The sequence below is a fragment of the Pseudomonas sp. FeS53a genome (assembly GCF_000931385.1).
GTDB classification, from domain to species: domain Bacteria; phylum Pseudomonadota; class Gammaproteobacteria; order Pseudomonadales; family Pseudomonadaceae; genus Metapseudomonas; species Metapseudomonas otitidis.
Genome location: NZ_JYFT01000054.1, coordinates 1 through 44,430, shown reverse-complemented (window position 1 = coordinate 44,430; position 44,430 = coordinate 1). Strand labels below are relative to the sequence as shown.

The 44,430-nt window shown below is 68.2% G+C and carries 44 protein-coding genes; 15 read left to right on the top strand and 29 right to left on the bottom strand.

The genetic code is table 11. The annotated features are described in order from the left end of the window. The 7 genes from SZ55_RS27505 to ribBA form a co-directional block, all read right to left on the bottom strand. Nucleotides 1-166 (bottom strand): helix-turn-helix domain-containing protein (locus SZ55_RS27505; protein ID WP_152644500.1); only part of this gene is annotated, 166 nt, incomplete at its 3' end. A gap of 458 nt (nucleotides 167-624) precedes the next feature. Next, complete coding sequence (locus SZ55_RS15760) at nucleotides 625-1,647, bottom strand: ABC transporter substrate-binding protein (protein WP_082078254.1); 1,023 nt, start codon at nucleotides 1,645-1,647, stop codon at nucleotides 625-627. A 280-nt stretch (nucleotides 1,648-1,927) separates the two neighbouring features. Further along, the gene (locus tag SZ55_RS15755; RefSeq protein WP_044407985.1) at nucleotides 1,928-3,079 is read right to left on the bottom strand and encodes an ABC transporter ATP-binding protein; all 1,152 of its coding nucleotides are present in this window, start codon (nucleotides 3,077-3,079) and stop codon (nucleotides 1,928-1,930) included. Nucleotides 3,080-3,098: 19 nt separating this feature from the next. Beyond that, nucleotides 3,099-3,911, bottom strand: a complete 813-nt coding sequence (locus tag SZ55_RS15750; RefSeq protein WP_044407982.1) for an ABC transporter permease — start codon at nucleotides 3,909-3,911, stop codon at nucleotides 3,099-3,101. 6 nt (nucleotides 3,912-3,917) lie between these two features. Then, the gene (locus SZ55_RS15745; protein ID WP_107330469.1) at nucleotides 3,918-4,856 is read right to left on the bottom strand and encodes an ABC transporter permease; all 939 of its coding nucleotides are present in this window, start codon (nucleotides 4,854-4,856) and stop codon (nucleotides 3,918-3,920) included. After that, nucleotides 4,841-5,866 (bottom strand): ABC transporter substrate-binding protein, encoded by a 1,026-nt coding sequence (locus tag SZ55_RS15740; protein WP_044407977.1) that lies wholly within the window; start codon nucleotides 5,864-5,866, stop codon nucleotides 4,841-4,843. Before SZ55_RS15740 ends, SZ55_RS15745 begins: the two co-directional genes overlap by 16 nt. A 273-nt stretch (nucleotides 5,867-6,139) precedes the next feature. Next, nucleotides 6,140-7,249, bottom strand: a complete 1,110-nt coding sequence (gene ribBA / locus SZ55_RS15735; protein WP_044407974.1) for a bifunctional 3,4-dihydroxy-2-butanone-4-phosphate synthase/GTP cyclohydrolase II — start codon at nucleotides 7,247-7,249, stop codon at nucleotides 6,140-6,142. Between the two features lie 69 nt (nucleotides 7,250-7,318). Between ribBA and SZ55_RS15730 the strand changes: the two genes are divergently transcribed. Continuing rightward, nucleotides 7,319-7,612, top strand: a complete 294-nt coding sequence (locus SZ55_RS15730; protein ID WP_044407971.1) for a DUF1330 domain-containing protein — start codon at nucleotides 7,319-7,321, stop codon at nucleotides 7,610-7,612. Nucleotides 7,613-7,666: 54 nt separating this feature from the next. Here the strand turns inward: SZ55_RS15730 and SZ55_RS15725 are convergent, their stop codons facing one another. From SZ55_RS15725 to SZ55_RS15665, 13 genes are all read right to left on the bottom strand, one after another. Next, the gene (locus SZ55_RS15725; protein ID WP_044407968.1) at nucleotides 7,667-8,230 is read right to left on the bottom strand and encodes an NUDIX hydrolase; all 564 of its coding nucleotides are present in this window, start codon (nucleotides 8,228-8,230) and stop codon (nucleotides 7,667-7,669) included. 2 nt (nucleotides 8,231-8,232) lie between these two features. Continuing rightward, nucleotides 8,233-8,985: a GntR family transcriptional regulator gene (locus SZ55_RS15720; protein ID WP_044407964.1), complete on the bottom strand. Its 753-nt coding sequence runs from the start codon at nucleotides 8,983-8,985 to the stop codon at nucleotides 8,233-8,235. Nucleotides 8,986-9,050: 65 nt separating this feature from the next. Further along, nucleotides 9,051-9,455, bottom strand: a complete 405-nt coding sequence (locus tag SZ55_RS15715) for a carboxymuconolactone decarboxylase family protein (RefSeq protein ID WP_044407962.1) — start codon at nucleotides 9,453-9,455, stop codon at nucleotides 9,051-9,053. Between the two features lie 19 nt (nucleotides 9,456-9,474). After that, the gene (locus SZ55_RS15710; protein ID WP_044407960.1) at nucleotides 9,475-10,926 is read right to left on the bottom strand and encodes an NAD-dependent succinate-semialdehyde dehydrogenase; all 1,452 of its coding nucleotides are present in this window, start codon (nucleotides 10,924-10,926) and stop codon (nucleotides 9,475-9,477) included. Nucleotides 10,927-10,986: 60 nt separating this feature from the next. Continuing rightward, nucleotides 10,987-11,472 carry a flavin reductase family protein gene (locus tag SZ55_RS15705; protein ID WP_044407957.1) on the bottom strand — a complete coding sequence of 162 codons (486 nt, stop codon included), beginning with the start codon at nucleotides 11,470-11,472 and terminating at the stop codon, nucleotides 10,987-10,989. A 10-nt stretch (nucleotides 11,473-11,482) separates the two neighbouring features. Further along, complete coding sequence (locus SZ55_RS15700; RefSeq protein ID WP_044407954.1) at nucleotides 11,483-12,964, bottom strand: aldehyde dehydrogenase; 1,482 nt, start codon at nucleotides 12,962-12,964, stop codon at nucleotides 11,483-11,485. Then, nucleotides 12,961-13,794 carry an alpha/beta fold hydrolase gene (locus SZ55_RS15695; RefSeq protein WP_044407951.1) on the bottom strand — a complete coding sequence of 278 codons (834 nt, stop codon included), beginning with the start codon at nucleotides 13,792-13,794 and terminating at the stop codon, nucleotides 12,961-12,963. The genes SZ55_RS15700 and SZ55_RS15695 overlap by 4 nt, the downstream gene beginning before the upstream one ends. A 26-nt stretch (nucleotides 13,795-13,820) precedes the next feature. Next, the gene (locus SZ55_RS15690; protein WP_044407947.1) at nucleotides 13,821-14,420 is read right to left on the bottom strand and encodes an amino acid synthesis family protein; all 600 of its coding nucleotides are present in this window, start codon (nucleotides 14,418-14,420) and stop codon (nucleotides 13,821-13,823) included. A 254-nt stretch (nucleotides 14,421-14,674) separates the two neighbouring features. Next, nucleotides 14,675-14,941, bottom strand: coding sequence for a hypothetical protein (locus tag SZ55_RS15685; protein ID WP_044407944.1), 267 nt, complete (start codon nucleotides 14,939-14,941; stop codon nucleotides 14,675-14,677). Further along, nucleotides 14,938-17,760 carry a DUF4132 domain-containing protein gene (locus tag SZ55_RS15680; RefSeq protein ID WP_044407941.1) on the bottom strand — a complete coding sequence of 941 codons (2,823 nt, stop codon included), beginning with the start codon at nucleotides 17,758-17,760 and terminating at the stop codon, nucleotides 14,938-14,940. The genes SZ55_RS15685 and SZ55_RS15680 overlap by 4 nt, the downstream gene beginning before the upstream one ends. A gap of 22 nt (nucleotides 17,761-17,782) precedes the next feature. After that, nucleotides 17,783-18,226 carry a hypothetical protein gene (locus tag SZ55_RS15675; protein WP_044407937.1) on the bottom strand — a complete coding sequence of 148 codons (444 nt, stop codon included), beginning with the start codon at nucleotides 18,224-18,226 and terminating at the stop codon, nucleotides 17,783-17,785. Nucleotides 18,227-18,316: 90 nt separating this feature from the next. After that, a complete protein-coding gene (locus tag SZ55_RS15670; RefSeq protein WP_044407934.1) occupies nucleotides 18,317-19,111 on the bottom strand; it encodes a cytochrome c in 795 nt (264 codons plus the stop codon). After that, nucleotides 19,111-19,470 (bottom strand): rhodanese-like domain-containing protein, encoded by a 360-nt coding sequence (locus SZ55_RS15665; RefSeq protein WP_044407931.1) that lies wholly within the window; start codon nucleotides 19,468-19,470, stop codon nucleotides 19,111-19,113. The genes SZ55_RS15670 and SZ55_RS15665 overlap by 1 nt, the downstream gene beginning before the upstream one ends. Nucleotides 19,471-20,131: 661 nt before the next feature. Between SZ55_RS15665 and SZ55_RS15660 the strand changes: the two genes are divergently transcribed. From SZ55_RS15660 to SZ55_RS15645, 4 genes are all read left to right on the top strand, one after another. Beyond that, on the top strand, nucleotides 20,132-21,337 hold the full coding sequence (locus SZ55_RS15660; RefSeq protein WP_044407928.1) for an acetyl-CoA C-acetyltransferase: 1,206 nt from the start codon (nucleotides 20,132-20,134) through the stop codon (nucleotides 21,335-21,337). Between the two features lie 15 nt (nucleotides 21,338-21,352). Beyond that, nucleotides 21,353-23,497 (top strand): 3-hydroxyacyl-CoA dehydrogenase NAD-binding domain-containing protein, encoded by a 2,145-nt coding sequence (locus tag SZ55_RS15655; RefSeq protein WP_044407925.1) that lies wholly within the window; start codon nucleotides 21,353-21,355, stop codon nucleotides 23,495-23,497. A gap of 135 nt (nucleotides 23,498-23,632) precedes the next feature. Continuing rightward, nucleotides 23,633-24,361 carry a DUF599 domain-containing protein gene (locus tag SZ55_RS15650; protein ID WP_044407922.1) on the top strand — a complete coding sequence of 243 codons (729 nt, stop codon included), beginning with the start codon at nucleotides 23,633-23,635 and terminating at the stop codon, nucleotides 24,359-24,361. Then, nucleotides 24,358-24,747, top strand: coding sequence for an MAPEG family protein (locus tag SZ55_RS15645; RefSeq protein WP_044407919.1), 390 nt, complete (start codon nucleotides 24,358-24,360; stop codon nucleotides 24,745-24,747). Before SZ55_RS15650 ends, SZ55_RS15645 begins: the two co-directional genes overlap by 4 nt. Before the next feature lie 93 nt (nucleotides 24,748-24,840). Here the strand turns inward: SZ55_RS15645 and SZ55_RS28095 are convergent, their stop codons facing one another. Further along, nucleotides 24,841-25,059: a hypothetical protein gene (locus SZ55_RS28095; protein ID WP_044407916.1), complete on the bottom strand. Its 219-nt coding sequence runs from the start codon at nucleotides 25,057-25,059 to the stop codon at nucleotides 24,841-24,843. A 67-nt stretch (nucleotides 25,060-25,126) separates the two neighbouring features. Beyond that, nucleotides 25,127-25,351, bottom strand: a complete 225-nt coding sequence (locus SZ55_RS15635; protein WP_044407913.1) for a hypothetical protein — start codon at nucleotides 25,349-25,351, stop codon at nucleotides 25,127-25,129. A 139-nt stretch (nucleotides 25,352-25,490) separates the two neighbouring features. Between SZ55_RS15635 and SZ55_RS15630 the strand changes: the two genes are divergently transcribed. The 4 genes from SZ55_RS15630 to htpG all read left to right on the top strand — a co-directional run bounded on the left by SZ55_RS15630 (nucleotide 25,491) and on the right by htpG (nucleotide 29,747). After that, nucleotides 25,491-25,955 (top strand): PaaI family thioesterase, encoded by a 465-nt coding sequence (locus tag SZ55_RS15630; RefSeq protein ID WP_044407910.1) that lies wholly within the window; start codon nucleotides 25,491-25,493, stop codon nucleotides 25,953-25,955. Then, on the top strand, nucleotides 25,952-26,395 hold the full coding sequence (locus SZ55_RS15625; RefSeq protein ID WP_044407907.1) for a PaaI family thioesterase: 444 nt from the start codon (nucleotides 25,952-25,954) through the stop codon (nucleotides 26,393-26,395). The genes SZ55_RS15630 and SZ55_RS15625 overlap by 4 nt, the downstream gene beginning before the upstream one ends. A gap of 48 nt (nucleotides 26,396-26,443) precedes the next feature. Then, nucleotides 26,444-27,685, top strand: coding sequence for a hypothetical protein (locus SZ55_RS15620; protein ID WP_044407904.1), 1,242 nt, complete (start codon nucleotides 26,444-26,446; stop codon nucleotides 27,683-27,685). A gap of 157 nt (nucleotides 27,686-27,842) precedes the next feature. Beyond that, nucleotides 27,843-29,747, top strand: coding sequence for a molecular chaperone HtpG (gene htpG / locus SZ55_RS15615; protein ID WP_044407993.1), 1,905 nt, complete (start codon nucleotides 27,843-27,845; stop codon nucleotides 29,745-29,747). A 68-nt stretch (nucleotides 29,748-29,815) separates the two neighbouring features. Here htpG and SZ55_RS15610 read toward each other — a convergent pair whose 3' ends face one another. Together SZ55_RS15610 and SZ55_RS27135 are read right to left on the bottom strand one after the other, a co-directional pair. Continuing rightward, nucleotides 29,816-30,403 (bottom strand): hypothetical protein, encoded by a 588-nt coding sequence (locus SZ55_RS15610; protein WP_044407901.1) that lies wholly within the window; start codon nucleotides 30,401-30,403, stop codon nucleotides 29,816-29,818. After that, nucleotides 30,400-31,002 (bottom strand): hypothetical protein, encoded by a 603-nt coding sequence (locus tag SZ55_RS27135; RefSeq protein ID WP_052807616.1) that lies wholly within the window; start codon nucleotides 31,000-31,002, stop codon nucleotides 30,400-30,402. Before SZ55_RS27135 ends, SZ55_RS15610 begins: the two co-directional genes overlap by 4 nt. Nucleotides 31,003-31,262: 260 nt before the next feature. On the opposite strand from SZ55_RS27135, the gene SZ55_RS15600 reads away from it, so the two are divergent. The 3 genes from SZ55_RS15600 (at nucleotide 31,263) to SZ55_RS15590 (ending at nucleotide 36,836) form a co-directional block, all read left to right on the top strand. After that, complete coding sequence (locus SZ55_RS15600; RefSeq protein WP_044407898.1) at nucleotides 31,263-31,988, top strand: dienelactone hydrolase family protein; 726 nt, start codon at nucleotides 31,263-31,265, stop codon at nucleotides 31,986-31,988. 145 nt (nucleotides 31,989-32,133) lie between these two features. Next, nucleotides 32,134-35,832, top strand: coding sequence for a PAS domain S-box protein (locus SZ55_RS15595; protein ID WP_044407895.1), 3,699 nt, complete (start codon nucleotides 32,134-32,136; stop codon nucleotides 35,830-35,832). Then, on the top strand, nucleotides 35,829-36,836 hold the full coding sequence (locus tag SZ55_RS15590) for a response regulator (protein WP_044407892.1): 1,008 nt from the start codon (nucleotides 35,829-35,831) through the stop codon (nucleotides 36,834-36,836). The genes SZ55_RS15595 and SZ55_RS15590 overlap by 4 nt, the downstream gene beginning before the upstream one ends. Before the next feature lie 34 nt (nucleotides 36,837-36,870). Here the strand turns inward: SZ55_RS15590 and panB are convergent, their stop codons facing one another. Beyond that, a complete protein-coding gene (gene panB / locus SZ55_RS15585) occupies nucleotides 36,871-37,701 on the bottom strand; it encodes a 3-methyl-2-oxobutanoate hydroxymethyltransferase (protein WP_044407891.1) in 831 nt (276 codons plus the stop codon). Nucleotides 37,702-37,785: 84 nt separating this feature from the next. Between panB and SZ55_RS15580 the strand changes: the two genes are divergently transcribed. Beyond that, the gene (locus SZ55_RS15580; RefSeq protein ID WP_044407889.1) at nucleotides 37,786-38,589 is read left to right on the top strand and encodes an AraC family transcriptional regulator; all 804 of its coding nucleotides are present in this window, start codon (nucleotides 37,786-37,788) and stop codon (nucleotides 38,587-38,589) included. 42 nt (nucleotides 38,590-38,631) lie between these two features. On the opposite strand, the gene SZ55_RS15575 is transcribed toward SZ55_RS15580, so the two are convergent. Both SZ55_RS15575 and SZ55_RS15570 read right to left on the bottom strand, forming a co-directional pair. Further along, on the bottom strand, nucleotides 38,632-39,453 hold the full coding sequence (locus SZ55_RS15575) for an ROK family protein (RefSeq protein ID WP_044407886.1): 822 nt from the start codon (nucleotides 39,451-39,453) through the stop codon (nucleotides 38,632-38,634). A gap of 66 nt (nucleotides 39,454-39,519) precedes the next feature. Continuing rightward, the gene (locus SZ55_RS15570) at nucleotides 39,520-40,398 is read right to left on the bottom strand and encodes a LysR family transcriptional regulator (protein WP_044407883.1); all 879 of its coding nucleotides are present in this window, start codon (nucleotides 40,396-40,398) and stop codon (nucleotides 39,520-39,522) included. A gap of 95 nt (nucleotides 40,399-40,493) precedes the next feature. On the opposite strand from SZ55_RS15570, the gene SZ55_RS15565 reads away from it, so the two are divergent. Further along, nucleotides 40,494-40,994 carry a lactoylglutathione lyase family protein gene (locus SZ55_RS15565; RefSeq protein WP_044407880.1) on the top strand — a complete coding sequence of 167 codons (501 nt, stop codon included), beginning with the start codon at nucleotides 40,494-40,496 and terminating at the stop codon, nucleotides 40,992-40,994. A gap of 18 nt (nucleotides 40,995-41,012) precedes the next feature. Here SZ55_RS15565 and SZ55_RS15560 read toward each other — a convergent pair whose 3' ends face one another. Continuing rightward, the gene (locus tag SZ55_RS15560) at nucleotides 41,013-41,903 is read right to left on the bottom strand and encodes a helix-turn-helix domain-containing protein (RefSeq protein ID WP_044407877.1); all 891 of its coding nucleotides are present in this window, start codon (nucleotides 41,901-41,903) and stop codon (nucleotides 41,013-41,015) included. A 192-nt stretch (nucleotides 41,904-42,095) separates the two neighbouring features. Between SZ55_RS15560 and pobA the strand changes: the two genes are divergently transcribed. Beyond that, nucleotides 42,096-43,283 carry a 4-hydroxybenzoate 3-monooxygenase gene (gene pobA, locus SZ55_RS15555; protein ID WP_044407874.1) on the top strand — a complete coding sequence of 396 codons (1,188 nt, stop codon included), beginning with the start codon at nucleotides 42,096-42,098 and terminating at the stop codon, nucleotides 43,281-43,283. 98 nt (nucleotides 43,284-43,381) lie between these two features. Here pobA and SZ55_RS15550 read toward each other — a convergent pair whose 3' ends face one another. Beyond that, on the bottom strand, nucleotides 43,382-44,254 hold the full coding sequence (locus tag SZ55_RS15550) for a pirin family protein (protein WP_044407988.1): 873 nt from the start codon (nucleotides 44,252-44,254) through the stop codon (nucleotides 43,382-43,384). Nucleotides 44,255-44,430 lie beyond the last annotated feature (176 nt).

The following is a 44,430-nucleotide window of genomic DNA, read 5'->3' as shown; positions in this document are numbered from 1 at the left end:
GTAAACCCGCAGCACCTTCCGCGACATATCGCTTTAGCCATTTGTAGGCTGTTTGCGGGCTGATGTTGAAACGGCGGCACAGCTCCCTTCGGTTGCTGTCGGGAAGAAGTGCCAGGGCAATGAACTCTGCTTTTAGGCTCATAGCGTCTCTCGTGTTCCAAGGCATGGTCGTTACCCGGCAAGGCTGGCTTGCCGGAAAGTGTCAACCATGTCTCCGCACACCTGTCAGCTATGTCTCCGGTCTGTACACAGTCGTTGAAAAGGAACCAAAAAACTCGCCCCTGCATCCGGCCCGACTGCGTCGGGTCCCCTCCCTCCATCGTCATTCCAGGGGCCCGCGCTGACGGGCCATCCCTGGCCCGGCAGCGCTCTCGCGACATCCATGTCGCTCAGCCCCCTACATGACGATTCCGCTCGGCCTCCTGAAGGGGCACTGGCTCCGCCCCACCATTCGGAGTCAGGCAGCAGCGCAGCGTGCGCTCATGACGTGCTAATCGCAGGGAGGAGGAATTGCGGTAGCCAGGCACCTTCACCTTGTGGGAGGGCTGTATCAGAAGCCAGGGTTGCAGCTAGCGGAAGTGCGGCGCTCGCAGCCCGCCCTGACGGCGGGCTACGGGGAGGGGGTCAGTGGGCCTGCCAGGCGTTCCAGCGCTGGGCGATGGTTTCGCCGTGGTCGCGCCAGTATTTGAAGTTGAGGGTGATCTGGCCGTCGCGGTGGGCGCTGGGCAGGTCGGCGGCGAGGTCGGCGGGGATCTGCGGGAGGCTCTGCAGGTTCACCGGGGTGTAGCCGGTGGCGACGGCGAAGTCGGCCTGCGGCTTGATACCGGTGGCGAAGCCGAGGAAGCGCTTGGCGGCGTCGAGGTGCTTGGCGCCACGGGGGATGACGAGGAAGTCCCCGGTCACCAGGTTCTGCTCCCAGCCGATGGCCACCGGTGAGCCGGAGCGCTTGAGGGCGGTGACGCGGCCGTTCCAGAACATGCCGAGGCTGGCTTGGCCGGAGCTGAGCAGCTTCTGCGATTCGTCGCCGTTACCCCACCAGACGATGTCCTGCTTGATGGTGTCGAGCTTCTTGAAGGCGCGGTCCAGGTCCAGCGGGTAGAGCTTGTCGGCGGGCACGCCGTCGGCCAGCAGGGCCATTTCCAGCACGCCGGGGCTCGGCCATTTGTAGAGGGCGCGCTTGCCGGGGTAGGCCTGGGTGTCGAAGAGGCTGGCCCAGCCCTGCGGGGCCTTGGCGTGGCGTTCGGTGTTGTAGCCGAGGATGAAGGAGAAGTAGAACGAGCCCACGCCGTAGATGGTGACGAAGCGCGGGTCGATGTTGCGCTGGGCGATCTGCTTGAGGTCCAGGGGTTCCAGCAGGCCTTCGCGGCCCAGGCGCAGGGCCTGGTCGGCCTCGACGTCGATCACGTCCCAGGTGACGTCGCCGGCCTTGATCATCTGCCGCAGCTTGTCGTAGTCGGTGGGGCCGGCCTGGTTCACGCGGATGCCGGTTTCCTGCTCGAAGGGCTTGGCCCAGGCGGCTTCCTGGGCGGCCTGGGTGGTGCCACCCCAGCTGGTGAAGGTGAGCGTCTGTTCGGCGCTGTGCGGGGTGAGGCCGGGGAGGGCGGCCAGGAGGAGGGAGAGCGCCAGTGTGGTGTTTTTCTTGTTCATGATCCTGTCCCAGGATGGGTTTCCATGGTCGACTCGCGGCGCCAGGGGCGCGGAGGCAAGGCTGGCCAGGATGAACCCGGGGCTGGATCTCGTCCGGGAGATCATGATGGCCGGCGCCACTATCGCACTCCGCGAAGGGCTCTAGAAGGGGCGCGGGAGCCTCTTTGTCCGACAATTGAAGCAGTTCGCGATTGGTGACGCCGAGCGCACTTTTCGCGCCGTTCCTGGCGGCCACGATGGGCCTGGAACGGACCGGGGCGGCCATGCCGCCCTGGTGTGTTCAGTGACTGCCAGCGGCCTTGTTCAGGTCGCTTTCGTTCCACTCGGTGTAGACGCAGGCATCGGCGGTGGCCCAGCGCACGCACACGGCATCGCCGGGCTTGAGCGGCATGCCGGCGGCGGAGAGCGCCTTGACGGTGAGCGCGGTGCCGCCGTCGGTGACCACGCTGCAGGTCTGGCTTTCGCCGAGGAACAGCACTTCGCTGACGCGGGCGCGGATCTGGTTCCATCCGGCGGCCAGGGGCTCCTGCTCGGCCTGCTGGAGGCTCAGGGCCTGGGCCTTCTCCGGGCGCACCATCAGCAGCACGTCCTGGTCCTGGGTGAGGTTGGCGGTGAGGCGGATGGCCAGCGGTTGGTTCTCGAAGCTGGCCACGGCGTTGCCCCGGGCCTTGAGCCGCAGGAAGTTGGAGTTGCCGAGGAAGGAGGCGACGAAGGCATTCGGCGGGTTCTGGTAGAGGTCGTAGCCGCTGCCCAGCCCGACGATGCGGCCGTGGCTGAAGATGGCGATGCGCTGGGACAGGCGCATGGCTTCTTCCTGGTCGTGGGTGACGTAGACGATGGTGATGCCGAGGCGGCGATGCAGCTGGCGCAGCTCGTCCTGCAGGTCTTCACGCAGCTTCTTGTCGAGGGCGCCGAGGGGTTCGTCCATCAGCAGGATGCGCGGCTCATAGACCAGTGCACGGGCGATGGCGACACGCTGCTGCTGGCCGCCGGAGAGCTGGGCGGGGCGGCGGTGGGCGAAGGTGTCCAGCTGCACCAGCTTGAGCATGGCGTCGACGCGGCGTTCACGCTCGGCGCGGGGCATCTTGCGGATGTCCAGGGGGAAGCCGATGTTGTCGCGCACCGAGAGGTGCGGGAACAGCGAGTAGCGCTGGAACACCATGCCGATGTCGCGCTTGTGCGGCGGCACGTTCACCAGGGACTGGCCGTCGACGAGGATTTCTCCGCTGCTCGGGGTCTCGAAGCCGGCGAGCATGGACAGAGTGGTGCTCTTGCCGGAGCCGCTGGAGCCGAGGAAGGTGAGGAACTCGCCGTCCTTGATGTCCAGGTTGATGTTGTCCACGGCGGTGAAGTCGCCGTAGTGCTTGTTCAGGTTGCGCAGGCTGACCAGGGTCTTGTCGGCCTGGTGAGCGGGATCTTTGACTGCACTCATGGGGGTACTCCTGGGCGCCTCAGGCGGCGCGAATCTCGTTGCGCCGACGCAGTACGGCGGCGATCACCATGACCAGTACGGAGAGGCCGATCAGCAGCGTCGATGCGACGGCGATCACGGGCGTCAGGTCCTGGCGGAGGGTGGTCCACATCTTGACGGGCAGGGTCTGCAGGGTCGGGCTGGCCATCATCACGCTCAGCACCACCTCGTCCCAGGACACCAGGAAGGCGAACAGGGCGCCGGCGACCATGCCGGGGCGGATCGCCGGGAAGGTGACCCTGAACACCGCCTGCAGGCGCGAGGCGCCGCAGATCACCGCCGCATCCTCGATGGACTGATCGAACAGTTTCAGCGAGTTGATGATGGAGATGATGGTGAAGGGCAGGGCGACGATCACGTGGCTCACCACGAAGGCGAACAGGGTGCCGGTGAAGCCGAGCTTGAGGAACAGCGCGTAGACGGCCACGGCGATGATCACCAGCGGCACGATCATCGGCAGGGTGAACAGCCCGTAGAGCATCTCGCGGCCGGGGAAGCGCCCGCGCACCAGGGCGAAGGCGGTCGGCAGGCCGAGGGCGACGGCGCAGACGGTGGTCAGCACGGCGACCTTGAGGCTGGCCAGGGCGGCGTTCATCCAGTCGGGGTTGGAGAAGAACTGGCCGTACCACTTCAGCGTCCAGCCCGGCGGCGGGAACACCAGCCACTGGGACGAGCCGAACGACAGCAGGACGATGAACAGGATCGGCAGCAGCAGGAACAGGGCGATCACGCCGGTGACGCCGTAGAGGCCCAGGCGCATGCGCAGGCTCATGGCGGAGGGGGTCAGGAGCATGTCGACTTACCTCGCGTTGCTGGCACCCACCGGGGATTCCGGCTGGAGCTTCAGGTAGACGTAGAACAGCACCAGGGTGATCAGCACCAGCAACGCGGCGGCGGCACTGGCCAGGCCCCAGTTCAGGAACGACTGCACCTGCTGGATGATGAATTCCGGGAGCATCATGTTCTGCGCACCGCCGAGCAGGGCCGGGGTGACGTAGTAGCCCAGGGACATGACGAAGACCATCAGGCCGCCGGAGAACAGGCCGGGACGGCACAGCGGCAGGAACACCCGGAAGAAGTTGGTCCAGGGGCTGGCGCCACAGACCGAGCCGGCCTGCAGGATCATCGGGTCGATGGCCTGCATGGTGGCCTGCAGGGGCAGGACGATGAACGGGATCATGATGTAGGTCATGCCGATCACCACGCCGGTCAGGTTGTGCACCATCTCCAGCGGCTGGTCGATCACGCCCAGTGCCATCAGCACCTTGTTGATCACCCCGGAGGCTTGCAGCAGCACCAGCCAGGAGTAGGTGCGGGCCAGCAGGCTGGTCCACATCGACAGCAGCACGATGTTCAGCATCCAGCGGCCCCAGCCGCGTGGCACCAGGGTGATGGCCCAGGCCAGGGGGAAGCCCAGCAGCAGGCTGAACAGGGTCACCAGGCCCGCCACCGAGAAGGTGTTGATCAGCACCCGGGAGTAGGCCGAGTTGGCGAACAGCTGGGCGTAGTTGCCGAGGCCGGGCTCCGGCTCCAGCACGCCGCGCAGCAGCAGGCCGATCAGCGGGGCGAGGAAGAACAGGCCGAGGAACACCAGGGCCGGGCCGAGGTTGCCGAAGCCCTTCCAGCGTTGTGCGAGGCTCGGGCCTTGGTGGGCGGCCGCGCCACCGGTAGCGCGGGCTGCGCTACCGGTGGCGGGCTGACGGGGCATGCTCGCCGTCATTTTCATTTGACCAGCCATTCGTTCCACCGTGTGGCGATGGCCGGACCGTTCTTGGCCCAGTAGGCGAAGTCCAGGGTGACCTGGTCGCTGGCGTAGGCGGTCGGCAGGTTGGGGGCCAGTACGGAGTCGAGGCGCTGGACGCTGTCGACGTTGACCGGGGCGTAGGCGGTGAGGTTGGAGAAGTCGGCCTGGCCTTTGGCGCTGCTGGCGTTGGCCAGGAACTTCATGGCCGCGTCCTTGTTCTTGGCGCCCTTGGGGATGACCAGGAAATCGGCCATGACCAGGTTCTGCTTCCAGCTCACGCCCACCGGGGCGCCGTCTTCCTGGAGGGCGTAGATGCGGCCGTTCCAGAACTGGCCGAGGGTGGCTTCACCGGAGGCCAGCAGTTGCTGGGACTGGGCGCCGCCGCCCCACCAGACGATGTCCTTCTTGATGGTGTCGAGCTTCTTGAAAGCGCGGTCCAGGTCCAGCGGGTAGAGCTTGTCGGCGGGCACGCCGTCGGCCAGCAGGGCCAGTTCGAGCACGCCGGGGCTCGGCCATTTGTAGAGGGCACGCTTGCCGGGGTAGGTCTTGGTGTCGAACAGGGCGCTCCAGTCCACCGGCTTGTTGGCGCCGAGCTTGCCCTCGTTGTAGCCGAGCACGAAGGAGAAGAAGAAGGAGCCGACGCCGTGGTCGGAGACGAAGCGGGGGTCGATCTTGTCGCGCTGGATCTGGGTGAAGTCCAGGGGCTCCAGCAGGCCTTCGGCGGCAGCACGCAGGGCGAAGTCGGCTTCCACGTCGACCACGTCCCACTGGACGTTGCCGCTCTCGACCATGGCTTTCAGCTTGCCGTAGTCGGTGGGGCCGTCCTGCACGACGGTGATGCCGCTGGCCTTGCTGAACGGGTCGGCCCAGGCCTGCTTCTGCGCATCCTGGGTGGTACCGCCCCAGCTGACGAAGTTCACGCTCTCGGCCGCCATGGCCAGGGTGCTGGCGGTTCCCAGCAGGCCGGCGATCAGTGCGGCAGATACACCTTTTTTCAACACCATTGTGACGCCCTCATTTGTTGTGTTTGTGAGCGGGCTGCTACGCCCGCTTTTCGGGAGCAGTGGGGTCCATCGGAGCCTGTGTGGCGACCGTGCCAGGGGCCTGTTTTCACGCTGTCCGTGACGGGTTCGCCTGGCTGAAACTGTTCGGTCTACGGAATATCATATTATGGTATTCCAAACTTTGTGCAAGCACTTTGCCGTGCCGGTCGTCCTGCTGCAGCGCGATTCCCGAGGGGGCTGGCGGGCCACGGGATGCGCGGCCCGCTGCCGCCTTCAGCCGGTGAAGGGAATGCTTTCCACCACCTCCAGGTCGTAGCCGGTCAGGCCGGCGTATTTCAACGGTGGGCCGAGGTGGCGCAGCTTGCCCACGCCCAGGTCCTGGAGGATCTGGGCGCCGGTGCCCACCTCGGAATAGATGCGTGATTGCGAGCGGGTGTACTGGCGCGGTGGCAGGGTGAGCTGCGGCACGCGCTCCAGCAGCGCCTGGGAGGACTCGTGGTTGGCCAGCACCACCACCACGCCGTGGCCTTCCTCGGCGACGCGCTGCAGGGCGGCCCAGAGGGTCCAGTTGGCCGGGCCGTGGTACTCGGCGCCGACCAGGTCGCGCAGCGGGTCGATGACGTGGACGCGGGCCAGGGTGGGGTGGTTGCGGTCGATCTCGCCCATCACCATGGCCATGTGCACGCCGCCTTCGATGCGGTCCTCGTAGGTGAACAGGCGGAAGGTGCCGTGCACGGTGGGCAGCTCGCGCTCGCCGATGCGCACCACGGTGTGCTCGTGGCTGAGGCGGTAGTGGATGAGGTCGGCGATGGTGCCGATCTTGATGCCGTGCTTCTCGGCGAAGCGCTCCAGGTCCGGGCGACGGGCCATGCTGCCGTCGTCGTTCATCACTTCGACTATCACCGAGGCGGGGCTGAAGCCGGCCAGACGCGCCAGGTCGCAGCCGGCCTCGGTGTGGCCGGCACGGGTCAGCACGCCGCCTTCGCGGGCGCGCAGGGGGAAGATGTGGCCGGGCTGCACCAGGTCTTCCGGCACGGCGTCCGCCGCCACGGCAGCGGCCACGGTGCGGGCGCGGTCGGCGGCGGAGATGCCGGTGGTGACGCCGCTGGCGGCTTCGATGGATACGGTGAAGGCGGTGCTGAAGGCGCTGCCGTTGCTCGGCACCATCTGCTCCAGGCCGAGGCGCTGGCAGTGCTCGTCGGTCAGGGTCAGGCAGATCAGGCCGCGGGCTTCCCGGGCCATGAAGTTGATGGCCTCGGGGGTGCAGCGCTCGGCGGCCAGCAGCAGGTCGCCTTCGTTCTCGCGGTCCTCGTCATCCACCAGCAGCACCATCTTGCCCTGGCGGTAATCGGCGATGAGTTCTTCGATGGGGTGGAAGGCCATGGGCTTCTCTCTGTGGGGTGTAAGACGTAATGTGGTATACCATAATACGAATTAACGCGAGAGGTCACCATGAAGGCTTACTGGATTGCTCATGTAGACGTAGAGGACGCCGATCAATACAGCCAGTACACCCAGCGCGCGCCGGCGGCGTTCGCCCGCTACGGGGCGCGCTTCCTGGCACGGGGCGGGCGCAGCGAGGCGCTGGAAGGGCGTGACACCCCGCAGCGCAGCGTGGTGATCGAGTTCGACTCCTACGAGCAGGCATTGGCCTGCTACCACTCGCTGGAATACCAGGAGGCCCGCCGCCACCGCGAAGGCGTGGCACGGGCCGAGGTGATCATCGTCGAGGGCATGGCGCCCTGAGCCGGGCGGCTTGCGTTCAGCACGCGCCCCTGAGGGGCGACGCCGTGACGACGGCTAGCGGATGAAATGCACCTTGCCGCTGTCGTCGTTGCCCATGTAGATGCCGTAGACCCCCGCCTGGCGTTCCTCGATATAGCGTTCGAGGATCTGCCGGATGGCGGGGTAGTAGATGGCGTCCCAGGGAATCTCGTCGGGGGCGAAGAAGCGGCAGTCCTGGGTTTCCGGGCCGTACTGGCCGGTGTCTTCCAGGACGATGGCGCGGAAGATGATGTAGACCTCGCTGATGCGCGGCACGCTGAAGATGGAGTAGGGCGAAAGGATCTCGGCACGCACGCCGCTCTCTTCCCACACCTCGCGCAGGGCCGCCTGCTCGGTGGTCTCGTTGCCTTCCATGAAGCCCGCCGGCAGCGTCCAGGTGCCCGGACGCGGCGGGATGGCGCGCTGGCAGAGCAGGTACTTGCCGTCCCGCTCGATGATGCAGCCGGCGATGATCTTCGGGTTGACGTAGTGGATGTAGCCGCAGGCGCGGCACATCAGGCGTTCATGGGTGTCGCCCGCCGGCCGCTGGAGGCCGAGGTCCTGGCTGCCGCACTGGGCGCAGAAGTTCGGGCGACTCATGTTCAGCGGCCTATGCGCGGCTCTTTGAGGGCGATGGGGGCAGTGATCTCGGGCAGGTCGCCGCTCTCGTCCTGCTTGCGCTTGAGGTACTCCAGCGCCACCTTCGCGGCCGCGCGGACGTGGTCCACCGAGGCCTGGTGGGCGGCCAGCGGGTCGCCGCTCTTGATGGCCTCGACGATGCGCTCCATCTCCTGGTTGCTGGCGCCGCGGCGGTTCTCCTGGGACACCGAGGTGGCGCGCAGGTAGCTGATGCGGGCCTGCAGCTGGCGCAGCTGGGTGGCGGCGATGTGGTTGCCGGAGCCTTCCAGCAGCACGTCGTAGAAGCCCTGGACGGAGTCGAGCACCTGTTGCAGCTCGCCGTCCTTGAGGGCCTTGCGGTTCTCTTCCAGGGCCTTTTCCAGCGCCTTGATGTCCTTGGCCTTGGCCCGCAGGGTGAACAGCTGGACGATCAGGCCTTCGAGCACGCAGCGCAGCTCGTAGATATCGACGGCGTCTTCCAGGGTGATGATGGCCACGCGCGGGCCCTTGGCATCGGCGAATTCCACCAGCCCTTCGGATTCCAGGTGGCGCAGGGCCTCGCGGACCGAGGTACGGCTTACGCCCAGGCGGTCGCAGAGGTCGCGTTCCACGAGGCGGTCACCGGGCAGGAGCTGGAAGTTCATGATGGCGCTTCGCAGCTTGTCCAGCACGATTTCACGGAGCGTGACGGGGTTGCGATTGACCTTGAAGCTGTCGTCGAGTGGCAGGCGTTTCATGGGGTCCGCTCTTTATGGGCTGTCCATGCGAAACGAGCACGATGCGCAGTGATCGTGCTCGTCATCTAAACAGCCGGGGTTTGACTGGAGGCTTCGGCGTCGGCTTCGGCGAAGGCTTCCCGGGCGAGCCGGAAACTGTCCACGGCTGCGGGAACGCCGCAATAGATACCGACCTGAAGCAGGATTTCGCGTATTTGTTCACGACTCAGACCGTTGCGCAAGGCGCCCCGCACGTGCAGCTTGAGCTCGTGCGGCCGGTTCAGGGCCGAAATCATGGCCAAGTTTATCATGCTGCGTTCCTGGGGCGACAAACCCTCACGGCCCCAGACATGGCCCCAGCAGTACTCGGTGACCATCTCCTGCAGCGGGCGTGTGAAGTCGTCGGCGTTCTCGATGGAGCGCTTCACGTAGGCCTCGCCCAGCACGCGGGTGCGGATCTCCAGGCCCTTCTCGTATTTCTCGTTGCTCATGCGTCCAGCTCCCGGCGGCTCACAGGCCGCCCATGAGGGTGTATTTGATTTCCAGGTAGTCCTCGATGCCGTAGTGCGAGCCTTCGCGGCCCAGGCCCGAGGCCTTGATGCCGCCGAACGGCGCGACTTCGGTGGAGATCAGCCCTTCGTTGATGCCGACCATCCCGTACTCCAGCGCCTCGCTCATGCGCCAGGCGCGGCCCAGGTCGCGGGTGTAGCAGTAGGCCGCGAGGCCGAACTCGGTGTCATTGGCCAGGCGCACGGCCTCGGCTTCGTCCTGGAAGCGGAACACCGCCGCCAGCGGGCCGAAGGTTTCCTCGCGGGCCACCTTCATGCCGGTGTTGACCTCGGCCAGCACCGTGGGCGGGTAGAAGCCGTGGCCCAGCGGGTGGCGCTCGCCGCCGCAGAGCAGGCGGGCGCTCTGGGCGAGGGCGTCGCGCACGTGGTCTTCCACCTTGGCCACGGCGCGCTCGTTGATCAGCGGGCCCTGGGTGACGCCCTCGTCGAAGCCGCTGCCGACCTTCAGTTGAGCAACGCGCTCGGCCAGGCGGGCGACGAAGGCATCGTGGATGCCGTCCTGCACCAGGAAGCGGTTGACGCACACGCAGGTCTGCCCGGCGTTGCGGAACTTGGCCACCAGGGCGCCTTCCACGGCGCGCTCCAGGTCGGCGTCGTCGAAGACGATGAAGGGCGCATTGCCACCCAGCTCCAGGGACACCTTCTTCAAGGTCGGCGCGCACTGGGCCATCAGCAGCTTGCCGATGGCGGTGGAGCCGGTGAAGGAGAGCTTGCGCACGGCCGGGCTGGCGGTCAGCTCGCCGCCGATGGCCACGGCGTCGCCGGTGATGACGTTGAACACCCCGGCCGGGATGCCCGCCTGCTCGGCCAGGGCCGCCAGGGCCAGGGCGGAGAAGGGCGTCTCCGGTGCCGGCTTGACGATGCACGGGCAGCCGGCGGCCAGGGCCGGGCCGGCCTTGCGGGTGATCATCGCGGCAGGGAAGTTCCACGGGGTGATGGCGGCGACCACGCCGATGGGCTCCTTGGTCACCACGATGCGTGCATCACCCTTGTGGCTGGGGATGGTGTCGCCGTAGATGCGCTTGGCCTCCTCGGCGAACCATTCGATGAAGCTGGCGGCGTAGACGATCTCGCCGCGCGCCTCGGCCAGGGGCTTGCCCTGTTCCAGGGTGAGGATCTGCGCCAGGGTCTCGGTGTGCTCGATCATCAGCGCATGCCAGCGCTTCAGGCGTGCGCTGCGCTCCTTGGCGGTCAGCGCGCGCCAGGCCGGCCAGGCGCGTTCGGCGGCCTCGATGGCTTGCTGGGCCTCTGCGGCGCCGAGGTTCGGCACCTGGCCGATGCAGGCACCGGTGGCGGGGTTGAAGATGTCCTGCCGCGCGCCGTCGGCGGCGTCCAGCCACTGGCCGTCGATGTAGGCCTGCTGGCGGAAGAGGGGGGAAGCGGTCGGGTTCATGCCCACTCCAGAAAGAAAAAAGAGGCCGTGGGGTGACAGATCACGGCCCCATAAAGGGGATCAGGCGAGGGGCGGCACCGCACCCAGCTTGCCCTTGTGATAGAGCATCGGGATGACCGGCTCCTCGGGCAGGATCAGGTTCTTCACCGCGCCGACGATGATGGCGTGGTCGCCACCGTCGTACTCGCGCCACAGCTCGCACTCGATGATCGCCGTGGCCTTGGCCAGCAGCGGGTTGCCCAGCTCGCTCAGGTGCCAGTCGATGCCCTTGGCCTTGTCCTTGCCCTTGCCGGCGAAGGCATAGGCCTCGGCGGTCTGCTCGGCGGCCAGCAGGTGGATGGCGAAGCGCTTGCTGTCCCGCAGCACCGGGTAGGTGTCGGAGGCGTAGTTGGGGCAGAACAGCACCAGGGCCGGGTCGATCGACAGGGCGCTGAAGGCGCTGGCGGTGATGCCGACGATCTGGCCGTCCGTGTCGAGGGTGGTGACCACGGTCACGCCCGACGGGAAGCGGCTCATCACGTCTTTGTAGATACCGGGTTCGATCATGGCGTGCCTCTCAGCGCATCACGAAGGGGTCAGGCATCGGCGCCTGGGACAGGTTGATCCACACCGTCTTCTGCTCGGTGTAGGCGATCACCGACTCGATGCCGCTCTCGCGGCCGTAGCCGCTGTTCTTGAAGCCGCCGATGGGCGCCATGGCGGACACCGCGCGGTAGGTGTTGACCCAGACGATGCCCGAGCGGATGTCACGGGCCAGGCGATGGGCGCGGCCCAGGTCGCGGGTCCAGATGCCGGCGGCGAGGCCGAACTGCGAGTCGTTGGCGATCGCCAGGGCTTCGGCCTCGTCCTTGAAGCGGATCACCGAGGCCACCGGGCCGAACACCTCCTCCTGCATGATCTTCATCGAGTTGCGGTCGCACTCGAACAGCGTCGGCTCGTAGAACCAGCCCTGTTCCAGGTGCGCCGGGCGCTTGCCGCCCAGGCGCAGGCGTGCGCCCTCGGCCAGGGCGTCGGCCACCAGGCCCTCGACCACGGCGAGCTGCTGCGCGGTGGCCATGGGGCCCATCTCGCTGGCGTCGTCCTGCGGGTTGCCGATGCGGATTCGCTGGGCGCGTTCGATCAGGCGGCTGACGAATTCGTCGTAGATGCTGTCCTGCACCAGCAGGCGCGAGCCGGACACGCAGCTCTGCCCGGAGGCGGCGTAGATGCCGGCCACGGCGCCGTTGATGGCACTGTCCAGGTCGGCGTCGGCGAAGATGATGTTCGGCGACTTGCCACCCAGCTCCAGGGACAGCTTGGCGAAGTTCTCCGCGCTGCTGCGCACCACGTGGCGGGCGGTGGCGGCGCCGCCGGTGAAGGCGATCTTGCGCACCAGCGGGTGGCGGGTGAGGGCGGCACCGGTGCTCGGGCCGTAGCCGGTCACCACGTTGACCACGCCCGCCGGGAAGCCGGCTTCGAGGGCCAGGCGCGCCAGTTCGAGGATGGTTGCCGAGGCGTGCTCGGACGGCTTGAGCACGATGGTGTTGCCGGCAGCCAGGGCCGGGGCCAGCTTGATCGCCGTCAGGTACAGCGGGCTGTTCCAGGGGATGATCCCGGCCACCACGCCCAGCGGCTCGTGCACGGTGTAGGCGAACATGTCCGACTTGTCGATCGGCAGGGTGCCGCCTTCCAGCTTGTCCGCCAGGCCGGCGGTGTAGTGGAAGAACTCCGGCAGGTAGCCGACCTGGCCGCGGGTCTCGCGGATCAGCTTGCCGTTGTCCCGGCTTTCCAGCTGGGCCAGGTGTTCCTTGTTCTCGGCGATCAGGTCGCCCAGGCGGCGCAGCAGCTTGCCCCGCGCGGTGGCGGTGAGGCTGCGCCAGGCCGGCGCTTCGAAGGCAGCCTGGGCGGCCTGGACGGCGCGCTCGACGTCGGCTTCGTCCGCGTCGGGCAGCTCGGCCCAGGGTTCGGCCAGGGCCGGGTTGAGGCTCTGGAAGGTCTTGCCGGACAGGGCGTCGACCCATGCCCCGCCGATGCACATCTGGAAGCGTGCGAGTGTCATGCAACGATCCCCTTGATTGGATTGGGTCGGGCCTGCGCCGTGGCCAGGAAGTCCAGCAACAGCTGGTTGACCAGGCGCGGCGACTCGACCGGCATCATATGCCGTTGTTCGGCCAGTACGGCGGCCCGCGCACCGGGAATGCGCTGGGCGAGCTGCTCGGCCATCTCCGGCGTCGAGCCCGGGTCCAGTTCGCCGGTGGCGATCAGGGTCGGCACGCGGATGTTGCCCAGGTCGTCGGCGCGGTACATGTCCTGGGTGGCGAACAGTTCGTAGGTGGTCAGGTAGCCCTGCGGGTCGTTGCTCGCCAGGGTCTGGCGGATCGCCGCGATCTGCGCCGGGTTGGCGGCCTGGTACTCACGGCTGAACCAGCGCGACAGCGCCGCCTCGGCGTTGGCGTCCGGCCCGTGCTGGGCGGCCTGGGCGGTGCGGGCGATGACGCCGGCACGCTGCTCCGGCGTGCGGTTGAACACGCTGTTGAGCACCACCAGGCCCTGCAGGTACTGGGGGTAGTGCAGGGCGAAGGCGCGGGCCACCAGCCCGCCCATGGAGAAGCCGATCACCGTGACCTGGGTCAGGCCCAGGTGATCGAGCAACTCGCGCAGCTGGTCGGCGTAACCGAGCAGCTCGGTGCCGGGCTCCGGGCGCGGGCTGTCGCCATGACCCAGCATGTCGTAGGCGATCACGCGGTACTGCGTGGCCAGGCCGACGACCTGGCCGCCCCACATTTCTTTGTTGAGGCCCACACCGTGGATCAGCACCACGGGTTGGCCTTGTCCGGTCGCCAGGTAGCTGGTGCCGGCGGGGGTACGTTCAGCGGTGAGCCGAATCATGGAGCGCTCCTGCACTTCTTGTTGGATCAGCGGTTCTGCTCGGCTTTCTCGGCAGCCAGCTCTTCCAGATCGATGTAGCGGTTGCCGATGCGCGGGTGCAGGCGGCCACCATCGGCGGCGCCGAGCACGACGATGATCTCGTCGGCACGCGGGGCGTCCTCGATCTGCATTTCCAGGGTGATGTAGTGGGAGCGCAGGCCTTCGTCGTCCTTGTGCATCATCGGGATCTGGATGGAGGTGCCGGGGCCACCGCGCTTGTTGGTGAAGCTCAGGTAGCTCTTGGCGTCCACCGCCTGGCGGTAGTGGTTGCCGAAGCGCAGGGTGTGGATCACTGCCGAGGCGTGCTCGATCTCACCGTCTGCACCGACCACGGCCGCCTTGCCGTAGGCCTCGATCTTGTCGGCGCCGCCGACCAGGGCCACCAGGCGCTCGACCATCAGGGCGCCGAGGTCGGAGCAGTTGGCCTTGATCTCGGGCTTGAGGTCTTCCACGAAACCGCGGCCCAGCCAGGGGTTCTTGATCACGACAGCCAGCCCGGCCATGGTCACGGGTTTCTCGGCGGCCTTGCCGCCTTCGATGAAGGTTTCTTCGACATAGCTGACGATCTTGCGGATTTCAAAACTCATGAACGGCTCCAGTCAGGTGGGCGGAAGTGTCTGTGCGTATGATGGTATACCATAATATCGGCAGTGCAAGTATCAGCTGTGACTTTCTGAAGGGGTGCAGATGGCCGGCGCCGTGTAGCCACATGCCGCGACGGTTGCAGGAAGGTGGAGGAGACCGGCGTGGCGTGCTGCCGTGGGGCCGGTTAAAAGGTGGGACAACGGGTGCGCGTACCCGGGCGCGGCCGGATACGCGTCAGCCCGCTATGGAAGAGCGGCTATTCGTAAAGACTGCCGCACAGCAGAAAGGTGGCGGCACAGCGCCAGGGGTTGGCGCCTGCCAGGCCCTGGCGGGCACCGAAGTCGCTGTCGTCGGCCCAGGCCAGGGCGCCGTCGAGGAAGTCCTCGATGGTGTCGTGGGCCCAGGCGCCGGTCTCCGGGGCGGCGAGGGCGCGCAGGCGGTCTTCGCGCAGGGCGCGGACGAAGGCGAGGAAGCTGGCGGCGTCCTCCACCTGCTCCAGCCGCTCGTTCAGCGTGGCGCTCATGCCGGCGCCTCGCTGCGGCGGATCTGTTCGAGGATGCTCGGGTCGTCGATCGCCCCGTCGCCCAGCAGCAGGAACAGCTTGCTGATGATTTCGCTGGTGCGCGCGTCGCTGTCGGCGAAGGGCAGGTAGAGGTCATCCGCCGGCTTGCCGGCCGGGACGATGCACAGGTAGTTGCCCGGCTCGATATGGATGACGCCGCTGCCCAGGTGCAGCCGGTAGCGCGCGCGGCTGCCGGCGATGTGGGCGTGGTGGCCCTCGCAGCGCACGTTGGCCAGCCCCAGGTTGCCCACCAGGGCCTGCACCAGCTCGGCGCGGCGCTGGATGACCTCGGCGCTGCCGGCGTGGGTGCCGGTCTCGCCGGTGAAGGCCACGGAGACGATCAGGTCGGCGTCGCGCAGGGTTTCGGAGAACACCAGCGGCGGGACCTCTTCCAGGGGCAGGGGCGTGCGGTCGCGGACGAATTCGATGGCCTGCAGGGTGATGGTCTCGGTCAGCGGCAGGTAGCGCTGCGCATCGGGGAAGTCGACGAAGGCGTACAGGCCCTGGCCCCAGTTGCGGAACACCTCCTCGCCGTCGTGGGTGGTCCAGCCCCGGGCCCGCAGCAGGCGGGCGGCCACGGCGCTGCGCAGCACATGGCCGGCGAAGCGCATGGACTTCAGGCCGTTCTCCCGTTCGGCCGGGGTCAGCAGGTACAGCTCGCGGAACACCTGCTTGAAGGGCTGCACCCGGCGCTGGGCCACCAGGGCCTGCTGCCAGGCGGAGAGCGCGCCGGCTTCGTACAGGTGCAGCGGGTGGGCGATCAGCAGCGGGCCTTCGATGGGGCGCGCCGGTCCGGTCAGCGGGCGCAGGGCGAAGGCGTCGCCGTCCAGCCAGCCCAGCAGGCCGTCGCCATCGCGCAGTACCAGGTGGTCCAGCAGCAGGCGCGCCGCCGGCATGCGCAGCAGTTGGCGCAGTTGCGCCGGCTCCAGGGCTTCGCCCCGGGCCATCATGGTTTCCAGGGTCAGGCGGAAGCGGCGGATCTGGTCCTTCATGCGGCCCTGCAGGGTCTTCAGCTCCGCGTGGCCGTCGTGCTTGCGCAGGGCGGCGGGCACCGACTTCAGGCGCTTGCCGCCCTTGCTGGCGACCATGACCGGGTTGAGGCCCTGCAACTCCAGCCACAGGTCGTAGCCGTCCAGGTGCAGGCGGTCCGGGGTCTGTTCGGCGATCTCCGCTTCCATCGCCCATTCCAGGCGGGTGGCGTCGCCGTAGCCGGCGGTGCGGGCGAGGTTCTCCAGGCCGGCCTGGATGGAGGCCTGGGAGTTGGCCTGGCGTTCGGCTCCGTAGCGCTCGACTTCGCGGTGGTAGCGCTTGAGGGCCAGGTAGCGCTCGCGGGTTTCGTCCGCGCCGCTGATGGGCAACAGGCCGTAGGCGCGCAGGGCGGCCTGGGCGTGGCGTTGCAGCTTCTTCTCCAGGGCCTTGCGCTCCAGGCCACGGAAGGCGTCCAGCAGCAGGCGGGTGTTGGGGAAGGCCCAGGGGGTGCCTTCCAGCGCGGCGAGGTAGTCGGCCAGGTGCCCGGCGTCGGCCTGGTCCAGGGCGGTCTGCAGGGCGTCGCGGTCCACCACGCCCAGCTCCGGGTCGTCGCTGCTTTGCAGGTCTTCCACCAGGCGCCCACTGTGGTCGACGGCCAGCGCCAGGTCGAGGTACAGGCGCTGCAGGGGCTTCAGGTCGCTCCAGCCGAGGGCGTCCAGCACCGCTTCGCTGGCTGCACCGCTGAAGGGCAGGGCGGTGAGCAGGCTGGCGCGGGGGAAGCCGGCGAGCTGCCCAGGCAGGGCAGCGGATTCGGTCGAGTCGAGTTGGCCGACATCGAGCAGGGCGATCAGCGCCCGGCCCTGGGGGTTGTCGTAGTGGTCGTTGAGGGTGCCCGGCTCCAGGCCGAGGCGTGTCAGCTCGCCCATGGCGGCCAGCAACCAGTGGGCGGTGGAGGTGCCGCGCTCGCCGATCAGGCTGCGCAGCTGCTCGGCGCTTTCCGGCAGCCGGGCTAGCGAGCGCTGGATGAAGGCGGCGTTGAGCGCGTCCAGCCGTTGTTCGCCGGGGCTGCTGCCTGCTGCGAGGGGCGGCAGGGTGCACAGGCTGTCGGCCCAGGTGCGCACGGCGTGCTCGTGCTGGGCGGCATCCAGGCGGCCGGCGTCGGCCAGGCCCACGGCGAAGCGCCGGATGGCGTCCTCGGCCCTGCCCTGGTAGCTCTCGGCCAGCCGTGGGTGATAGGCGTCTTCGAGGGGGCTGCGGCGGTCCCAGTCGCCGCTGAGCAGCCACTGGCCAAAGTCCAGCCAGGGGCTGTCGACGGGGTGTTCGGCCAGCAGCTCCAGGCAGTCTTCCAGGTTGGGGGTGGTCCAGGCGCTGGCGGGGGTGTGCCAGTAGTGACGGGCCACGTAGCCGGGGTGGAGGGCGTGGTCGCTGTCCTCGAAGGCGTGGGCCAGCATGTGCCGCACGCGCCGCTCCAGGGCCTGGAAGCTGTGTGCGCTCGGGTAGGCGGCGACACCGGCGCGGCTGGTGATCTGCAGCAGGCGCTGGCGGGTGTAGCGGTGTTCGGTTTCGTCGTGGCCCCAGCTGCGCGGGAACACCAGGGCGTCCACCAGTGCCTGCGGGCCGTCGGGGCCGGCTTCGGCGAGGAAGGCATCGGCCAGGGCCAGGCCGTCCACCTCATCCCAGAACGGGTGCTGGTGGCCGTCTTCGGCTAGCAGGGCGTCGCGCTCGGGCAGGGCATCCAGGGTGCGGTCGAGGAAGGCGTCGAGCAGGGCGATGCGGGCCTGCTGATGGGCGTCGGCTTGGTAATGCTGCATGAGGAGTCCGTTCGTGTTGGGGTCAGCCGCCGACCAGGGGCACCAGGCGCAGGAAAGTGAGCCGGGCCTGGGCGGGCAGGTCGAGGGAATGGTCGAGGTCGTTGAGCATCTGGCCGTCGAGGAGGATGCGGTAGCGGCGCTGGCGAAAGCCCTCCAGGGCGCGCCGCACTTCGGCTTCGGCGTCGATCCTGGGGGCGTCGGGGCGCTCGGCGTGCGGTTTGATGGCGCCTCGCGCGGCCTGGCGGCGGATCTCGTCGTCGCTGAGGTAGTCGGCAGGGGGGCTGACCTGGAGGCGGTCCAGCCAGCCGGCGACCGTCCGTTCGGCCACCTGGTGCAGCACCACCCGGCGGATCAGCTCGCCCAGGGTGAGCTGGGAGTCCGCCAGGTGCAGGTTGAGGTCGGGGGTGAGGGCCTCGTTGCGGGCCCCGCGCAGGACCAGGCTCTCGACGTGCAGCTCGGTGCTCATGCTGGCCCTCCAGGCCGGCGATTCAGGTGGGCGAGCGTAGCGCTGGCGCGGCCGGCGGAAAAGGCCGGCAGCGCGGGTTCGTGGCGGCGGTCACGGCGTCTTGCGGCCGCTCATGTGGCGCAGGTAGGCGACCAGTTGTTCCAGCTGCGCGTCATCGATGACCTGGGCGGGGAAGGCCGGCATGCGTGCTTCCGGCCAGCGGCGCAGGCTCTGCGGGTCGCGGATGTAGCGTTGCAGGAAGCCTTCGGCGAAGTATTCGGTGGGGTTGTAGGGCAGGTTCAGGTCGGGGCCGAACTGGGCGTCCCCGGCGCCGTTGAGGCGGTGGCAGGCCAGGCAGTTCTTCTGGAACAGGGCGAAGCCGGCCTGGATGTCGGCGCTGGCGTTCTGGGCTGGCAGCAGCGCAGGGAAGCGCTCGGCGACGGAGGCCAGGGCGCGGATCTTCACCACCTGGAAGGGCCATTGCTCGGGGCTGATGCCGCCGGCTTCGGGGGCGGTCCACACCAGGTAGAAGGGGCCGGCGCTGGGCTTGTCCTTGGCCAGGCCCGGCCAGGGCTTGGCCGGGTCTTCCACGGCCAGCCAGGCGCGGGCGCCCTCGCGGGCCAGCAGCGGGGCGGCGCTGAGTTCGGCGGCGAAGCCGTCGGCCGCCACGGCCTGCAGGTGCTGCTCCGGCGCCACCCCGGGCAGCAGGGCCGCCAGGGGCACGGCCCGGTAGGTCATGGCGCGCTTGTAGGCGACGTCCTGGGGGATGCGCACCTCCTGGGCCTGGGGATGGGCGAGCAGCTCGACGGTACTCAGGGTACGGGTACCGCCGGGCAGTTCCAGGGTCAGGTCGGCGGCGCGGGCCAGGCCGGTGGCGAGCAGCAGGGCAAGGAGCAGGTGGCGCATCAGGGGGCGTTCTCCAACAGGGGCTTGAGCCGGGTGTAGCCGCCGGCATTCTGCACGTTGGTATAGCCCCGGGCGAGCAGGTCGTCCTGGGCGATGCCGGAGCGCCGGCCGCTGCGGCAGTACAGGACGATGGGGGTGGATTTGTCCGGGGCGACCTCGGCGATGCGCTCGCCGATGTCTTCGAAGCCGATGTAGCGGGCACCGGGGAGCGCGCCTTCCTGGATCTCCTCCGGCGTACGCACATCGATCAGCACGGCGCCCTCCTGCTTCAGGGCCTCCAGGGCGGCGGCCTGGTCGACGTCGCCGGCGACCGCGTGGAGGCTGAGGGAGAGGGCGAGCGGGGTGATCAGATAGCGCATGGGTTCAGTTCCTTCCAAACAGTGACCGGTTGGACCCTAGCACACTCCAAAAAGGCTGTCCGACCGCTTTGGAACGCGGGTTCCAGCCCTGCGGGGGATGTCGTTTTGATGGCGTGCGGACGCTCCTTGCCCGCGCTGCGCCGCGTTGAGCGAGGCGTAGCGCAGGCAGGCGGTGGTCAACCGACCAGGCGAGTCAGATTGGGAAGGATCAGGATGAGCGTGGTGGCAAAGACGATAAGGCTCGCCTGCCGCATCTTCGGCTGTTTGAACATGGCCAACTGCCTTTCTTCTTGTTGGGGCGCGGCGTCGGGCCCTTACGGCCTGGCCTGGTGCTGGCGCCCCGTGGCGTTGCTGATCGACCGCTCCGGCATGACCCGGCAACGGCCCCTTGCCCGTTGAACACTAGGTGCGGCCCGCCCGGCGGCTTAGAACGCTTGGGATCAAGCCGCCGGCCTTTACCCTCGGCTTTGCCATAGCGGCAGGGGCGAGCCTTGGGCCAGAGCCTCGCGTTGACCCCAGGGTCAGCCGACCGTTCGTCTGAGCGCCGTGGTCAATGGCGCTGAGCAGTTCGGTCATTGAGCCGGCGGGCGTCGCCGTTAAGGTAGACCCACCGTGGTCGGCCCCGGGTCGGCCCGTCTGCCTAACGACAAGAGAGAACGCCATGACCGAAGCATTTATCTACGACGCGGTGCGCACGCCCCGCGGCAAAGGCAAGAAGGACGGGGCGCTGCACAGCGTCAAGCCGGTCAACCTGATCGCCGGGCTGCTCAGGGCTCTGGAGGCGCGCAACAAGTTGGATACCAGCCAGGTGGACGACATCGTTCTCGGCTGCGTGACCCCGGTGGGCGACCAGGGCGCCGACATCGCCAAGACTGCCGCGCTGGTGGCCGACTGGGACGAGACCGTTTCGGGCCAGCAGATCAACCGCTTCTGCGCGTCGGGCCTGGAGGCCGTGAACCTCGCCGCGATGAAGGTGCGTTCCGGCTTCGAGGACCTGGTGGTGGCCGGTGGCGTGGAATCCATGTCGCGCATCCCCATGGGCTCTGACGGTGGCGCCTGGGCCATGGACCCGGAAACCAACCTGCACACCAACTTCGTGCCCCAGGGTATCGGTGCCGACCTGATCGCCACCCTGGAAGGCTTCAGCCGCCAGGACGTGGACGCCTTCGCCCTGCGCTCCCAGCAGAAGGCCGCCCGCGCCAGCGCCGACGGCTCGTTCAGCAAATCCCTGGTGCCGGTCACCGACCAGAACGGCATCGTGCTGCTGGATCACGACGAGTTTATCCGCGGCGAATCCACCCTCGAAGGCCTCGGCGCGCTCAAGCCGAGCTTCGAGATGATGGGCCAGATGGGCTTCGACGCCACCGCGCTGCGCAAGTACAGCCACGTCGAGCGCATCCACCACGTGCACACCCCGGGCAACAGTTCCGGCATCGTCGACGGCGCCGCCGCGATGCTCATCGGCTCTGCAGCCAAGGGCAAGGAACTGGGTCTCAAGCCCCGCGCACGTATCGTCGCCACGGCGGTGACCAGCACCGACCCGACCATCATGCTCACCGGCCCGGCGCCGGCCACCCGCAAGGCCCTGGCCAAGGCCGGGCTGTCGGTGGCGGACATCGACCTGTTCGAGGTCAACGAAGCCTTCGCCTCGGTGGTGATGAAGTTCATGAAGGACATGGGCGTGCCGGAGGAGAAGGTCAACGTCAACGGCGGTTCCATCGCCATGGGCCACCCCCTGGGCGCCACCGGCTGCGCCATCCTCGGCACCCTGCTCGACGAGCTGGAGAAGCGCCAGCTGCGCTATGGCCTCGCCACCCTTTGCGTGGGTGGCGGCATGGGTATCGCAACGATCATTGAACGGGTTTGAGGCCGGAGAACAAAAATGACTGACGCCATCCGTTACGAAAAAGGCCCGGACAACATCGTCGTCCTGACCATCGACATGCCCGGCCAGAGCGCCAACACCATGAACGCGGTGTACCACGAGGCCATGGGCGCCACCGTGGACCGCCTGGAAGCCGAGAAGGATTCCATCGCCGGGGTCATCGTCACCTCCGCCAAGAAGACCTTCTTCGCCGGCGGCGACCTCAACGAACTGATCAAGGTCACCCAGGCCGACGCCAACGGCTTCTACCAGATGATCCTCAAGATCAAGGGCCAGCTGCGCCGCCTGGAGAGCCTCGGCAAGCCCGTGGTCGCCGCCATCAACGGCGCGGCCCTGGGCGGCGGCTGGGAAATCTGCCTGGCCTGCCACCACCGCATCGCCCTTGACGAGAGCCACGTCCAGCTCGGCCTGCCGGAAGTCACCCTGGGCCTGCTGCCCGGTGGCGGCGGCGTGGTGCGCATGGTGCGCCTGCTGGGCATCGAGAAGGCGCTGCCGTACCTAGCCGAAGGCAAGAAGGTGCGCCCGGACCAGGCCCTCAAGGCCGGCCTGATCCACGACATCGCCAAGGACCGCGACGAGCTGCTGGCCAAGGCCCGCGCCTTCATCGCCGCCAACCCCACGGCCGTGCAGCCCTGGGACGTGAAGGGCTACAAGATCCCCGGTGGCACCCCGTCGACCCCGGCCGTGGCGCAGATGCTGGCCATCGCCCCGAGCGTGCTGCGCGACAAGACCAAGGGCTGCTTCCCGGCGCCGGAGAAGATCATGTGCGCCGCCGTCGAAGGCACCCAGGTGGACTTCGACACCGCCCAGTTGATCGAGGCGCGCTACTTCACCGAGCTGACCACCGGCCAGGTGGCGAAGAACATGATCGGCACCTTCTGGTTCCAGCTGAACGAGATCAACGCCGGCAGCTCCCGGCCCAAGGGCCCGGCCCGCCATGAAACGAAGAAGGTCGGCGTGCTCGGCGCCGGCATGATGGGTGCGGGCATCGCCTACGTCTCCGCCGCCGCCGGCATCGAGGTGGTGCTCAAGGACGTCTCCATCGAAGCCGCCGAGAAGGGCAAGGCGTACTCCGCCGGCCTGCTGGACAAGAAGGTCGCCCGTGGCCACATGAGCGCGGAGAAGCGCGACGCCTTCCTCGCCCGCATCAAGCCGACCGTGGATGACGCCGACTTCGACGGCTGCGACCTGATCATCGAGGCCGTGTTCGAGAACCGCGAGCTGAAGGGCAAGGTCACCGCCGCCGCCGAGGCGGCTGCCCTGCCGGATGCGGTGATCGCCTCCAACACCTCCACGCTGCCCATCACCGGGCTGGCCACCGCCGTGGCCAAGCCGGAGAAGTTCATCGGCCTGCACTTCTTCAGCCCGGTCGACAAGATGCCGCTGGTGGAGATCATCCGGGGCGAGAAGACCTCGGACGAGACCCTGGCCCGTGGCTTCGACTACGTGCTGCAGATCAAGAAGACTCCCATCGTGGTCAACGACAGCCGCGGCTTCTTCACCTCGCGGGTGTTCGGCACCTTCACCAACGAAGGCATCGCCATGCTCGGCGAGGGCGTGTCGGCGGCGATGATCGAGAACGAGACCCGCAAGGCCGGCATGCCGGTGGGCCCGCTGGCGATCTCCGACGAGGTCTCCATGAGCCTGATGACCCACATCCGCAACCAGACCGCCGCCGACCTCAAGGCCGAAGGCAAGGCGATGCCGCAGCACCCGGCCTTCGCCGTGATCGACCTGATGGTCAACGAGTTCAAGCGCCCCGGCAAAGCGGCCGGCGGCGGCTTCTACGAGTACCCGGCAGGCGGCAAGAAGCACTTGTGGCCGGAGCTGAAGGCGCGCTTCGAGAAGGCCGACCGGCAGATCCCGCAGGAAGACGTGCGCGACCGCATCCTGTTCATCCAGGCCATCGAGACCGTGCGCTGCGTGGAGGAGGGCGTGCTGCTGTCCACCGCCGACGCCAACATCGGCTCGATCTTCGGCATCGGCTTCGCCGCCTGGACCGGCGGGGCGCTGCAGTTCATCAACCAGTACGGCCTGGACGACTTCGTCGCCCGTGCCCGCTACCTGGCCGAGCAGTACGGCGAGCGCTTCGAGCCGCCGGCGCTGCTGCTGGAGAAGGCGGCGAAAGGGGAAACCTTCTGAGCCACGCGCGGGTCTGTCACCACAGGCCCGCACCCTGCTGAAAAACGTGCGGATAGCGACCTGCAGGGCGCTGTCCGCACGCGCTCGGGCGACTGCCGGCCGTTATAATGCGCGGCATTCTGCCTAGGAGCCTTCATGTCGAGCCACGCCCTGCACAACGTCATCGCAATCATCTGGTTCATCGTCTGCTGGGTCGGCTACACCCGCTACGCCATCTGGAAGGGCCGCGACACCCCCTGCCTCGCCTCGGTCATGCACCTCTACCGCGAGGACTGGATGCGCCGGCTGCTGATGCGCGACAACCGCATTGCCGATGCCAGCGTGATCGCCAACCTGGAGCGCAACGCGTCGTTCTTCGCCTCCAGCACCCTCATCATCCTCGCCGGCGTGCTCACCGTGCTGGGTTCCACCGAGCGCGCGGTGTCGATCCTCGCCGACCTGCCGTTCGTGCAGTCGGCCACCCGGGGCATCTCCGAGGTCAAGCTGCTGTCCATCGCGGTGGTGTTCGTCTACTCCTTCTTCACCTTCAGCTGGTGCATGCGCCAGTACAACTTCGCCGCCGTGCTGGTGGGGTCGGCGCCGCTGATCGGTGAGCGCAACGTGGGCGACCAGGAGCGCAAGGACTTCGCCGAGCGCACCGCGCGGGTCATCTCCCTGGCGGCCAACCAGTTCAACCTGGGCCTGCGCAGCTACTACTTCGGCCTGGCCATGCTGGCCTGGTTCATCAACCCCTGGTTCTTCATGATCGTGACGGCGGGTGTGGTGCTGGTGCTGTACCGCCGCGAGTTCCATTCCGCCGTTCTGGACGTGATGGTCTACACCCCGACCCGGGCGCCCGAGCCGCCCAAGGAGAAAGAGGAATGAGTCTGCCGTTCTGGTGTGTGCTTCTTGCTGTGCTGCTGACCTACATCCCACGGATTTTCGTGGGCAAGGCAATGAAGGAGGAGGGCAGTGGTTACGACAACCACAACCCCCGGATCCAGCAGGCGCGCCTCACCGGGCTCGGGGCGCGGGCGCTGGCGGCGCACCTCAACAGCATCGAGATGTTCCCGCTGTTCCTCGCCGGGGTGCTGATGGCCCACACCACCGACACCCGTGGCTGGCTGGTGGACGGCCTGGCGCTGACCTTCATCGCGGCGCGGCTGGTGTTCCTGTTCTGCTACTTGCGCGACCTGTCGACGCTTCGCAGCCTGGCCTGGTTCGTCAGCCTGCTGTGCTGCCTGGTGCTGATGCTCAGCCCGGCACTCTGACCCCATGGCCCCGGCCAGGCCGGGGTACCCTCCTGCCGAGCGCTGCCTTGCTGGCAGCGCCCGGCCCTTCAAGGCATTCCCGCGGGTACAACCTCACCCATCACGGGCGGCGGAAGGCTGCCCGGCGGAGGTATCCCGGGTGGCCGGGCGGGCCGGTTCGGCCTGGGGCGGCTGGCTGGCCGCGAGCAACGAGTCCAGCGCCTGGGAGGCGGACTCCTCGGCAGCGGCGAGGCGATCTTCGGTGGTTGGTTCGCAGGCACTGAGCGCCAGCGTGAGGGCGAGGCAGAGGGGCAGGGCCAGGCGTTTGCGCACGGTGGTCCTCCTGGACAAGGCGGACGGTAGGGCATGAGGCCGCCAGCCAGGGCTGGCGGCCTGCAGGTTACTGCTGGGTGCCGCCTTGCGGGGCGGCCGGCGAAGGGGTTTCGCCCGGTGCAGTGCTGGGTGCGGCAGGGGTGGGTGCCGGCTGGGTCGGCGGAGTCGCTTCCGGTTGCGTGGTGGCCGGCGGGGTCGCCGGTTGGGCGGCTTTCTCATCCGAGGGCTTGTCGCAGGCGGCCAGGCCCAGGGCAGAGGCGAGCAACAGGCTGTAGGCGAGAGGCTTTTTCATGTAGGTCTCCTTGGTCCGATGAATGTCGAGACCCCCTTTCGAACCCCATGGTCGGCCGGAAGTTCAGTCGGGCCTGCCCGGCGGTTGGCCGGCGGCGGTATCATGCGCGCCTTACCGCCAACGCCATGGGAAGTACCGGATGAGCGAAAACCCGATCTTCGACAACGCCCAGCGATTCCTCGCTGTGCTGCGTCACTGCCAGGTCCTCGGGATGCGCGTGCACAGCGCCGACCGCCAGGGCCTGACCCTCTGCCTGCCGTACAGCGAGCAGATCATCGGCAACCCGGAGACCGGCGTGATCCATGGCGGCGCCATCACCACCCTGATGGACACCACCTGCGGCATCTCCACCGTGTGCGTGCTGCCGTCCTTCGAGATCTGCCCGACCCTGGACCTGCGCATCGACTACATGCACCCGGCCGAGCCGAACAAGGACGTCTACGGGTTCGCCGAGTGCTACCGCGTCACCCCGAACGTGATCTTCACCCGTGGCTACGCCTACCAGGACGACCCCGAGCAGCCCATCGCCCACGTGGTCGGCGCCTTCATGCGCATGGGCAAGGCCATCGGCGGGAAGACCGGGAAATCCGGAGGTGCGGCATGAGCCTGGACCTGAGCGCCCTGGTGCGCGAAGCCCACGAGAAGAACGACTACGACGCCCTGGTGCGTGCCATTCCCTATGCGCGCCTGCTGGGCATCGAATGCCTGCGCTTGGGCGACGACATGGTCTTCCGCCTGCCCGCCAGCAAGGACAGCATCGGCAACCCGACCTTGCCGGCGATCCACGGCGGGGTGATCGCGGGGTTCATGGAACACGCCGCGATGCTTCACCTGCTGACCTTCATGGGCACGCCACATTTGCCCAAAATCATCGACTTCTCGATAGATTACCTGCGCGCCGGGCACTATCGTGACACCTACGCCCACTGCCAGGTCTGGCGACAGGGGCGGCGCGTCGCCAACGTCGCCATCACCGCCTGGCAAACCACTCAGACCGAGCCCATCGCCACCGCTCGAGCCCACTTCAAGGTCGACGAACCCTGACCCGTGGCCGGGCGCGATGCGCCCGGTCCATGCAACAAGGAATCCTGGATGGATGCGCTCCTGATCCTCGGCGGCCTGCTGTCGATCCTCTTCAGCCTGGTCTGGCTGGTCATGCTGGCTTTCGGTACCAGCTTGCTGTGGGGCTTCGGCAGCCTGCTGCTGCCGCCGATCACCCTGGCCTACATCGCGGCGCACTGGCGCACCGCGCGCAAGGCCGTGATGCTCCTCGCGCTGGGCATCATCCCGCTGGTGGTGGGCCTGACCATGCTGGCCTACCGCGACCCCGAGCGCCTGCATGCGCTGCTCAGCCTCGACTGGGCCAAGCCGGAGAAACAGGCCCCGGGCGAGCTGGCCATCCACCTGCGGGGCGAGCTCAACGGCGAGCCTTTCCTGCCCCAACAGGCCGAGCTGATCGACGGCGTGCTGAGCCTGCGCGAAGGGCAGGACTTCTTCGCACGGCGCGAGGTGAGCATCCGCCTGCCCAGCCAGCCCGAAGGCGACGTGCGCCTGGACATCCTCCCGGAAGACCCGGGCAGCAAGCCCGAAGTGGAGATCAGCTGGCTGCTCCCCGAGCAGGAGCTGCCGGAGGCCCGCCGCCTGAGCAAGGGCTACACCCTGCACCTGGACCTCAAGCGCACCGGCCCCAACACGCTGGCCGGCGGCTTCCACCTGGTGCTGCCGCCGCAACTGCGTACCACCCTGAGTGGCGACCTGGAGCTGTTCACCGACCGCCTGCGCTACGCCAACGGCCAGGTCGACCTGCGCCACGACTCCCAGGACACCCTCGCCTACGTCGCCCATGACTACCTGCAGCGTCGTTTCGCCACCCGCGAGGTGCAGGTCACCCACCTGCCGCCGGTGAGCCTGCCGGCCCGCGACCTGGACCTGGACGTGGAGGCCCGCATCGACGGCGTGGCCCAGCGCCTGCCGCTGCAGTTCTTCAAGAGCGACCTGCGTGGCTGGGGCATCCGTGGCGATGCCTTCCCGCCGTTGCCGGCCGTGGAAGCCAAGCCCGCCACCGCCGAGGCCGAGCCCGAAGAGGCGCGCCCCAGCCGCCCGGTGGACCGCCGCCAGCGCTTCTCCCTGGAGCGCCTGCTGACCAACCCCAACCGCTACCAGAACCTCACCGTACGGGTGCAGACCGCCCGAGGCAGCCAGGTGGAAGGGCGCTTCACCGGGATCAACCCCGATGGCCAGGTGGTGATCCAGCGCAACGTCTCCGGCGCCGGTTCCGCCAGCTTCGTGCTGCGTCCCGAGGAAATCGCCCGGATCGAATTGCTGGAGCCCTGAGCCCGCTTCCACCCCGCCAGGCGTGCGCTCCCGCGCATCCTGGCGACGCCGCTCGTAGCGTCGTGTGAAAAAAGCCCTTGAAATTCCACAGCATGGCCCCATCTCGGCTGACATCCGCCGCCCCTGCGGCTTCAACCGTCCTTGGAGCTAGATGACCATGAGTGTGGAAACTCAAAAAGAAACCCTGGGCTTCCAGACCGAGGTGAAGCAACTGCTTCACCTGATGATCCATTCCCTCTATTCGAACAAGGAAATCTTCCTCCGCGAGCTGATTTCCAACGCCTCCGACGCCGCCGACAAGCTGCGTTTCGAAGCCCTGGCCAAGCCCGAGCTGCTCGAAGGCGGTGCCGAGCTGAAGATCCGCGTGAGCTTCGACAAGGACGCCAAGACCGTCACCCTCGAAGACAACGGCATCGGCATGAGCCGCGATGAAGTCATCGCCCACCTCGGCACCATCGCCAAGTCCGGCACCGCCGACTTCCTGGAGAACCTGTCGGGCGACCAGAAGAAGGATTCGCACCTGATCGGCCAGTTCGGCGTGGGCTTCTACTCCGCCTTCATCGTCGCCGACAAGGTGGACGTGTTCACCCGTCGCGCCGGCCTCTCCGCCGCCGATGGCGTGCACTGGTCCTCCCGCGGCGAGGGCGAATTCGACATCGCCAACGTCGAGAAGGCCGAGCGCGGCACCCGCATCGTCCTGCACCTGAAAGCCGGCGAGGAAGAGTTCGCCGATGGCTGGCGCCTGCGCAACGTCATCAAGAAGTACTCCGACCACATTGCCCTGCCCATCGAACTGCCGAAGGAGCACCACGGCGAAGAGAAGGACAAACCGGCCGAGCCGGAGTGGGAAACCGTCAACCGTGCCAGCGCCCTGTGGACCCGTCCGCGCACCGAGGTGAAGGACGAGGAGTACCAGGAGTTCTACAAGCACATCGCCCATGACTTCGAGAACCCGCTGTCCTGGAGCCACAACAAGGTCGAAGGCAAGCTGGAATACACCTCGCTGCTCTACGTACCGGGCCGCGCACCGTTCGACCTGTACCACCGCGAAGCGTCGAAGGGCCTCAAGCTCTACGTCCAGCGCGTGTTCATCATGGACCAGGCCGAGCAGTTCCTGCCGCTGTACCTGCGCTTCATCAAGGGCGTGGTGGACTCCAACGACCTGTCCCTGAACGTCTCCCGCGAGATCCTTCAGAACGGCCCGGTGATCGACTCCATGAAGTCGGCACTGACCAAGCGCGTGCTGGACATGCTGGAGAAACTGGCCAAGAACGAACCCGAGCAATACAAGGGCTTCTGGAAGAACTTCGGCCAGGTCCTCAAGGAAGGCCCGGCGGAAGACTTCGCCAACAAGGAGAAGATCGCCGGCCTGCTGCGCTTCGCCTCCACCCACGACGAAAGCGGCGAGCAGAGCGTCGGCCTGGCCGACTACCTGGGCCGCCTGAAGGACGGCCAGGACAAGGTCTACTACCTCACCGGCGAGTCCTACGCCCAGGTGAAGAACAGCCCGCACCTGGAAGTCTTCCGCAAGAAAGGCATCGAAGTGCTGCTGCTCACCGACCGCATCGACGAGTGGCTGATGAGCTACCTCACCGAGTTCGACGGCAAGCAGTTCGTCGACGTCGCCCGTGGCGACCTGGACCTCGGCAAGCTGGACTCGGAAGAGGACAAGAAGGCCCAGGAAGAAGTCGCCAAGGCCAAGGAAGGGCTGGTGGAGCGCCTGAAGGGCGCGCTGGGCGAGCAGGTGGCCGAGGTGCGTGTCTCCCACCGCCTGACCGACTCCCCGGCGATCCTCGCCATCGGCGAACAGGACCTGGGCCTGCAGATGCGCCAGATCCTCGAAGCCAGCGGGCAGAAGGTGCCGGACTCCAAGCCCATCTTCGAGTTCAACCCCAGCCACCCGCTGATCGAGAAGCTGGACAACGAGCAGGATGAAGAGCGCTTCGGCGAGCTGTCCCACATCCTCTTCGACCAGGCCGCCCTGGCCGCCGGCGACAGCCTGAAGGACCCGGCCGCCTATGTGCGCCGCCTGAACAAGCTGCTGGTGGAACTCTCCGCCTGAGTCGAACGGTCGTAACCGCTGCCATGAAAAAGCCCGCGTCAGCGGGCTTTTTCATGGGGCATTGGCGATCAGAAGATGCCTTTCTTGCTGGCCTCCAGGATGGTGGCCTTGTTGTTGTCGTAGTGAACCTGGTTGATTTTGGTGAAGGGGTTGGCCACGAAGGCGCCCGGAAGCAGGAGGATCTGGATCCAGGTGCGGACGCCATCCTCCTTGGTCAGCGTGGCCAGCACCTGCCCGTTGCGATCGCGGTAGATGGTTTCGGTGATCACGCGGTCTTCACCGGTTGCCGGGATGACGCCGAGTGTGAAGCCGCTGATGAACGCCAGCGCCATGCTCCCGTGGCCATCGTTGGTCACCTTGACCTCCGCCGTGATGTCGGCATCGCCAAAGCCTTCGTTGACCGACGAGAACAGGTTCGACTCCTGGTAGGCCTTGCCAACGATGTCGGACCACGACTTGACCACGGCCGGTGCAGCTGTGCTGTCCGCATCGTTCATCTTCATCCGGCCTTCCACGACATAACGCAGCGAAGGCTTCTGTTCCTTGGCCGCCGGCCAGGCGCCCAGGTCAGCGGTTTCGCCGGAGCGGAAGCCCGCGCAACCGGTGAGCAGGGCCAGGCCCAGGAAGAGGGCGGAGATTCGCAGGAGACGGGTCATTTCGTGTGTTTCCCAAGGTCGGATTGATACTGGTTGAGCAGGTCGTCGAGCGCGCTGCGGCGCTCCGGGCTGCCGTTGACGGTGCCCATCGAGTAGAGCGAGACGCTGTGTTCGGCGTGCTGGCGGGTCTGGTAGCTGTAGAGCAGCTTGCCCTGCGCATCGCTGACCTGGAGGCGGCCGCTGACGTTGGACTCGTCGATGTGGGTCGTGCCGCCGAACCAGATGTAGCCGGTCAGGGTCACGATGGCGAAGGGGAAGTAGCCGCCATAGGGCCGACGGTGGACGTTGTAGGTGTCGAAGCTGAACGAGAGCACCTGGTCATCGGCCGCGACGGCCTGGCCGGGCATGCGCACATTGCTGAACCGATTGCTCGCCTTGAGGTAGTTACCCAGGCTGAGGGTCATGCCGGTGGACTGGGTCTTTCCGGCATTCCAGTTGACGAAGGTCTTGTCGGTGACCTCCACGCTGGCCAGGGCGACGCTTTGCTGGCTGGTGGTGGCGGTCTTGTCGGGAGTGGGGAAATCCGTGCCCTGGGGCACGGTAGCGCACCCCGTCAGCATGGACAGGGCGAGAAGGACAGCGGCGAAAGGCCCCTTCATGTCACGCTCCTTGTGAGGGAAATGGTCGAGTGTTCTTGGCGCCGGAAAAACGGCGGCGGAATGATGCCGATATGATGGCTCGCTCGCAATGGGGCGCGGTGAATCCGTGCAGCGAAACGCGAAACCCTGCACGAATGGCCGGCGGAGCCTGTCCAAACGGTCGCATGCGCTCGGTGCGCGGTGGCGCTAAGCTCCACTGCCGGCCGATGAGGCCCCGCCGAGTGGCTGCCCAATCCCATCCGTCCCGAGAGAGGTGATCCATGACCCAGATCCGCGCCCATGCCATCCGTTACGAACTCGACGGGCAGGCCTTCGAAGGCCAACTGGTCTATGACCCCAGCGTGCAGGACCCGCGCCCCGGGCTGGTGATGGCGCCCAACTGGTTCGGCATCACCGAGACCGCCGTGGAAACGGCACGCCAGGTGGCCGAGGAGCGGCGTGTGGTGCTTGTGGCGGATCTCTATGGCGCCGAGGTACGGCCGAAGGATGCCGAGGCAGCGGCTGCTGCCATGCAACCGCTGAAGGAGGATCGCGCCTTGCTGCGCCGCCGCATGCAGGCTGCGCTGCAGGCCCTGCTGGAGCAACACGCGGTGGCCATCGATCCCCAGCGCCTGGCGGCCTTCGGCTTCTGCTTCGGCGGCACCTGCGCGCTGGAGCTGGGCCGTGCCGGGGCCGAGCTCAAGGCCTTCGTCTCCTTCCATGGCGCGCTGGACACCCCCGACCCCGCCGACGCCCGCCACATCAAGGGCGCCGTGCTGGTGCTGGACGGCGCCTCCGACCCGCTGGTACCGCGCACGCAACTGCCGGCCTTCGCCGAGGAAATGAGCGCTGCCGGGGTCGACTGGCAACTGCTCAGCTACGGCGGAGCGGTGCATTCCTTCACCGATCCCGAGGCGAATCGCCCCGGCGTCGCGCAGTACAACCCCAAGGTGGCGCGACGGGCCTTCGCCGCCATGGACGCGTTGCTGGACGAAGTCTTCCTGTAGCGGCCAGCCGGCGCTTGGCAAGGGGGCGGGATGATGGCATTTTGCCGGAGCCCCGCCCCCTGATTTCCGCTCATCGGCATTTGACCGGATGGGCAAGAGGGCATTGACTCCAGACACGCCAGTCGCTGCCCTCGAGACCCACCCGATGTTCGAGTTCTCCCGGTTCTTCTTCGACAACGACCAGCCCACGCTGCTGGTCTTCGGCAGTCACAATCCCTGGCTGGTGCTGTTGTCGGTCTGCATCGCCATCTTCACCTCCGCCATGGCCCTGCAACTGGCCGGCATGGCCCGTCTCAGCCGCGTCCCGCTGTACCGCCAACTGGCCATCGGCACCGGTGCCGTGGCCCTGGGTGGCGGCGTCTGGGCCATGCACTTCATCGGCATGCTGGCCTTCCAGCTGTGCGCCGCCGTGCGCTACGACCCCGGCCTGACCGTGCTCTCCATGCTGCCCAGCCTGTTCGCCTCCTGGATCGCGCTCAACCTGCTGTCGCGCCGCCGGGTGTCGCCGGTGCAGTTCGTCATGGGTGGCGTGCTGGTGGGGGCGGGGATCGGCGCCATGCACTACAGCGGCATGGCGGCCATGCAACTGGCGCCGCTGCTGCGCTACGACCCGCTGATGTTCGGGCTGTCGATCCTGGTCGCCGTGGTGCTGGCGATCATCGCCCTGTGGGTGCGTTTCGGCCTGCGGGGACGCGTCAGCGGGGTGCGCGCCATCCTGCTCAGCGGCACGGTGATGGGGCTGGCCATCAGCGGCATGCACTACACCGGCATGGCGGCGGCGCGTTTCACCGGCATCGAGGAATTCAGCATGCCGCAGCCGGTGGTGGGCGCGGCCTACCTGGCGATGGCGGTGGCCATGGCCACCGTGGCCCTGAGCCTGCTGGTGGCGGCGGTCAACGGCCTGTTGCGCTACCGCGAGCTGTTCCGCGAACTGGAGGCCGGCCGCGACCACCTCAACTCGCTGCTGGATGCCGCCTTCGAGGTGATCTTCACCATCGACCACCAGGGCGTCATCCGCTCCGTCAACAATGCCGTCTCCGGCCTGTATGGCTGGCAACCCGAGGAGCTGATCGGCCGCCACATGAGCCTGCTGATGCCCGAGCGGCATTCCCGGCAGTTCACCGAGGCGCTGGAGCAGTACCGGCTGACCGGGATGTCCCGTCTTTCCGGCAGCGAGCTGGAGGTGTCGGGCATCGGCCGCGATGGGCGGGAGATTCCCGTGCGGGTCAGCCTGGGCGTGACCCAGCGCGACGGCAACCCCTGGTTCGTGGTCTTCGTCGCCGACATCAGCGAGCGCAAGGCCATGGAGCAGGCCCTGCGTGACAGCGAGCAGCAGTACCGTTCGCTGATCCGCAACATCCCCGGCGTGTCCTTCCGCTGCCTGATGGACGAGCGCTGCAGCACCCGCTTCGTCAGCGACGCGGTGCGCCGCGTCACCGGCTGGCCGGCGGAGTCCTTCATGAGTGGCGAGCGCTCGCTGATCGAGCTGTGCCACCCGGATGACCGCGAGCGGGTGCTGGACGAGGTCAACGACGCCGCCCGCCTGGGGCGCAGCTACGTGGTGGAGTACCGCCTGTTCGACCGCGACGGCCACGAGCACTGGGTGTGGGAGAGCGGCAGCGTCGACGTCGATGCCCAGGGCGTGCCGCGCTGGGTGGACGGCGTGATGCTGGACCAGACCGAGACCAAGCTGCGCAACGCCGAATACGAGGGCAAGGTGACCGCCATCAGCAAGGCCATGGCGCTGATCGAGTTCGACCTCACCGGCCACGTGCTGGAGGTGAACGAGAACTTCCTCGACCTGTTCGGCTACACCCGCGAGGAGCTGATCGGCCAGCACCACCGCATCTTCTGCGACGCCGACCTGGTGGCCAGCGAGCGCTACCGCCTGTTCTGGGAAGACCTGCGCGAGGGCCATTTCCGCTCCGGGGAGTACCGCCGGCTCGGCAAGGACGGGCGCGACGTGTGGATCCAGGCCACCTACAACCCGATCCTCGATGCCGACGGCCGCCCCTTCAAGATCCTCAAGCTGGCCACCGACCTGACCCCACGGCGAATGATGGAGCAGGACCTGCGCAACGCCCGCGACCGCGCCGAGCAGGCCGCCGCTGCCCGCAGCAGCTTCCTGGCCAACATGAGCCACGAGATCCGCACGCCGATGAACGCCATCATCGGCTTCACCGAACTGCTGCTGGACACGCCCCTGGGCGAAACCCAGCGCCGCCACCTGCGCACCGTGCAGCATTCCTCGCGCTCCCTGCTGGGCTTGCTCAACGACATCCTCGACACCGCCAAGCTCGACCGGGGCGCCATCGAGCTGGAGGACATCGACTTCTCCCTGCGCGAACTCTGCGAACAGGTCTGCGACTCCCAGCGCCTGGGCGCCGAGCGCAAGGGGCTGAGCCTGGAGCTGGACTACGCCGAGCACCTGGGCGACTACTTCCGCGGCGACCCGTTGCGCCTGCAGCAGGTGGTCACCAACCTGCTGGGCAACGCCGTCAAGTTCACCGAGCGCGGCCGCGTGCGCCTGGTGGTGGACGGCGCCCCCGGCGCCCTGCGCCTGGCCATCCACGACACCGGCATCGGCATCGCCGCCGATCGCCTGGAGAAGATCTTCGACCCCTTCGCCCAGGCCGACGCCTCCATGAGCCGGCGTTTTGGCGGCACCGGGCTGGGCACCACCATCTCCCGTCAACTGGTGGAGCTGATGGGCGGGCGCATCCGCGTCGAGAGCCGGGAAGGCGAGGGCAGCGTGTTCACCGTCGAGGTGCCGCTGGCCGCCGGTGAGCGCGCCCACGTCAATGCACTGCGCCAGAGCGCACCCACCTTGCCGCCGCTGCGCATCCTGGCAGCGGACGACGTGGCGCAGAACCTGGAGCTGCTCACCCTCAACCTCGAACGCCTGGGGCACCGCGTGCACGGCGTGGAAGACGGCGCGGCCGCAGTCGCCGCCTTTGGCGAGCAGGCCTTCGACCTGGTCCTGATGGACGTGCAGATGCCCGGCATGGACGGCCTGGAAGCCAGCTGTGCGATCCGCCAGCGCGAGCAGGCCGAAGGCCGGCGCCCGGTGCCGATCATCGCCCTGACCGCCAGCGTGCTCGACCGCGACCGGCAGAACGCGCTGGACGCCGGCATGAACGGCTTTGCCGGCAAGCCGCTGGACATGGCCGAGCTGCTGCACGAGATGGCCCGGCTGCTGGGCGTGGAGCCGGGCCGTGATACCGACCCGGCAGCGGCCCAGGCGCCGGCGGACCCGGATGCGCTGTTCGACTGGGTCCGGGGCCAGCAGCTGTGGGGCGGCGCCGTGCAGATGGCCGCTGCCATCGTGCGCTTCCTCGACGAGCAGGAGCGACTCCTCGGCCACCTGCGCGAGGCTGTCCGGCAGGGCGACTTCAGCGACGTGGTGGCCAACGCCCACCGCCTGCGCGGCGCCGCCGCCAACCTCGGGCTGGACGAGATGGCCGCCTGCGCCGCCGAGCTGGAGCATGCCGGCAGCGGCGGCCAGCCGCAGGCCCTGGAGGCGCTGCTGCAGCAACTGGCGGCTATCATGACCAGGGTCCGCGCCGCGGTCCCGGTGTTCCCGGCGGAGGCCGAGGTGGCGTCCGCGCCGGTCCCGCGGGAGGCCCTGCTGGAGGCCAGTCGCCGTCTGGCCGCCGAGCTGGCCCGTGGCGGGCTGGACGACGAGGCCCTCGCCCTGTTGCGCCAGGGGCTGGAGGGGCAGGCCGCCCAGGCACGCCTGCACGCGCTGCAACATGCCATTGACGATTTCGACTTCGACCAGGCCCTCCAGCAGCTCACCGAGCTGCAGGCCTGGCTGGAGACAGGAGAGCTATCCCCATCATGAGCCCGACTTCGCCGGACCCGCGCCAGTGCCTGCTGCTGGTGGACGACGAACCCACCAACCTGCAGGTGCTGCGCCACATCCTCCAGGACGACTACCGCCTGCTGTTCGCCAAGGACGGGCCCAAGGCCCTGGAACTGGCCGGCCGCGAGCGGCCCGCCCTGGTCCTGCTGGACGTGATGATGCCGGGCATGACCGGCCATGAGGTGTGCCAGCAGCTCAAGAACGACCCGGCCACCCGCGAGATCCCGGTGATCTTCGTCACCGCCCTGGCCGATACCGAGGATGAGGCCAAGGGCTTCGAGGTCGGCGCCGTCGACTACATCACCAAGCCGGTCAGCCCGGCCATCGTCAAGGCGCGGGTGCGCACCCACCTGTCCCTGGTGCGCATGGACGAACTCAAGCGCACCCGCCTGGAGATCGTCCAGCGGCTCGGCCTCGCCGCCGAATACAAGGACAACGAGACCGGCCTGCACGTCATCCGCATGAGCCATTACTCGCGCATCCTCGCCCGCGCCCTGGGCTGGAGCGAGGCCGACTGCGACGACCTGCTCAACGCCGCACCGATGCACGACGTGGGCAAGATCGGTATCCCCGATGCCGTGCTGCGCAAGCCCGGCAAGCTGGATGCGGACGAGTGGGCGGTGATGCGCCAGCACGTCAGCATCGGCGCCAACATCATCGGCGAGCACCCCTCCGGGTTGCTGCGCATGGCCCAGCGCATCGCCCTGACCCACCACGAGAAGTGGGACGGCAGTGGCTACCCCAACGGCCTGGCGGGTGAAGACATCCCCATCGAGGGCCGCATCGTCGCCATTGCCGACGTGTTCGACGCCCTCACCAGCGAGCGTCCCTACAAGCAGGCCTGGCCGGTGGAGGAGGCGGTGGCCTTCCTCCGCGAGCAGAGCGGCCAGCACTTCGACCCGAACCTGGTGGAGCTGTTCATCCAGCAACTGCCCGCCGTGCTGGAGGTCAAGGCGCGCTGGGCCGAAGGGCGCACGGCGTAGCCGCGCCCCAGGGTGGGCCGGGCGGCGCTCCGCTTCAGCCCACCGCCGTCTTCACGCCAAAACAATGCCCCAGCTCGGGGAAGCGCCCCTGGCGCACGTCCTCGGCATAGGCCGCCAGGGCCTGCTCGATGCTCGGCGCCAGCGCCGCATAGCGCTTGATGAAGCGCGGCTGGTAGTCGCTGAACAGGCCCAGCGCATCCTCGGTCACCAGCACCTGGCCGTCGCAGGCCGGTGACGCGCCGATGCCGATGGTGGGGATCGCCAGTTCCTCACTCAGGTGCCGGGCCAGCGGCTCGGCGATGCCCTCCAGCACCACCGCGAAGGCACCGGCTGCCTGCATCGCCAGGGCATCGCGGCGTACCCGCTCGGCGCCGGCGGCCTCCAGCCCCTGGGCCTTGAAGCCGCCCAGCACGTTCACCTGCTGCGGCATCAGCCCCACGTGGGCCAGCACCGGTACGCCGCGCGCCACCAGGAAGGCCACCGTTTCGGCCAGCGCCTCGCCGGCTTCCAGCTTCACCGCGGCCGCCCCGGTTTCCCGCAGCACCCGCGCCGCGGCGTGGAAGGCCTGCTCCGGGCTGGCCTGGTAGCTGCCGAAGGGCAGGTCGACTGCCACACAGGCCCGTTCCGAACCGCGCATCACCGCCTGGCCGTGGGCGATCATCATCTCCAGGCTCACCCCCAGCGTGCTGGGCAGGCCGTATAGCACCATGCCCAGCGAGTCGCCGACGATGATCAGGTCCGCCTGGGCGTCCACCCAGCGCGCCATCGGCGTGCTGTAGGCGGTCAGCGACACGATGCTGCCGGGGCCCTTGCGCCGGGCGAGTTCGGGGACGCTGATGCGGGAAACGCGGGTGTGGCTGCTCATGACGGACTCCGGGGGAGGGCAATGGAAACGCGAGGCAGGCTACCATCGGCCTTTCGCTTCCCACTTGAGCAGAAGAGACAGCCCATGCCGCACCGGGGACAAGATGCCGTGATCCCGCCGATCCCCACCTGCGCGCGCCTGCCGCGCCCGGTGTACCCGCGCATGTTCGACATTCCGGGAGGCCACCCCATCGCCCTGCACAGCCACCCCTGGGTGCAGTTCACCTACGCCCGCTCCGGGCTCATGCAGGTGCTGACCGAAGACCACAGCTACCTGGTGCCGCCACAGTGCGCCCTGTGGGTCCCGCCGGGCCTGGCCCACACCGCCTCCAGCGAAGGCACTCTGGAATTCCGCAGCCTCTACTTGGACGCCAGCATCCTCGATGGCTTCCAGCGGCCCTGTGCCGTGCTGCAGGTCACCCCGTTGCTGCGGGAGCTGATGGAGCGCGCCGCCAACTTCACCCCGGACTACCCCGAGGACGGCGTCGAAGCGCGCCTGCTGCGGGTGCTGGTGGACGAGATCCGCGCCTTGCCCGAGGCGCCCTTCAAGCTGCCGCTGCCCACCGACCCGCGCCTCAGGCGCATCACCGACAGCCTGCGCGCCGACCCCGGCGACGGGCGTGGCATCGAGGCCTGGGCCCAGGAGGTGGGCGCCACCCGCCGCACCCTCGCACGGCTGTTCCAGGCCCAGACGCGACTCTCCTTCAGCGAATGGCGGCAACGCCTGCGCCTGCTCGCCGCGCTGCCACGCCTGGCCGAAGGCGTCAGCGTCACCGCGCTGGCGGGCGAGCTCGGCTACGACTCCACCTCTGCCTTCATCGCCCTGTTCCAGCGCCACTACGGCTGCACCCCGGGTGCTTGGGCCAAGCGCCTGGGCGGGGCCGCCTGAGTACCGAGAGGCCGGAGGTTCGCTTGGTGCGGCGTCATGCCCTCAACGGGCGGCGAAGCGCTGGGCGCCCAGGGCGGCCATCTGCTCGGGGTTGCCCGAGCGAGTGATGCTGCAGGCGTTCCAGAGGTCTTCCAGGCTGTGCCGTTGTGCGGCGTCGAGGGCGGCCTGGAGGTAGCCGGGGTAGTGCAGGGTGCCGCCGCCCAGGACGATGCGCTGGGGGTTGAGCAGGTTGACCAGGGTGGCGATGCCCAGGCCGAGGCAGTGGCCGGCCTGGTGGACGAGGGCCTGGGTGACCGGATCGCCGGCGGCCAGCCGGGCGTTGAGTGTGGCGGCATCCACCCCGGCTCGGGCCAGGAGGCTGGCGCCGCTGGCCAACTGATCCAGCGTGCGCGGGCCGTCGTCGGTGGCGAGGGGGATGCTGCCCAGTTCGCCCGCCCAGCCACGGCTGCCCTCCAGCACCCGGCCGCCTTGCTGGATGGCCGCGCCAATGCCGGTGCCGATCATGACGACGGCGGTGTCGACATTCGGTTCGGCGGCGGTTTCGTGGTGCAGGGCGGCCCTGACGTCATTGATCAGTCGCACCCGGCCGGCGAGGGAGGCGAGGTCGTCGGCCTTCAGGCCCTGCAGGGCGGGCAGCACGTCCGACAGCCGCAGTTCGTGGTCGCCGATCACCAGCCCCGGCAGGGCGATGCCGATGCGCTCCACCGGCTCGCCCAGGTCCTGGATGAACGCCGCGAGGGCCTGTTTCAGTTGTGCCGGGGTGAAGTCCGGGCCGGTGGCCACCTTGCGGCTCCGGGGGTTGCCGGGCTCGCCGGCCAGCATGAGCAGCTTGGTTCCGCCGACATCGACGCCGAGTACGGCCATGGTGAGGCTCCTGGTCAGGGGGAGGGGTCTTATGAGACCACAGGCGAGGGGAAACGATGCAGGCCGTCAGGGGAGCGCGGCCAGGCCTCGCTGGAGGTGCTCGATGGCCCGTTCGGCCCGGCTGGACAGGGGCCACTCGGCGCGGTGGATCAGCCAGAGCCTGTCCACCACCTGCGCCTCCAGCGTGGCGACCTGGATTGCGGCCTGGTTGGCGAAGGCCTGGCGGGCGTAGCGCGGCAGCACGGCGAAGCCGAGGCCACGGGCGACGGGTTCGAGGATCAGGCCGACCTGGTTGCTGAAGCCGCGCAGCGGCAGGCTGTGCAGGCCCGGATGGCCGGGGAAGCAGCGGCTCAGCAGGCGGGCGGCCATGGCCTGGCCGTCGGGGTGGTCGATCATGCCCAGGCGCTGCAGGTCGCTCCAGTCGCGGGCCTGTTCGCCGGCCGGCAGGACCAGCTCCAGGGGCTCTTCGGCGAACAGCCGGGCCTCCAGGCGGGCGTCGTCCGGCCTGAGGCTGACCAGCCCCAGTTCGAAGCGGTTGTCCAGCACGGCGGCGAGCACTTCGCTGTCCGGTGCGAAACGGTGGCGCACCACCAGGCCCGGATGGGCCTGCTGCAGGTCCAGCAGCAGGGGATAGAGCACCAGGCCGATGCTGCCGGGGCTGATGAGGCTGATGTCGCCCTCGTCGGCCCGGGTCTCGTCCAGCCGCTGCCGCAGGCGCTGGTCGGCGCGCTGCAGTTCGCTGCAGTAGTCCAGCAGGGCGTTGCCGGCGGGTGTCAGTTCGATCTGCCGGGGCCGGCGGATCAGCAGCGGGCCGAGGCGTTCTTCCAGGTGGCGGATGTGCTGGCTGACAGCAGCCTGGGTGAGGTCGAGGCGTTCAGCCGTGCGGGTGAAGTTGCCCAGCGCGGCCAGGTGTTCGAAGGTCAACAGCCATTGGGGATTGAGCATAACGATAACTTATCAATTCAATAATCGTGGCGTGGTTCTAATTATAGCGATGCCTCCTTAGGCTGCTCCCATCATCAACGACAGGAGCTTTCGCCATGACCGCGACCTATCCCCGCAGCTTTTCCCACATCGGCCTTTCGGTGACCGACCTCGATGCGGCGGTGACCTTCTACACCGAGGTGCTCGGCTGGTACCTGATCATGCCGCCCACCACCATCACCGAGGACGACTCGGCCATCGGCGTGATGTGCACCGACGTGTTCGGTGCGGGGTGGGGCTCGTTCCGCATCGCCCACCTGTCCACCGGTGATCGCATCGGCGTGGAGATCTTCCAGTTCCCCAATGCCGAGCGTCCGTCCGGCGAGTTCCAGTACTGGAAGGGCGGGGTGTTCCACTTCTGCGTGCAGGACCCGGACGTGGAGGGCCTGGCGGCCCGGATCGTCGCCGCCGGCGGCAAGCAGCGCATGCCGATCCGTGAGTACTTCCCCGGCGAGAAGCCGTACCGGATGGTCTACATGGAAGACCCCTTCGGCAACATCCTGGAGATCTACAGCCACAGCTATGAGCTGACCTACGCCGCTGGCGCCTACCAGTGACCGGCTGCGCCGGCCGCCCTAGCCGTGCTCGGCGGGGCGGTCGTTGGCCTGGCGGAAGGCGTTGGGTGATTGGCCGCTGAGGCGGCGGAAGAAGCGCGAGAAGTAGGTGGGATCGCTGAAGCCCAGGCTGTCGGAAACCTGGGCGATGGTCATGTTGGTGTAGATGAGGCTGCGCCGGGCCTCCAGCAACAGGCGCTGGTGGATGATCTGCAGCGCGCTCTGGCCCGCCAGCCGGCGGCACAGGGTATTGAGGTGGACGCTGGAGAGGTCCAGCCGGTGGGCGAGGGTCTCCACCGTGAGGTGTTCGCGGTAGTGCTGCTCCACCAGCTTGATGTAGCGGCCCAGCAGCTGCCGGTTGCGCTCGTCGCGGCCACTGGGCGGGGTGTTCTGCTGGCGCTGGCGGGTGATCCACACCACCAGCACGTTGACCAGGGACGCCAGCACCAGGTCGCGGGAGGCGGCGCTGCCTTCGTACTCCTGCAGCAGGGCGGCGAACAGCGTGCTGATGTAGCGGCGGTCGCGGCCCACCGGGTAGCAGCCCGAGGAGGCCAGCACCGCCAGCGGCGCGCCCAGTTGCTGCTCCAGGCGTTCCACCAGCGGCGCGCCGAGGCTGAGCACGTAGCCTTCGATGTTCTCGGAGAACTGGAAACCGTGGACGCACAGCGGCGGCGTCACCTGGATGGAGGGTTCGTCGACCGGGCTGCGCCGGCCTTCCACCTCCACCACCGCCTGGCCGCGCTGCACGTAGAGCAGCTGGAACAGGTCGGCATGGCGGTGCGGCTTGATCTCCCAGTGGTGCAGGCTGCTGCGCTTGGGGATGGACTCGCAATGCAGCAGGTCGGGGGTCGGCCAGGCCTGGTTCTCGCCGTAGAGCTTGAACACGGGCACGCCGGGGATGCGGTCGGTCATGGAGGGCCTGGTACGGATCAGCGGTGGATGGCTGCCCGATAATCGGACGCTGTTTTCAAAAGTGCAATTCCTGGTGCGGAAAACACCCTTCTTTTCCCATTCTTGTCAGCAAAAATGCAGGGGCATCCAAGCCACTCGTTTGCGGTCGCTGCCAGCCATCGGGCCGCAACGCCTCACTGAGAGACAAGAACAATGAAAACCCAGGTTGCCATCATCGGTGCCGGTCCTTCGGGCCTGCTGCTCGGCCAGTTGCTGCACAAGGCCGGTATCGACACCCTCATCATCGAGCGCCAGACCCCCGACTACGTTCTCGGCCGCATCCGTGCCGGCGTGCTGGAGCAGGGCACGGTGGACATGCTCCGCGAGGCCGGCGTGAGTGCCCGGATGGACGCCGAGGGGCTGGTGCACGAGGGCGTCGAGCTGGTGTTCGACGGCAAGCGGGTGCCCATCCACCTGAGCGAACTCACCGGCGGCAAGAGCGTGATGGTCTACGGCCAGACCGAGGTCACCCGCGACCTGATGGAGGCCCGCGCCGCCAGCGGTGCCCCGACCGTCTACGGTGCCAGCAACGTGGCGCTGCACGAGCTGAAGGGCGAGCGCCCCTACGTCACCTTCGAGCACGCTGGCGAGCAGGTCCGGGTCGACTGCGACTACATCGCCGGTTGCGATGGCTTCCACGGCGTGTCGCGCCAGAGCATCCCGACCGGGGTGCTCACCGAGTACGAGCGCGTGTACCCCTTCGGCTGGCTGGGCCTGCTGTCCGACACCCCGCCGGTTCACGAGGAACTCATCTACGCCCAGCACCCGCGCGGCTTCTCCCTGTGCAGCCAGCGTTCCCTGACCCGCAGCCGCTACTACCTGCAGGTGCCGCTGACGGACAAGGTGGAGGACTGGTCCGACGAGCGCTTCTGGACCGAGCTGAAGGCGCGCCTGCCGGAGGAGGTGGCCGGGCGCCTGGTGACCGGGCCGTCCCTGGAGAAGAGCATCGCCCCGCTGCGCAGTTTCGTGGTGGAGCCCATGCAGTACGGCCACCTGTTCCTGGTGGGGGATGCCGCCCACATCGTCCCGCCCACCGGCGCCAAGGGCCTGAACCTGGCGGCGTCCGACGTCTGCTACCTCTACCGCATCCTGGTCAAGGTCTACCGCGAGGGGCGCACCGACCTGCTGGAGAAGTACTCCGAACTGGCCCTGCGCCGGGTCTGGAAGGGCGAGCGCTTCAGCTGGTTCATGACCAACCTGCTGCACGACTTCAACGGCCACCAGGACGCCTGGGACCAGAAGATGCAGCAGGCCGACCGCGAGTACTTCCTCAGCTCCCGGGCGGGGCTGGTGAACATCGCCGAGAACTATGTGGGCCTGCCTTACGAGCGGGTGGAGTAAGGCCTGCCCGGCAGCGCTGAAAGGCCCCCGGTGACCCAGGTTGCCGGGGGCTTTTTCATGAGTCGAGCGCTGTTGCTGTTGCTGCGGCGCTCGTCGGCCTAACGCGGCAGATCGATCCGCTCCTGTTCCCTGGGCACCACCGGCCAGTCGGCTGCTGCCCAGCGCTGGCGGGCCGCGTCGATCAGGGCCGGGTCGCTGGCGACGAAGTTCCAGTTCATCCGCCTCGGGCCGTCCAGGGGGGCGCCGCCGATCATCACCAGGTGCGCTTCGCTGCAGGCGCTGAGGCTGAAGGTCTCGCCCTCGGGGAGCACGGTGAGGCTGTGGCGCTCCAGGGGCTGGTCATCGAGCAGGGCTTCGCCGTCCAGCAGGTAGAGGGCGCGCTGCGGGTGCTCGTCGGGCAGCAGCAGGGTGGCGCCGGTCTGCAGGCGCAGTTCGGCGTAGAGGGTGGGGCTGGTGACCGGCACGGGGGATTCCAGGCAGAAGCCGTGGCCGGCGATGAGGCGGATGCTCACCCCCAGGCTGTCCTGCTGCGGCAGGCTGGCGGCGGGGTGGTGGCTGTAGCGGGGGGCGCCTTGCTCCTGCTCACGGGGCAGGGCGAGCCACACCTGCAGGCCGTGCAGGCGCGAGCCGCTGGCGAGCAGCTCGGCCGGGGTGCGCTCGACATGGGCGACGCCGGCGCCGGCGGTCATCCAGCTGACGTCACCGGGGCCCACGCGCTGGTCGGAGCCGAGGCTGTCCTTGTGCTGCAGCGTGCCCTCGAACAGGTAGGTGAGGGTGGAGAGGCCGATGTGCGGATGCTGGCGCACGTTCATGCCCTGCCCGGGGGCGAAGGCGGTGGCGAGCATGTGGTCGAAGAACACGAAGGGGCCGACGCTGCGGCACTGGGCCGAGGGGATCGGCCGGAGGATGGGCAGCCCCGCCCCGAAGACGTGGCGGGGCTGCCCCTCCCCCCGCCGACCCCCCCCGCCCAGTGCCGCCGCGGCGGCCCCCTCCTGTTCTTCGACCACATGCCCGCCCCCGCCCTCGCCCCCCGGCCGGGCATGAACGTGCGCCAGCATCCGCACATCGGCCTCCCCCCCCCCACCCACCCGTTCGAGGGCACGCTGCAGGCCAAGGACAACCCCGGCCCCGACCAGCGCGGGGGCCC

Bases quoted from the DNA above. Each gene is read 5' to 3' on its own strand.
- SZ55_RS15755 (WP_044407985.1), bottom strand. From the start codon at position 3,079: ATGAGTGCAGTCAAAGATCCCGCTCACCAGGCCGACAAGACCCTGGTC.
- SZ55_RS15690 (WP_044407947.1), bottom strand. From the start codon at position 14,420: ATGAGTTTTGAAATCCGCAAGATCGTCAGCTATGTCGAAGAAACCTTC.
- SZ55_RS15655 (WP_044407925.1), top strand. From the start codon at position 21,353: ATGACTGACGCCATCCGTTACGAAAAAGGCCCGGACAACATCGTCGTC.
- SZ55_RS15595 (WP_044407895.1), top strand. From the start codon at position 32,134: ATGTTCGAGTTCTCCCGGTTCTTCTTCGACAACGACCAGCCCACGCTG.
- SZ55_RS15705 (WP_044407957.1), bottom strand. From the start codon at position 11,472: ATGATCGAACCCGGTATCTACAAAGACGTGATGAGCCGCTTCCCGTCG.
- SZ55_RS15570 (WP_044407883.1), bottom strand. From the start codon at position 40,398: ATGCTCAATCCCCAATGGCTGTTGACCTTCGAACACCTGGCCGCGCTG.
- SZ55_RS15745 (WP_107330469.1), bottom strand. From the start codon at position 4,856: ATGGCTGGTCAAATGAAAATGACGGCGAGCATGCCCCGTCAGCCCGCC.
- SZ55_RS15620 (WP_044407904.1), top strand. From the start codon at position 26,444: ATGGATGCGCTCCTGATCCTCGGCGGCCTGCTGTCGATCCTCTTCAGC.
- SZ55_RS15700 (WP_044407954.1), bottom strand. From the start codon at position 12,964: ATGACACTCGCACGCTTCCAGATGTGCATCGGCGGGGCATGGGTCGAC.
- SZ55_RS15650 (WP_044407922.1), top strand. From the start codon at position 23,633: ATGTCGAGCCACGCCCTGCACAACGTCATCGCAATCATCTGGTTCATC.
- SZ55_RS15685 (WP_044407944.1), bottom strand. From the start codon at position 14,941: ATGAGCGCCACGCTGAACGAGCGGCTGGAGCAGGTGGAGGACGCCGCC.
- SZ55_RS15750 (WP_044407982.1), bottom strand. From the start codon at position 3,911: ATGCTCCTGACCCCCTCCGCCATGAGCCTGCGCATGCGCCTGGGCCTC.
- SZ55_RS15680 (WP_044407941.1), bottom strand. From the start codon at position 17,760: ATGCAGCATTACCAAGCCGACGCCCATCAGCAGGCCCGCATCGCCCTG.
- SZ55_RS15610 (WP_044407901.1), bottom strand. From the start codon at position 30,403: ATGACCCGTCTCCTGCGAATCTCCGCCCTCTTCCTGGGCCTGGCCCTG.
- SZ55_RS15630 (WP_044407910.1), top strand. From the start codon at position 25,491: ATGAGCGAAAACCCGATCTTCGACAACGCCCAGCGATTCCTCGCTGTG.
- SZ55_RS15695 (WP_044407951.1), bottom strand. From the start codon at position 13,794: ATGATTCGGCTCACCGCTGAACGTACCCCCGCCGGCACCAGCTACCTG.
- SZ55_RS15645 (WP_044407919.1), top strand. From the start codon at position 24,358: ATGAGTCTGCCGTTCTGGTGTGTGCTTCTTGCTGTGCTGCTGACCTAC.
- SZ55_RS15675 (WP_044407937.1), bottom strand. From the start codon at position 18,226: ATGAGCACCGAGCTGCACGTCGAGAGCCTGGTCCTGCGCGGGGCCCGC.
- SZ55_RS15760 (WP_082078254.1), bottom strand. From the start codon at position 1,647: ATGAACAAGAAAAACACCACACTGGCGCTCTCCCTCCTCCTGGCCGCC.
- SZ55_RS15575 (WP_044407886.1), bottom strand. From the start codon at position 39,453: ATGGCCGTACTCGGCGTCGATGTCGGCGGAACCAAGCTGCTCATGCTG.
- SZ55_RS15720 (WP_044407964.1), bottom strand. From the start codon at position 8,985: ATGAAACGCCTGCCACTCGACGACAGCTTCAAGGTCAATCGCAACCCC.
- pobA (WP_044407874.1), top strand. From the start codon at position 42,096: ATGAAAACCCAGGTTGCCATCATCGGTGCCGGTCCTTCGGGCCTGCTG.
- SZ55_RS15625 (WP_044407907.1), top strand. From the start codon at position 25,952: ATGAGCCTGGACCTGAGCGCCCTGGTGCGCGAAGCCCACGAGAAGAAC.
- htpG (WP_044407993.1), top strand. From the start codon at position 27,843: ATGAGTGTGGAAACTCAAAAAGAAACCCTGGGCTTCCAGACCGAGGTG.
- SZ55_RS15635 (WP_044407913.1), bottom strand. From the start codon at position 25,351: ATGAAAAAGCCTCTCGCCTACAGCCTGTTGCTCGCCTCTGCCCTGGGC.
- SZ55_RS15730 (WP_044407971.1), top strand. From the start codon at position 7,319: ATGAAGGCTTACTGGATTGCTCATGTAGACGTAGAGGACGCCGATCAA.
- SZ55_RS15560 (WP_044407877.1), bottom strand. From the start codon at position 41,903: ATGACCGACCGCATCCCCGGCGTGCCCGTGTTCAAGCTCTACGGCGAG.
- ribBA (WP_044407974.1), bottom strand. From the start codon at position 7,249: ATGGCCTTCCACCCCATCGAAGAACTCATCGCCGATTACCGCCAGGGC.
- SZ55_RS15600 (WP_044407898.1), top strand. From the start codon at position 31,263: ATGACCCAGATCCGCGCCCATGCCATCCGTTACGAACTCGACGGGCAG.
- SZ55_RS15590 (WP_044407892.1), top strand. From the start codon at position 35,829: ATGAGCCCGACTTCGCCGGACCCGCGCCAGTGCCTGCTGCTGGTGGAC.
- SZ55_RS15710 (WP_044407960.1), bottom strand. From the start codon at position 10,926: ATGAACCCGACCGCTTCCCCCCTCTTCCGCCAGCAGGCCTACATCGAC.
- SZ55_RS27135 (WP_052807616.1), bottom strand. From the start codon at position 31,002: ATGAAGGGGCCTTTCGCCGCTGTCCTTCTCGCCCTGTCCATGCTGACG.
- SZ55_RS15660 (WP_044407928.1), top strand. From the start codon at position 20,132: ATGACCGAAGCATTTATCTACGACGCGGTGCGCACGCCCCGCGGCAAA.
- SZ55_RS15565 (WP_044407880.1), top strand. From the start codon at position 40,494: ATGACCGCGACCTATCCCCGCAGCTTTTCCCACATCGGCCTTTCGGTG.
- SZ55_RS15580 (WP_044407889.1), top strand. From the start codon at position 37,786: ATGCCGCACCGGGGACAAGATGCCGTGATCCCGCCGATCCCCACCTGC.
- panB (WP_044407891.1), bottom strand. From the start codon at position 37,701: ATGAGCAGCCACACCCGCGTTTCCCGCATCAGCGTCCCCGAACTCGCC.
- SZ55_RS15665 (WP_044407931.1), bottom strand. From the start codon at position 19,470: ATGCGCTATCTGATCACCCCGCTCGCCCTCTCCCTCAGCCTCCACGCG.
- SZ55_RS15670 (WP_044407934.1), bottom strand. From the start codon at position 19,111: ATGCGCCACCTGCTCCTTGCCCTGCTGCTCGCCACCGGCCTGGCCCGC.
- SZ55_RS15725 (WP_044407968.1), bottom strand. From the start codon at position 8,230: ATGAGTCGCCCGAACTTCTGCGCCCAGTGCGGCAGCCAGGACCTCGGC.
- SZ55_RS15715 (WP_044407962.1), bottom strand. From the start codon at position 9,455: ATGAGCAACGAGAAATACGAGAAGGGCCTGGAGATCCGCACCCGCGTG.
- SZ55_RS15740 (WP_044407977.1), bottom strand. From the start codon at position 5,866: ATGGTGTTGAAAAAAGGTGTATCTGCCGCACTGATCGCCGGCCTGCTG.